48 protein-coding genes and 3 pseudogenes (2 of these 51 only partly in view) are annotated in these 57,671 nt (G+C 58.7%); 37 read left to right on the top strand and 14 right to left on the bottom strand.

Annotation, left to right across the window (positions count from 1 at the left end):
• A protein-coding gene (dnaE, locus tag AC0V6M_RS12800; RefSeq protein WP_486139643.1) for a DNA polymerase III subunit alpha crosses the window boundary here: on the top strand, positions 1-2,655 show its 3' portion. 849 nt of this gene lie to the left of the window's left edge; 2,655 of the gene's 3,504 nt are visible here — the last part of the coding sequence; the start codon falls outside the window, past its left edge; it ends in the stop codon at positions 2,653-2,655.
• Here the strand turns inward: dnaE and AC0V6M_RS12795 are convergent.
• A complete protein-coding gene (locus AC0V6M_RS12795; protein WP_486139187.1) occupies positions 2,638-3,003 on the bottom strand; it encodes a hypothetical protein in 366 nt (121 codons plus the stop codon). The two genes, dnaE and AC0V6M_RS12795, sit on opposite strands and share 18 nt — an antisense overlap.
• 79 nt (positions 3,004-3,082) lie before the next feature.
• On the opposite strand from AC0V6M_RS12795, the gene AC0V6M_RS12790 reads away from it, so the two are divergent.
• From AC0V6M_RS12790 to AC0V6M_RS12775, 4 genes and pseudogenes are all read left to right on the top strand, one after another.
• The gene (locus AC0V6M_RS12790) at positions 3,083-4,684 is read left to right on the top strand and encodes a long-chain fatty acid--CoA ligase (RefSeq protein WP_486139641.1); all 1,602 of its coding nucleotides are present in this window, start codon (positions 3,083-3,085) and stop codon (positions 4,682-4,684) included.
• Between the two features lie 12 nt (positions 4,685-4,696).
• Positions 4,697-5,243 (top strand): annotated as a pseudogene (locus AC0V6M_RS12785) (pseudouridine synthase).
• A gap of 12 nt (positions 5,244-5,255) precedes the next feature.
• A complete protein-coding gene (locus AC0V6M_RS12780) occupies positions 5,256-5,693 on the top strand; it encodes a DUF1330 domain-containing protein (protein ID WP_486139186.1) in 438 nt (145 codons plus the stop codon).
• 167 nt (positions 5,694-5,860) lie between these two features.
• Positions 5,861-6,325: a hypothetical protein gene (locus AC0V6M_RS12775; protein WP_486139185.1), complete on the top strand. Its 465-nt coding sequence runs from the start codon at positions 5,861-5,863 to the stop codon at positions 6,323-6,325.
• A gap of 14 nt (positions 6,326-6,339) precedes the next feature.
• Here AC0V6M_RS12775 and moaB read toward each other — a convergent pair whose 3' ends face one another.
• From moaB to AC0V6M_RS12760, 3 genes are read right to left on the bottom strand one after another with little or no spacing between them, the layout of a single operon-like run.
• Entirely contained in the window at positions 6,340-6,870 is a 531-nt protein-coding gene (moaB, locus tag AC0V6M_RS12770) for a molybdenum cofactor biosynthesis protein B (protein ID WP_486139184.1), read from the bottom strand.
• Positions 6,871-6,876: 6 nt separating this feature from the next.
• Complete coding sequence (locus AC0V6M_RS12765; RefSeq protein WP_486139183.1) at positions 6,877-8,661, bottom strand: lytic transglycosylase domain-containing protein; 1,785 nt, start codon at positions 8,659-8,661, stop codon at positions 6,877-6,879.
• On the bottom strand, positions 8,643-9,452 hold the full coding sequence (locus AC0V6M_RS12760; protein ID WP_486139182.1) for a uracil-DNA glycosylase family protein: 810 nt from the start codon (positions 9,450-9,452) through the stop codon (positions 8,643-8,645). Before AC0V6M_RS12760 ends, AC0V6M_RS12765 begins: the two co-directional genes overlap by 19 nt.
• Positions 9,453-9,543: 91 nt before the next feature.
• Here AC0V6M_RS12760 and AC0V6M_RS12755 point away from each other — a divergent pair, with 91 nt between their 5' ends.
• The 7 genes from AC0V6M_RS12755 to AC0V6M_RS12725 are packed head-to-tail and all read left to right on the top strand — an operon-like array spanning position 9,544 to position 16,499.
• Positions 9,544-11,190, top strand: a complete 1,647-nt coding sequence (locus AC0V6M_RS12755; protein ID WP_486139181.1) for an electron transfer flavoprotein-ubiquinone oxidoreductase — start codon at positions 9,544-9,546, stop codon at positions 11,188-11,190.
• Entirely contained in the window at positions 11,190-11,645 is a 456-nt protein-coding gene (locus tag AC0V6M_RS12750; RefSeq protein WP_486139180.1) for a hypothetical protein, read from the top strand. Before AC0V6M_RS12755 ends, AC0V6M_RS12750 begins: the two co-directional genes overlap by 1 nt.
• On the top strand, positions 11,642-12,448 hold the full coding sequence (locus AC0V6M_RS12745; RefSeq protein ID WP_486139179.1) for a 4-(cytidine 5'-diphospho)-2-C-methyl-D-erythritol kinase: 807 nt from the start codon (positions 11,642-11,644) through the stop codon (positions 12,446-12,448). The genes AC0V6M_RS12750 and AC0V6M_RS12745 overlap by 4 nt, the downstream gene beginning before the upstream one ends.
• Complete coding sequence (locus tag AC0V6M_RS12740; protein ID WP_486139178.1) at positions 12,445-13,179, top strand: N-formylglutamate amidohydrolase; 735 nt, start codon at positions 12,445-12,447, stop codon at positions 13,177-13,179. The genes AC0V6M_RS12745 and AC0V6M_RS12740 overlap by 4 nt, the downstream gene beginning before the upstream one ends.
• 41 nt (positions 13,180-13,220) lie before the next feature.
• Positions 13,221-14,942: a dihydroxy-acid dehydratase gene (gene ilvD / locus AC0V6M_RS12735; RefSeq protein ID WP_486139177.1), complete on the top strand. Its 1,722-nt coding sequence runs from the start codon at positions 13,221-13,223 to the stop codon at positions 14,940-14,942.
• On the top strand, positions 14,923-15,297 hold the full coding sequence (locus AC0V6M_RS12730) for a hypothetical protein (protein WP_486139176.1): 375 nt from the start codon (positions 14,923-14,925) through the stop codon (positions 15,295-15,297). Before ilvD ends, AC0V6M_RS12730 begins: the two co-directional genes overlap by 20 nt.
• Positions 15,298-15,311: 14 nt before the next feature.
• Positions 15,312-16,499, top strand: coding sequence for a class I SAM-dependent RNA methyltransferase (locus AC0V6M_RS12725; protein WP_486139175.1), 1,188 nt, complete (start codon positions 15,312-15,314; stop codon positions 16,497-16,499).
• A gap of 1 nt (position 16,500) precedes the next feature.
• Here AC0V6M_RS12725 and AC0V6M_RS12720 read toward each other — a convergent pair whose 3' ends face one another.
• The 4 genes and pseudogenes from AC0V6M_RS12720 to AC0V6M_RS12705 all read right to left on the bottom strand — a co-directional run bounded on the left by AC0V6M_RS12720 (position 16,501) and on the right by AC0V6M_RS12705 (position 19,396).
• Complete coding sequence (locus tag AC0V6M_RS12720; RefSeq protein ID WP_486139174.1) at positions 16,501-17,280, bottom strand: hydrolase 1, exosortase A system-associated; 780 nt, start codon at positions 17,278-17,280, stop codon at positions 16,501-16,503.
• Entirely contained in the window at positions 17,277-17,921 is a 645-nt protein-coding gene (locus AC0V6M_RS12715) for a hypothetical protein (RefSeq protein ID WP_486139173.1), read from the bottom strand. The genes AC0V6M_RS12720 and AC0V6M_RS12715 overlap by 4 nt, the downstream gene beginning before the upstream one ends.
• 44 nt (positions 17,922-17,965) lie before the next feature.
• A pseudogene (locus AC0V6M_RS12710) lies at positions 17,966-18,248 on the bottom strand (acyl carrier protein).
• A 107-nt stretch (positions 18,249-18,355) separates the two neighbouring features.
• Positions 18,356-19,396: a GNAT family N-acetyltransferase gene (locus AC0V6M_RS12705; RefSeq protein ID WP_486139172.1), complete on the bottom strand. Its 1,041-nt coding sequence runs from the start codon at positions 19,394-19,396 to the stop codon at positions 18,356-18,358.
• Between AC0V6M_RS12705 and AC0V6M_RS12700 the strand changes: the two genes are divergently transcribed.
• The 13 genes from AC0V6M_RS12700 to AC0V6M_RS12640 all read left to right on the top strand — a co-directional run bounded on the left by AC0V6M_RS12700 (position 19,395) and on the right by AC0V6M_RS12640 (position 35,630).
• Positions 19,395-20,930, top strand: coding sequence for an acyl-CoA ligase (AMP-forming), exosortase A system-associated (locus AC0V6M_RS12700; RefSeq protein ID WP_486139170.1), 1,536 nt, complete (start codon positions 19,395-19,397; stop codon positions 20,928-20,930). The two genes, AC0V6M_RS12705 and AC0V6M_RS12700, sit on opposite strands and share 2 nt — an antisense overlap.
• Positions 20,927-22,171, top strand: a complete 1,245-nt coding sequence (locus AC0V6M_RS12695; RefSeq protein ID WP_486139168.1) for a pyridoxal-dependent decarboxylase, exosortase A system-associated — start codon at positions 20,927-20,929, stop codon at positions 22,169-22,171. Before AC0V6M_RS12700 ends, AC0V6M_RS12695 begins: the two co-directional genes overlap by 4 nt.
• Before the next feature lie 203 nt (positions 22,172-22,374).
• Positions 22,375-23,016: an XrtA/PEP-CTERM system exopolysaccharide export protein gene (locus AC0V6M_RS12690; protein ID WP_486139167.1), complete on the top strand. Its 642-nt coding sequence runs from the start codon at positions 22,375-22,377 to the stop codon at positions 23,014-23,016.
• Positions 23,017-23,031: 15 nt separating this feature from the next.
• Positions 23,032-24,552, top strand: coding sequence for an XrtA system polysaccharide chain length determinant (locus tag AC0V6M_RS12685; RefSeq protein ID WP_486139166.1), 1,521 nt, complete (start codon positions 23,032-23,034; stop codon positions 24,550-24,552).
• Between the two features lie 10 nt (positions 24,553-24,562).
• Entirely contained in the window at positions 24,563-25,573 is a 1,011-nt protein-coding gene (locus AC0V6M_RS12680) for an AAA family ATPase (protein ID WP_486139165.1), read from the top strand.
• Positions 25,570-27,216 (top strand): TonB-dependent receptor, encoded by a 1,647-nt coding sequence (locus tag AC0V6M_RS12675; protein WP_486139164.1) that lies wholly within the window; start codon positions 25,570-25,572, stop codon positions 27,214-27,216. Before AC0V6M_RS12680 ends, AC0V6M_RS12675 begins: the two co-directional genes overlap by 4 nt.
• 16 nt (positions 27,217-27,232) lie before the next feature.
• Entirely contained in the window at positions 27,233-28,363 is a 1,131-nt protein-coding gene (locus tag AC0V6M_RS12670) for an XrtA/PEP-CTERM system-associated ATPase (RefSeq protein WP_486139163.1), read from the top strand.
• Complete coding sequence (locus AC0V6M_RS12665) at positions 28,364-29,263, top strand: XrtA system polysaccharide deacetylase (protein ID WP_486139162.1); 900 nt, start codon at positions 28,364-28,366, stop codon at positions 29,261-29,263. It begins immediately after the preceding gene.
• On the top strand, positions 29,260-30,321 hold the full coding sequence (locus AC0V6M_RS12660) for a FemAB family XrtA/PEP-CTERM system-associated protein (protein ID WP_486139161.1): 1,062 nt from the start codon (positions 29,260-29,262) through the stop codon (positions 30,319-30,321). Before AC0V6M_RS12665 ends, AC0V6M_RS12660 begins: the two co-directional genes overlap by 4 nt.
• Positions 30,322-30,336: 15 nt before the next feature.
• Complete coding sequence (locus AC0V6M_RS12655) at positions 30,337-31,560, top strand: TIGR03087 family PEP-CTERM/XrtA system glycosyltransferase (RefSeq protein WP_486139160.1); 1,224 nt, start codon at positions 30,337-30,339, stop codon at positions 31,558-31,560.
• Between the two features lie 73 nt (positions 31,561-31,633).
• Complete coding sequence (gene xrtA, locus AC0V6M_RS12650) at positions 31,634-32,593, top strand: exosortase A (RefSeq protein WP_486139159.1); 960 nt, start codon at positions 31,634-31,636, stop codon at positions 32,591-32,593.
• 12 nt (positions 32,594-32,605) lie between these two features.
• Positions 32,606-34,504, top strand: coding sequence for an XrtA/PEP-CTERM system amidotransferase (locus tag AC0V6M_RS12645; protein ID WP_486139158.1), 1,899 nt, complete (start codon positions 32,606-32,608; stop codon positions 34,502-34,504).
• A gap of 202 nt (positions 34,505-34,706) precedes the next feature.
• Complete coding sequence (locus AC0V6M_RS12640) at positions 34,707-35,630, top strand: crotonase/enoyl-CoA hydratase family protein (RefSeq protein ID WP_486139157.1); 924 nt, start codon at positions 34,707-34,709, stop codon at positions 35,628-35,630.
• A gap of 8 nt (positions 35,631-35,638) precedes the next feature.
• On the opposite strand, the gene zapE is transcribed toward AC0V6M_RS12640, so the two are convergent.
• The 3 genes and pseudogenes from zapE to AC0V6M_RS12625 form a co-directional block, all read right to left on the bottom strand.
• Positions 35,639-36,745: a cell division protein ZapE gene (zapE, locus tag AC0V6M_RS12635; protein WP_486139156.1), complete on the bottom strand. Its 1,107-nt coding sequence runs from the start codon at positions 36,743-36,745 to the stop codon at positions 35,639-35,641.
• A 19-nt stretch (positions 36,746-36,764) separates the two neighbouring features.
• The gene (locus AC0V6M_RS12630) at positions 36,765-37,223 is read right to left on the bottom strand and encodes a PaaI family thioesterase (RefSeq protein WP_486139155.1); all 459 of its coding nucleotides are present in this window, start codon (positions 37,221-37,223) and stop codon (positions 36,765-36,767) included.
• Positions 37,224-37,227: 4 nt separating this feature from the next.
• Positions 37,228-38,008, bottom strand: a pseudogene (locus AC0V6M_RS12625) (succinate dehydrogenase iron-sulfur subunit).
• Between the two features lie 287 nt (positions 38,009-38,295).
• On the opposite strand from AC0V6M_RS12625, the gene AC0V6M_RS12620 reads away from it, so the two are divergent.
• Together AC0V6M_RS12620 and AC0V6M_RS12615 are read left to right on the top strand one after the other, a co-directional pair.
• On the top strand, positions 38,296-39,054 hold the full coding sequence (locus AC0V6M_RS12620) for an SDR family NAD(P)-dependent oxidoreductase (protein ID WP_486139154.1): 759 nt from the start codon (positions 38,296-38,298) through the stop codon (positions 39,052-39,054).
• Positions 39,055-39,433: 379 nt separating this feature from the next.
• Entirely contained in the window at positions 39,434-42,079 is a 2,646-nt protein-coding gene (locus tag AC0V6M_RS12615; protein WP_486139153.1) for a YadA-like family protein, read from the top strand.
• Positions 42,080-42,152: 73 nt separating this feature from the next.
• Here AC0V6M_RS12615 and AC0V6M_RS12610 read toward each other — a convergent pair whose 3' ends face one another.
• Positions 42,153-43,172, bottom strand: a complete 1,020-nt coding sequence (locus AC0V6M_RS12610) for a D-alanine--D-alanine ligase family protein (protein WP_486139152.1) — start codon at positions 43,170-43,172, stop codon at positions 42,153-42,155.
• Positions 43,173-43,334: 162 nt separating this feature from the next.
• Between AC0V6M_RS12610 and AC0V6M_RS12605 the strand changes: the two genes are divergently transcribed.
• The 3 genes from AC0V6M_RS12605 (at position 43,335) to AC0V6M_RS12595 (ending at position 45,534) form a co-directional block, all read left to right on the top strand.
• On the top strand, positions 43,335-44,426 hold the full coding sequence (locus AC0V6M_RS12605) for a hypothetical protein (protein WP_486139151.1): 1,092 nt from the start codon (positions 43,335-43,337) through the stop codon (positions 44,424-44,426).
• On the top strand, positions 44,423-44,827 hold the full coding sequence (locus AC0V6M_RS12600; protein WP_486139150.1) for a hypothetical protein: 405 nt from the start codon (positions 44,423-44,425) through the stop codon (positions 44,825-44,827). The genes AC0V6M_RS12605 and AC0V6M_RS12600 overlap by 4 nt, the downstream gene beginning before the upstream one ends.
• Positions 44,828-44,898: 71 nt before the next feature.
• Positions 44,899-45,534 carry a class I SAM-dependent methyltransferase gene (locus AC0V6M_RS12595; RefSeq protein ID WP_486139149.1) on the top strand — a complete coding sequence of 212 codons (636 nt, stop codon included), beginning with the start codon at positions 44,899-44,901 and terminating at the stop codon, positions 45,532-45,534.
• Between the two features lie 60 nt (positions 45,535-45,594).
• Here AC0V6M_RS12595 and AC0V6M_RS12590 read toward each other — a convergent pair whose 3' ends face one another.
• Positions 45,595-48,321, bottom strand: a complete 2,727-nt coding sequence (locus tag AC0V6M_RS12590) for an Rne/Rng family ribonuclease (RefSeq protein ID WP_486139148.1) — start codon at positions 48,319-48,321, stop codon at positions 45,595-45,597.
• Positions 48,322-48,776: 455 nt separating this feature from the next.
• Between AC0V6M_RS12590 and AC0V6M_RS12585 the strand changes: the two genes are divergently transcribed.
• The 3 genes from AC0V6M_RS12585 (at position 48,777) to prfB (ending at position 53,514) form a co-directional block, all read left to right on the top strand.
• On the top strand, positions 48,777-49,661 hold the full coding sequence (locus AC0V6M_RS12585) for an N-acetylmuramoyl-L-alanine amidase family protein (RefSeq protein WP_486139147.1): 885 nt from the start codon (positions 48,777-48,779) through the stop codon (positions 49,659-49,661).
• 116 nt (positions 49,662-49,777) lie between these two features.
• The gene (locus AC0V6M_RS12580) at positions 49,778-52,285 is read left to right on the top strand and encodes a penicillin-binding protein 1A (RefSeq protein WP_486139146.1); all 2,508 of its coding nucleotides are present in this window, start codon (positions 49,778-49,780) and stop codon (positions 52,283-52,285) included.
• 101 nt (positions 52,286-52,386) lie between these two features.
• Positions 52,387-53,514 (top strand): peptide chain release factor 2, encoded by a 1,128-nt coding sequence (prfB, locus tag AC0V6M_RS12575; protein WP_486139145.1) that lies wholly within the window; start codon positions 52,387-52,389, stop codon positions 53,512-53,514.
• 21 nt (positions 53,515-53,535) lie between these two features.
• Here the strand turns inward: prfB and AC0V6M_RS12570 are convergent, their stop codons facing one another.
• On the bottom strand, positions 53,536-54,126 hold the full coding sequence (locus tag AC0V6M_RS12570; RefSeq protein ID WP_486139144.1) for a hypothetical protein: 591 nt from the start codon (positions 54,124-54,126) through the stop codon (positions 53,536-53,538).
• Between the two features lie 89 nt (positions 54,127-54,215).
• Between AC0V6M_RS12570 and AC0V6M_RS12565 the strand changes: the two genes are divergently transcribed.
• The 4 genes from AC0V6M_RS12565 to AC0V6M_RS12550 all read left to right on the top strand — a co-directional run.
• Positions 54,216-54,947 carry a class I SAM-dependent methyltransferase gene (locus tag AC0V6M_RS12565; RefSeq protein ID WP_486139143.1) on the top strand — a complete coding sequence of 244 codons (732 nt, stop codon included), beginning with the start codon at positions 54,216-54,218 and terminating at the stop codon, positions 54,945-54,947.
• 300 nt (positions 54,948-55,247) lie between these two features.
• Complete coding sequence (gene fabA / locus AC0V6M_RS12560) at positions 55,248-55,757, top strand: bifunctional 3-hydroxydecanoyl-ACP dehydratase/trans-2-decenoyl-ACP isomerase (RefSeq protein ID WP_472645223.1); 510 nt, start codon at positions 55,248-55,250, stop codon at positions 55,755-55,757.
• A 25-nt stretch (positions 55,758-55,782) separates the two neighbouring features.
• Positions 55,783-57,012, top strand: a complete 1,230-nt coding sequence (locus AC0V6M_RS12555; protein WP_486139142.1) for a beta-ketoacyl synthase N-terminal-like domain-containing protein — start codon at positions 55,783-55,785, stop codon at positions 57,010-57,012.
• A 45-nt stretch (positions 57,013-57,057) separates the two neighbouring features.
• Positions 57,058-57,671, top strand: partial view of an enoyl-ACP reductase FabI gene (locus AC0V6M_RS12550; protein ID WP_486139141.1) — the 5' portion only. It continues 175 nt past the right edge of the window; the window shows 614 of its 789 coding nt (coding positions 1-614); it begins with the start codon at positions 57,058-57,060; its stop codon lies beyond the right edge, outside the window.

Here is a 57,671-nt window from a genome sequence, read left to right as displayed (position 1 = left end):
CTCGCCGGCGATCTGGAGGGCGAGGCGAGAATGCTGGCGGAGGAATCCAAAGCTGGCCTCGAAGCGCGTCTGGAGCCTTACGGTGAGATGTCTGACGAGGAGCGGAAGGTCTATTTCGACCGCCTCGACTACGAGATCGACATCATCGTGAAGATGGGCTTTCCCGGTTACTTCCTGATCGTTGCCGACTTCATCAAATGGGCCAAAGACAATGGCATCCCGGTGGGGCCAGGGCGGGGTTCGGGCGCGGGGTCAATTGTCGCTTGGGCGCTAACCATCACCGATCTTGATCCGATCCAATTGGGCCTTCTGTTTGAGCGCTTCCTTAACCCAGAACGCGTATCCATGCCGGACTTCGATATCGACTTCTGCGAAACGCGCAGGAGCGAAGTGATCCGTTATGTTCAGCAGAAATATGGCAATGATCACGTCGCTCAGATCATCACCTTTGGTAAACTGAAGGCGCGCGCCGTCCTGCGCGATTGCGGACGGATTCTCCAGATGAGTTATGGTCAGGTGGACCGGCTGTGCAAAATGGTGCCGAACCATCCGACCGACCCGTGGACTTTGCCGCGCGCACTTAATGGAGCGGCGGATTTCAAGGCGGAATACACCAATGACAATGAGGTGAAGCGCCTCGTTGATTTGGCGATGCGGCTGGAGGGGCTACCACGCAATTCCTCTACCCACGCGGCGGGCGTTGTGATTGGCGATCGCCCGTTAGCGCAGCTGGTGCCACTTTACCGCGATCCGCGCTCTGACATGCCGGTGACGCAGTTTGACATGAAGCACGTTGAAAGTTCGGGTCTCGTCAAATTTGACTTTCTTGGGCTCAAGACTCTGTCGGTGCTGCGCAAAGCGGTTGACCTATTGGAACTACGCGGAATTACCATTGATCTTGGCGAGCTGCCGCTTGATGACGCGGCGGTCTATGACCTTATGCAGGATGGTAACACGGTTGGTGTGTTCCAGCTGGAATCTGAAGGCATGCGGCGCACGCTGAAAGCGGTGAAGCCAAGCAATTTTGGCGATATCATCGCGCTGGTGTCGCTCTATCGTCCCGGTCCGATGGACAACATCCCCCTGTTCGGTCAGCGCAAGGCTGGCGAGGTTGCGATTGAATACCCCCACGCGAAGCTCGAAGGCATTCTCTCAGAGACATACGGGATTTTCGTCTATCAAGAGCAGGTGATGCAGGCCGCACAGATCTTGGCTGGATATTCGCTCGGCGATGCGGATTTGCTGCGCCGGGCGATGGGTAAGAAGGTCCAGGCAGAGATGGACGTCCAGCGCGGCCGCTTTGTCGAAGGCTGTAAAACTGAAAGCGCCATTGAAGCGAAACAAGCCAATGAATTGTTCGATTTGATCGACAAGTTCGCTGGCTACGGTTTCAACAAATCGCACGCGGCGGCCTATGCGCTGCTCGCCTATCAAACCGCATGGCTGAAAGCGCATTACCCAGAGGAATTCTACGCCGCTTCGATGTGTTTCGACCTGCATCAATCCGAGAAGCTTTCGATCTTCGTCGATGATGCGCGTCGCTATCCCACAGGCGATGAGGGCGGGATCACGGTGCTGCCGCCAGATATCAACCATTCTGAAGCGCGTTTTACGGTTGAGCAGACCGACAATGGTTACGGCGTGCGCTATGCACTAGCGGGGATCCGCAATGTCGGCGAGAAAGCGATGGATGCCATCGTCGCGGAGCGTCAGGCGAGCGGTCCGTTTGAAAGTCTGCAAGACCTATTCGACCGTCTGCCACAGGGCAGTATGAACCGCCGCCAGCTCGAAGGTCTGGTCGGAGCAGGCGCGCTCGATGGCCTAGAGCCTAATCGCGCGGCGATCTTTGCCAATGCCGACATGCTGCTGGCGATAGCCGATGCGGCAGAACGCGAGCGCTCCAGCGGGCAAGCGGCGCTATTTGGCGGCGAGAATGCCCCGCAAGAGGAGCTGCGCCTAAAGGTGACCGAGGAATGGTCACGGACGGAGCAAATGGCGAAAGAGCGCGAGAATTTTGGGTTCTATTTTGCGGCTCACCCGGTTCAGCAATATCGCGAAATTGCCTCCGCCAATGGCGCGCGAACTTATCAGAGCTTAATGGAGGCAGGCGCACCTCCTGGCGGGCGGGGAACCGCCGTGATTGCTGCAATGGTGGAGGGCATGAACAAGGCGCGGACCAAACGCGGCGGTGAATTTGTGCGCGCAGATTTCTCCGACTCCAGCGGGCAATTCTCGGCCGCCTGTTTCGAAGAAGCGCTGGTGCCCGAATTTGAGAAATGGGCCGCAGAGGGGTCGTGCTTGCTGCTATCGGTCGAGCTCGATTCGCCTAACCCCGGTGAGCCGCCGCGATTGACGGTGCGCGGTGCAAAACCCCTAGCCAGCGTAAGCGGGCGCACCCCAATGATAATGCGCGCCGATGTGACCCGGCCGGAGGCATTGGGTGAATTGAAATTGTCGCTCACAACGGGCGAAGAGGCACCGGGCGAGGTGCTCGTGCGGCTGATCCTGACGGACGGGCAAGAGGCGCATATGCGGCTTGGACGCAGCTTCATTCTCGACGGCGATTTGGCCGAGCGCGTCGCCGACATCGAGGGAATAGGGAACGTTGAGCTGCAGCCGCTGCGGGGCCGCGCGAACCTAAAGCTGGTCGCTTAGAGTCTTAGGGGCCGGTTCGTCCACCTTCGAAGGCCGTTCAAACACAGACGTAAAACGAGCCACGATTAGCAGGATAGTTGGCACCATCATGGTGTTCCAAATGTCTTTCCAGTGCGCGTCTGGAATAGGCCGACGTCCCAGCTGCTGCGTGGTCTGCGCATCCCACAGTTCACCCAGTAAAGTAATGGCCAACACCAGCACCCAAGGCTTCCAGCTCGACGCTTTCCATCTTAGCAGCAGGCACGAGCCAAGGTAGACGGCAAGCGCCACATAAATATGCAGCGCGTCTTTCGCGAGACTGGTGTTTTCAACCAGCCATAATTTTAACTGTGTGAACGTCTCTATCACTTGCGCGCCCCGGACTGATCGCTAGTCTCTAAGAGCAAAGCCATGAACGGCAAACAACGAATTTGGGAGAATGAATTTAATGCTCGGAGCGATGCAAGACTGGACGATGCGGATCACGCATGTGATCGATCACGCGGCCCGCGAAAACGGTGGGCGCGAGATTGTAACGCGCTGGGCCGATGGTAGTGAGACACTCACCGATTGGGCCGGCATCCGCCGCGACGCCCTGAAGATGGCGCAGGCATTGAAAGCGCTCGGTCTGAAAAAAGGAGATAAGGTTGCCAGCCTTGCGATGAACCATTCGCGGCACCTGGTTAGTTGGTACGGGGTCGCTGGAATGGGTGGTGTTTTGCACACGGTGAACCCGCGCCTATTCGACGATCAGCTCGAATATATCGTCAATCACGCCGAGGATAAGGTGCTGTGTTACGACGCTGCCTTTCAACCCATCGTCGATAAGATGAAGGATAAGTGGACGAGCGTTGAGCATTATATTTGCTACGATTCTGGCAAGCACAGCCCAGCGTTTGAAGACTGGATTGGTGCGCAGGATGGCAATTACGAGTGGGAAACGGGTGAAGAAACCGACCCCTGTATGATCTGCTACACATCGGGTACAACCGGCAATCCAAAGGGCGTGCAGTACGAGCATCGCTCGACCGTACTCCACGCCGTTGCTGGATTGCAGCCATCGACATTCAATTTCAGCAGTGCCTCGGTGATGCTGCCAGTGGTGCCGATGTTCCACGCGGCTAGCTGGGGTCTCCCCTATGCGGGCGCAATGGCGGGGATCAAATTTGTCTTTTCCGCCGTCAATGATCCGGCAGTCCTGCATGAGCTGATGATCCGCGAAAAGGTTACAGACAGCGCCGGTGTACCGACTGTTTGGCTCGCCCATTTCCAATATTGCGACAAGGAAGGCCTCGACCTGCCTCCGCTAAAAGCAGCGACGATTGGCGGTTCAGCCTGTCCGCGCTTCATGATCGAGCGCCTGATGAAAAACGGCACGCGGGTGCAGCACGCTTGGGGCATGACCGAAACTTCTCCGATCGGAACGGTTGGCGGGCCGACCCATGATTGGGATGAGCTAACCTTCGAACAAAAAGTAGATAAGACGGCAATGCAAGGCCGCCCGATTTTTGGCGTTGAACTGCGCATTGTTGATCTCGATGACAATACAACGGAACTGCCGCGTGATGGCGTTGCCTCGGGAGCGCTGCAAATTCGCGGGCCCTGGATTATTAAACGCTATCTCAAGGCCGAGACCGACGCCGTCAATGAGGATGGCTGGTTCGATACGGGCGACGTTGGGATCATCCATCCCGACGGTACATTGCAGCCGACCGACCGGACCAAGGATGTGATCAAATCCGGCGGGGAATGGATTAGCTCGGTTGAGCTGGAGAATGCGGCTGTTGGCCATCCCGGGATTGCCGAGGCCGCCTGCATTGGCATGTACCATCCAAAATGGGATGAGCGGCCAGTGCTGTTCGTGGTCAAGAACGAGGGGGCGGACCTGTCGAGCGACGATGTGCTGGAGCACCTCAAGCCGCTGATTGCGAAATGGTGGATGCCCGATGCGGTCGAATTTGTGAACGACATTCCGCACACCGCAACTGGCAAGATTTCGAAGAAGGACCTGCGCGACCGCTTCAGTGATTATAAGCTCGAAGGCGCTTAGGGGACCGGGGCCATCACTCGGCTAATCCTGCTTAACAAACCCTTTGGTGTGTTGTCGCAATTTAGCGGCGGCAAGGAAGGTATCCAAGACACGCTGGCGCATCTGGTCGATGTGCCGGCGGTCTATCCCGCTGGGCGCTTGGACAAGGATAGCGAAGGGCTGTTGCTGCTTACCGATGATGGGCGTTTGCAATCACGCATAGCGGAGCCGCGCTACAAGATGGAAAAGACCTATATTGCCCAGGTTGAAGGAGAGCCGGATACGCAAGCGCTGGAGGCGCTGCGGCGCGGAGTGAAGCTGAAAGATGGGATGACAAAGCCCGCCAAAGCTGAGCGGATTGATCCGCCTGATCTATGGCACCGCGATCCGCCTATCCGCTTTCGCAAGAATGTGCCCGACAGCTGGATTTCCCTCAGCATATCAGAGGGCAAAAACCGCCAGGTCAGGCGCATGACAGTCTGCCGTGGGCTTGCCAACTTTGCGGCTCGTACGCTGGAGTGTTGGCGAATGGTCAGTCGATGGGTTGTCACCCGGCGAGTGGCGCGAAGTTACAGTTTGAGGAGGCAAGTTGATGACACGCTATATCGATCCTAGTCCGAGCAATTTTCAGGCCTTCAAGGACCTGCCGCGGGATGAATCGATCCATATGCTCAATCTGCTGCGCTATCGCGAGCTGGCTGAGTACCCCGAGGGGCACGAGCATCATGGTAATGGTTGGAGCGGGCGGCGCGCCTATGAAGAATATAGCGCGACCAGTGGCCCAATTTTTCGCAGGGTAGGCGGGTCGATTGTGTGGCGCGGGGAATTTCAGACCATGGTTACGGGGCCTGAGCCGGATGACAAGGTTTGGCACGATGGCTTTGTCGCGAAATACCCAAACAGTGGGGCGTTTTTCGAGATGATCAAAGACCCTGACTATCAACTGGCAGTTGTGAACCGCAGCGCTGCTCTGATCGATAGCCGTTTGATGCGCTTCAAGCCAGGCGAGGGCGGGGACGCCTTTGGTTGATCGCGCCGGAGCAAACACTGGTTATGGGATGCCTCGAAATCGGATCAAAAAAGGGAAAATTAACCCAATGCGCCAAGGCTTTTTTAGCCAATCGGTTTAATCGGATGGGAAATCCCCCAAGCTTAACGTGGATACCTAGTTTAATCTAAGGATTCCGAGGTAAGGCCATGATCAAACTGTCAAAACATCTGTGCATTTGCGCAGCGCTATTCTCGAGCAGCGCTGCGTTTGCGAGTGATTCTGGCTGGATGATCTCGGAGACAGACGGGCAAGTTTCGATCACCCGTGATGCGAAGGCTTTGTATGCGGCCAAGGGTACGCGTCTGGAAATCGGCGATGTTGTGCGCACAAGTGAGGGCGGCCGCGCGGTTTTGGTTCGCGGGGACGAGTTCTACATCGTCTCGCCTAAGGCTCAGGTCCGCATCAAGAAGGCCGAAGAACAAGGCGTCGCTGCGCAAGTTTTCCAATATATTGGTGAGAAAGTGCTCGGAATGGAGCGCAAAGCCAAGGGGACGCCGGGAACAAAGCAGCCGGTGTTGGCCGCTGTGGTGAAGGGCTATGGCGACAAGCCAGAGAAGCCTGACCTCAAGGATTTCGAGGGAGCCGCCCACACGCTTAATCCAAGCGAATGAGCTGAGCAGAAAAGCTATTTCTCGGTTAGTCGAGGCATCAAATCCACGAAATTGCAGGGCCGATTACGGTTGTCCAATTGCTCGTAAAGGATCCCGTCCCAGCCATCTTTTACGGCGCCGTTTGAACCCGGTAGGGCAAAGACATAGGTACCGCGCACCACGACCGCGCAGGCCCGAGATTGGACCGTGCTGGTTCCGATGGTCTTGAAGCTGAGCCACCGAAACAGTTCGCCAAATCCGGCAATATCCCGCGCACCCTCGATCCGGGACAGCGCCTCTGGCGTGACATCGCGTCCAGTCAGGCCAGTGCCGCCAGTGCTGACAATCGCATCGATAGTTGGGTCATCAATCCAAGCATTGAATTGATCAAGCAGTGTGCCAGCATCGTCTTTAACGATTGCGCGCGCTGCCAGAGAGTGTCCTTTGCTAGTGATCCGTGCGGCAAGAATGTCGCCGGAGGTATCGGTTTCTGCGGTCCGCGTGTCGGAAACGGTCAGGACCGCCATATTGATCGGGGTGAAGGGTTTCGCCTCATCAATGGCCATCGCATTCTACCTTTCCAAACGTGCAGAGCGGCCCATAGACATTTGCGGAAACTCTGGCCAGCGCCCTTCGGCAAGAGCGCGGCGGCTCGGCGAAGAAACGCCCGCAGCGCGCTCGTACATCCAGTAGTTGCGCATCACGATTGCGACATAGCCGCGCGTTTCCCAGTAGGGGATCGATTCCATATAAAGCAGCGGATCGTCATAATCGCGCACTTCGCTGTTCCAGCGACTGATCGGGGTTAGGCCTGCATTATAAGCGGCCATGATCTTGGGCAGCTTGCCCTCGGTCGCATAGCTGTCACGCAGCATTTCAAGATGGCGCTGACCATAGGCCAGGTTGACCTCTGGATTGTTGAGATCAGCATAGCTTGCGCCAAGGTTTAAGCTGCGATTGTGATCGCGCGCGGTACCCGGCATAATTTGCATCAGACCGCGTGCATTAGCCGGGCTAACCGCGCCAGCGCGGAAGTTTGATTCTTGCAAAGCGTGGGCAAAGGCAAGGGCGGGATCCACGGTCCAGCCTGTCGCCGGCTGCCAGCGCGCCACGGGATAGCGCAGCGACGGATGAGAGCGCGCCCCACGCGGAGCGTTGTGCGCCATAAATAGCTGTGTCGATGGCATGCCAAGCTCGCGGGCAAAGCGCGCCAGTAGAGGAAATTCGCTAGGATTGCCGATCCGCGCTTGATGGCGCAGCACTTCATCGGCCAGAACTGGACGGCCAATCTCGTTAAGAGCCGCCGCGATACGCACATTGGCGCTGCGCTCCAGAACTCTCCAATCATCTTTGGTGAAAGGTGCAGGCTTTGCGCTTTCGGGAACTGTCACGCCCAATTGCTCGCCCGCCAGCAGGCCATAAAGCGTCTCGTCATAGCGCGCAGCAGCGTTAAGGTGACGCTGAGCCTGACCGGGTTCGCGGCAGCGGACCAATGAACGGTGTGCCCAGTAATGCGCCGCAGCGGCCAGTTCTATATTGCTGGATCGATCAGCGGCGCGGGCAAAGCTTTCACCCGCTAGCGCGCAATACCCCTGACGCCATGCGGCAAGACCTGCGACCCATTCACCCTCAGCGACCCAAGCGCCGGAACCTTCCGAAACGGTTTCTGCCAAGGCCTGAGCCGAGGCATCATCATTCTCGATGTAATAGCTCCAGGCGACTTTCTGACGCCATTCCGCCCGTGCAGCCGAGCTGAGCTGCGGATCGATCTCAATCAGCAGGCTGTGTGCGCCTGCCGGATCGTCGTTCTTGATGCGGTCAAGGATCGCCGACTTAGTGGTTGAGGGCATTGTGCCATCGTTCACCGGGCGCGGACGTATCCGCTTTGATGCGTAAGGTTGGCGGCTAAACCGCTGAGCCTGAGGCAGATAGGGCAGGTTTTCGACACCACGCTTGGCGCCCATGCGGCTAAGCTGCGCTGCTTGCGGCAAGTGAACACCATCGTCGAACCAGCGCGCAATTCGCTCAGCCTCAATTTTGGGACTCTTTGCGTGGGTGTAATATTCTGCCCGAGCAATCTGGTGCAGCAATCCGCCCTGACGCTGGGCCAGCATGCCTTCGACGCGGTCCCATTGCTGCGCATCAATCGCGCGGAATAGATCTGAGTAGAACGCGCGCTCGTTGCTCGAAAGCACATTGGGCACAGATGCACTGCGCCCGTTTGAGCTTGCATCGTAATGCGCAACCATGCTGCCCGCTTGCGCCATAGCAGCGCTTGGCGTGGCAAGTGCGGCGGCGATTGAAGCGGCTAATATTGCTGGCCTAAGGCTTTTCGCCATCACCGATTTGCCGACCATTCAATCCATCTCCGCCAAAAACGCGCTTTCAGCCTGGGGCTTGCCATCAGGCTTTCCAAGCTTTCGCTAACAAGAAGCTTGGTTAATGGCTCACTAGGGTTGTTTTCTGGTTCAGATGTGTGGTTACTTTTTTGTGAATTGATTGCGTCTTGCGCCGCTGCGTGGCCCAAAAGCGGTGGGATGTTAGAGCCGAGCGCCAAAACCTTTTCCGACGCGGCCAGTTTGATGTGCAGGGCCAAGACCTCTGCCATTCCCGCATGCGCCATTGCGGCCGTGTCCGCCATTGGCGTGGGCCGGGTGAGGGCAGAGGCGAAATAGACATCCTCCGATGAGAAGCCCATCGCTGCCAGCATATTGCCAAGCAAGCGCCCCTGAGGCCCGGACAGCAATTGATCCTTGTCGCCGTCCTCTGGTGCGAGCACTAGCACCATCAGCTTAGCGCCCACATCTCCGCGAGGAGGCACGCGGCCGCGCGGCCCGATTGGATCAAGACCCGGCGCATTGAGCCACCATTCCTGAAACGTTGCGAGGTCACTCGGCGCGTCCTCACCCAGCAAATCACCCTTTGGTCCAAGAGTTTTTCGCAGATCGCTCGGTGCTGTTTTTGGCGAAGTCCCACCGGATTTCTGAGCTTTTTTCGCCTCAGGACCGCTTTCTGGCGCCGCTTCCACTTCTGGTTTGGCAAGCCAATCCGTAACGTCATCGACAAAGTCGATGTCCACGCCCGCCGCGCGCCACCAATCAAGGGCAGCGACAAATTCTCGGGACAAAGGCGGGGCTGGGGCGGTCATACTGTTAATCGCAGGTCTTGACCTTAGCCGTGCCAGTTAGCAAGTGGGTAGGCACGCAAACTCTAGGATTATTCGGGGATCAAATAGGCTCATGAGCGAACGGGAATCAATGCCATGCGATGTCGTTATTGTCGGCGGCGGGCCAGCGGGCCTTTCTGCGGCGATCCGGCTGAAACAGATCAACGAAGAGCTTGAGGTCGTTGTCCTTGAAAAGGGCTCCGAAATCGGCGCGCATATTCTGTCTGGAGCGGTGGTTGATCCCAAGGCTCTGACGGAACTCTTCCCCGAATGGCGCGATATGGATTGCCCTATGGCGCAAACTCCAGTGACCGATAACTGGCACTGGGTCCTGTCGAAGAATGGCAAGACATCGATCCCGCATCTGATGATGCCACCTTTGATGAGCAATCACGGCTGTTACACTGGTTCGCTCGGCAATATGACCCGCTGGCTGGGCGAGCAAGCCGAAGCGCTGGGCGTGATGGTTTTCCCCGGCTTTCCCGCCAACGAAGTGATGTTTGATGACAAGGGCGCAGTGCGCGGTGTCATCACGCAAGACATGGGCATCGCGGAGGATGGCTCGCAAAAGCCGGACTATCAGCCCGGCATGGAGATCGAGGCCAAATACACCCTGTTTGCTGAGGGCGCGCGCGGATCGCTGACCAAGCAGATGAAGGCGAAGTACGACCTTGAGGCCAATTGCGAACCGCAGGTTTACGGCCTTGGCATCAAAGAATTGTGGGACATTGAACCGGGCAAGCATGTGCCGGGCCGCGTCATTCACACGCAAGGCTGGCCGCTCAACGAAAGCGGCACTTGGGGTGGCGGTTTCTTCTACCATCAAGCGAACAATCAGGTCGCGATCGGCTTTGTCACCGCGCTTGATTACAAGAACCCTTGGGTTTCTCCCTATCAGGAATTCCAGCGTTGGAAGACGCACCCAGAGATCAAGGCGATTCTCGAAGGCGGCAGCCGCGTTGCCTACGGTGCGCGCGTCATCAACGAAGGCGGTTGGCAGTCTGTGCCAAAGCTCGCCTTCCCTGGCGGCGCGCTGATCGGCTGTGCGGCCGGTTTCGTAAACGTGCCCCGGATCAAGGGCAGCCACACCGCCATGAAGAGCGGTATGCTGTGCGCGGAGGCCATCGCCGCAGAGATTGAGGGCCACGAAAGCCAGCCAGAGCTTCAGGGGTATGAACCCGCCGTACGCTCCAGTTGGATCGCGGATGAGCTCAAGAAGGTTCAGAACGCAGAGCCTGCCGTTGCCAAATATGGCGATGATATTGGCACGATCCTGGGCGGGATCGACATGTGGATGCGCACGCTCAAGATTGGCCTGCCGATCAGCATGAAGCACCATGCCGATTACACCATGACCGGGCGCGCTGATCTCTATCCAAAGATCGATTATCCGAAGCCCGATGGCGTGATCAGCTTTGATCGTCTGACCAATGTCGCTTTCAGCTTCACCAATCACGCAGAGGACCAACCGGTTCACCTGCAACTGGGCGATGTCGACCTGCAAAAGGCGAGCGAATTTGACGTCTTTGGCGGTCCTTCGAACCGGTATTGCCCAGCGGGCGTCTATGAGTGGATTGAGGAAGAGGGCAAGGAGCCCAAATTCCAGATCAACTCGCAAAACTGCGTCCACTGCAAAACGTGCGATATCAAAGACCCTAACCAGAACATCAATTGGGTCACACCAGAAGGTGGCGGCGGCCCGAACTATCCGAATATGTGATGGCGGAAGGGGATGAGACGGGGGTGGCACCCGAAGTAATCGAATACCGGATCAGAGCACAGATAGTATGGTATCTTGAAACTGCATCTTCGCCCAATGAGCAAAGAGAATACGAAAAGAACATTATCGAGGCAAAGTCGCCTGGCTTGGTCCCAGCCGAAATGATCGAGCAGTGGGCCGATTGGGTATTAACCGAAGGTCACGACTATAAAACGGTTTTAATTGATCGGTATTCCGAGCCAGTGTTCTCCAAGGCAGAGCAACAAGCAATTTTGGGTTTCCACGAAGTCTGGAATGAGACAGCCGATACCACACCTGATCCATTGCCTTGGACCATTGAGGACCTGATCGGCACCCCCGAATGGGATCGGTTTGTTATGGGGGCTAAGAAAGCGCTTGCTGTTTTCATGCGTCGTGGACACTTGCTCGATCAAGCAAAGTTCGACAACGAATGAAGGAATCCGCCTACGCCAAGATCAATCTCGCGCTGCATGTCCGCAAGCGCAGAGACGATGGCTTTCACGAGCTTGAAACGTTGTTCGCCTTTGTCGATGCCGGCGACATGCTGAGCGCTCGCGCCGCCGAGCTGGACACCGTCCAGACCCTCGGCGAATTTGCAGGCGGGATTGACAATCCGATGGACAATCTCGTGGCGAAGGCTCTGGGCGTGTTGCCGCGGACAGAGGGTCTTGCGATCACGCTGGAGAAAAACCTTCCCGTTGCCGCTGGCCTTGGTGGAGGTTCGGCCGATGCGGGCGCGCTGTTCCGGATTGTTGAGCAAACGCATGGCCTGCCGGATGATTGGATGGAGCGCGCCGCAAAGCTTGGCGCAGATGTGCCCTGCTGCGTGCGCAGTGAGACCACAGTGGGCCGGGGAACTGGCACCGAATTGGAGCCAATCGATAGCGATCTGACCGGAACGCCCGTCTTGCTCGTCAATTCGCGCGTGCCGCTCTCAACCGGCCCGGTGTTCCAAGCGTGGGACGGGATCGATCGCGGCGCTTTGCCCGCAGGAACAGCTCGCGAAATCGCTCTTGTTGGCCGCAATGACCTGACCCAGCCAGCGATAAGCATATGCCCAGCAATTGGCGAAGCGTTGGACGCGTTGGAGGGCACAGACGCGTGGCTCACGCGCATGTCCGGATCTGGTGCGACGTGTTTTGCGCTCTACGATAGCGAGGCCGCGCGCGATGCGGCGCAGGCGACCATCACACAAAGCCACCCGGATTGGTGGCAATTGGCGGGCAAGCTGCGATGATCTCTCCGATGATTGATGAAAATCCTTTCCGACAAATGGGTGAGCCGGCGCGCGGCGGGATCGTTTGCGTTGCCGATCATGCCTCCAACTTCGTACCAGAGGATGTGCCGCTTGGCATTTCGGATTCCCTGCTGGAAAAGCACATTGCCATCGACATTGGCGTGCACGGCGTGGCCGTTCGCATGGCACGTGAGTACGGTATCGCCGCGCATCTCGCCACCGTCAGCCGCCTTGTCACCGATCTTCACCGAGAAGAGGGCCATCCCGGCGTCGTGCCGACGGAAAGTGACGGTCACCTGATCCCCGGCAATATCGGAGCCGATGTCGAGGGGCGGCTAGAGCGGTTTCACAGGCCCTATCACGCCGCACTCGGCGCATGGCTCGACGAGGCTGCACCCAAGCTGATCATTTCGCTGCACAGTTTCACGCCTCGGCTGGAATCGCGCAGTGAGGACCGCCCGTGGGAGATCGCGCTACTCTACAATCAAGATGACCGCGCGGCCCGCCATGCGATCAATCTGTTCGGAGAGCAGGGGTTGAACGTCGGCGACAATGAACCCTATTCCGGCCGCGAGCTCAATGCGACGATGAACCGCCACGCCGAGGCGCATGGGCGCTATTATTGCGCAATCGAGGTCCGCCAAGACCTGATCGCGACCCGCGTTGAGCAATCGCGCTGGGCAGCAATGATCGCAGATGTATGCGGAAGGGTTGCACTCGCGCTCGACTAACGGCAGTGGGGCTTCATCAGAGCTCCAATTTGAGAAATATTATGTCTTCGCGCTTCGATAAAACGAAACTTCCCAGTCGTCATGTCTCGGTCGGGCCAGAGCGTGCCCCGCACCGTTCCTATTATTACGCGATGGGGATGAGCGAGGAAGAGATTGCGCGTCCATTTGTAGCGATTGCGAGCGCCGGTAATGACAGCGCGCCGTGTAACACAACGCTCGATCCGCAGGCGAATATCTGCCGCGAGGGTGTGATCGAAAATGGCGGAACGCCGCGCCGCTTCAACACGATTACCGTCACCGACGGCATTGCGATGGGCCATCAGGGCATGAAAAGCTCGCTGATCAGCCGCGAGATCATCGCAGATTCGGTGGAGGTTTCCGTCCGCGGACATTGCTACGACGCGCTCGTTGGGTTCGCTGGCTGCGACAAGAGCCTGCCCGGCATGATGATGTCGATGCTGCGCCTCAACGTTCCGAGCATTTTTGTCTATGGCGGCTCGATCCTGCCTGGCACTTTCAACGATAAAGACGTGACTGTGGTCGATGTGTTTGAGGCCGTGGGTCAGCACGCAGCGGGCAATTGCCCTTTGCAAGAGCTGATCGCGCTCGAAAAGGTCGCTTGCCCCGGCCATGGCGCATGCGGCGGTCAATTCACGGCCAACACCATGGCCTGCGTAGGCGAGGCGATCGGATTGTCCCTGCCAAACAGCAATATGACGCCAGCTCCGTATAAATCACGCGAAGAGATTGCGCGGGCTGCGGGCGTACAGGTCATGAACCTTTTGGAGCTCAATTTGCGGCCCCGCGACATATGCACGCGTGAAGCGTTCGAGAATGCGGCTCGAGTTGTTGCTGCGACCGGTGGCTCGACCAATGCGGCATTGCACCTTCCGGCGATGGCTAGCGAGGCAGGCATCGAGTTCGACCTGTTTGATGTCGCGGAGATCTTCAAATCCACGCCTTACATCGCTGATCTAAAGCCTGGCGGGAAATACGTAGCCAAGGACATGCACGAGGCGGGCGGTGTCTACATGGGCATGAAAACCCTGCTCGACGGCGGTTTTCTCGACCCCAACCCGATAACAGTGACCGGCAAGACCTTGGGCGAAAACATCGAAGAAGTGACCTGGAACCCGGATCAGAAGGTGTTCTATGAGGTTGCTAAGCCCATCACGCCCACGGGCGGCGTTGTTGGCCTGAAAGGCTCACTCGCTCCCGATGGTGCTATTGTGAAGGTCGCAGGCATGGAGCGGTTGCAATTCACCGGCTCTGCCCGCGTGTTCGATTGCGAGGAAGACGCCTTTGCCGCCGTGGAAGCACGCGACATTGCTGAGGGTAGCGTAATCATCATCCGCTACGAGGGGCCAAAGGGTGGCCCTGGAATGCGCGAAATGCTCTCCACCACGGCGGCGCTTTACGGGCAGGGCATGGGCGAAAAAGTAGCGCTCATCACCGATGGCCGTTTCTCCGGGGCAACACGGGGCTTCTGTATCGGCCATGTCGGGCCAGAGGCGGCGGATTGCGGGCCTATCGCACTCGTCGAAGATGGCGACGAGATTGCCATTGATGCGGAGGCGGGCACGATTGATCTCAATGTTGGCGAAGATGTGCTGGCCGAGCGCCGCAAAGGCTGGCAGCCGCGCACAAATGACTATCAAGCTGGCGCATTATGGCGCTACGCTCAGAACGTCGGCCCCGCGAGTAAAGGCGCGCTCACTCATCCCGGCGCTGCGAAGGAAGCTCATGTTTTTGCGGATATTTAGGGCTGGTCTGACCGTGATTTTGGCGGGTGGCGCGCTCGCTGGTTGCGGTGCAGAGCCTGTCGGAACGCCGCAAGGCAGCGATATCGACTGCGCAATTGGAGCGGGAGCGGATTATTCGACCGTCTGCACTTTGGAACAGGCGGCAGATGAAAGCGGCGCGTTCTTCCTGTTACATCACCCAGATGGCGGCTTTCGCCGGATCACATATGATGCGGCCACCAGCGAGCTGTCAGCAATGGACGGAGCAGATGCACTTCAGGATCGCAGTCTTGATCCCGCAGTGATCCGCGAATTCGCAATCGGCGAAGACCGCTATTTGATCCCCGCGGAAATGCTGGTCAGTGTTTCAGAGTGAATGATCCTGAGACAATGGAAATCGTCAGGCTAGCGGCCAAGGGCGACGGAGCGAGCGCCGACGGCCGCCATGCATCTGGCGCTTTACCAGGAGACGTCATCGCTCCCGATGGCACGCTCACGCGCGGTCCCCACCACGTCGATCCACCTTGCCAGCATTTTGAGCGCTGTGGCGGGTGCCAATTGCAGCATGCGGACGAAGAGACATTGTCTGAATTCGTGCGTTCGCGCGTCGCCAATGCGGCTGAGGGGCAGGGGCTGGAGCCGCGCGAACTGTTGCCGGTGCATCTCTCACCGCCGCAAAGCCGCCGCCGGGCAACTCTCCATGCTCTGCGCAAGCATCGCCGCGCGTTGCTCGGCTTTCGCGAGGCCGGTTCGCACAGGATCGTCGACCTCAAGGAATGCCCTGTTCTCGTACCTGAATTGGCGACAATGATCGTGCCTTTGCGCGCCTTTATCGCAGAGCATGGCAGCAAGGCTCCGGTCGATATCGCGCTCGCATGGACCGATCAGGGTGTCGATTGCAGCCTCACCAACATCACTCTCGAAGGATTGGAGGCGACAGAGGCGGCACTCGATTTCGCGCGGGATCAAGGGCTGGCGCGGCTTTCGATAGATCAAGGATACGGCGCGGAAACCGTGTGGGAGCCTGAGCCGATTAGCGTTACTTTGTCAGGCCTGTCTGTGCCCATGCCCGCAGGCGCTTTTCTGCAGGCGACACGCGATGCGGAGACGCGCATGCTTGCAGACGCATCGGAATGGCTGGAGGGTTCTGGCGTAGTTGCGGATCTCTTCTCGGGGCTTGGCACATTTGCTTTCGGCCTGGCACAGGGGCGCAAGGTTTTGGCCGTGGAGGCGGATCAGGCGGCTCATCTTGCGTGCAACTCCGCTGCGGGGCGGGGCCAGCGGGAGGTTCATGCCATGCACCGTGATCTGTTCCGCAATCCTCTGGATGCCAAGGAAATCAGTAAGTTCGCGGCCGTTCTGCTTGACCCGCCGAGGGCGGGAGCGCGCGAGCAGATCGGTCAAATCGCGCAAAGCACGATTAAACGGGTTGTCTATGTCGGCTGCAATCCATCAAGCTGGGCACGCGATGCCGCGCGCTTGATCGAGGCTGGTTTCACACTAGAAAAATTGCGCCCCATTGGGCAGTTTCGCTGGTCTACCCACGTTGAGTTGGTGAGCCTGTTTACCCGAGAGTAGATCAGGCGCGCAGCCCGGCAAGGATCTGAGCCCGAAGCCAGTCGGCGGCATGCGGCTCTACATAGGCGTGTCCGGCCCCCTCACAGGTCGCAATCCGGGGATCATCCGCCACCCAACTGGCAGCAAAGGCCTGGGCAGTGCGGTCACTGCTGGCGAGCAGGATGCGCACTTGGCCCGAAAAGCCAGCTAGGCCCGCCTGCATTTCAGCCGCTAGGCTGGTGGCTTCCGGCGCAGAACGCAGCGATCCGGTCAGCCCGCGCGCCAGCTTCTTGAGATCCACCCCGCCGCGCAGCAAACGCATTATCTCACTGGGGTTCTTGAGTTTTTCGGCATAGCGAGCACGGATCGCATCGGGCGGAGGCAAATCACCTGGCTCATCCCCTTCGATCGTCCAGGGATTGGATAGAATCAATCCATCACACTCCGCGCCTCCCGCCAGCATCAGAGCCGAGGCCGCGTCGCAATTCCCAAAGGCGATCATCCGCTCCACCTGAGGAGCAATGGCGCGAAAGGCCTCGATTGCGGAGCGAATATCCTTTTCTGACTTACGGAAACCACGATTTTCTCCTTCGCTGTCGCCAACGCCGCGCCGGTCGAAGCGGAACACTGGGAAGCCAGCCTTGGCGATCTCTGCTGCTAGCCGCGCTTGCCCGGAAAAGGCACCAGCGCGAATTTCATTTCCGCCACTGACGACCAGCAGTCCTGTTGTTCCCGGTGCAGTGTCCAATGTGCCTGCGCATTTGAGCGTTCCGCAGCCATAATCCATGTGCAGGCGGCTCATGGTGCGACCAGCTCTTCCGCAACCAGAGTGGCGAGGGCGGCCGCTTGCTCTGGATCTTCATCAGGCTCTGCGCGCAGCCAAAGCCCGCGTCCGCCGAGCTCGCTTTGCGTGATCTCCGTAAGGCTACCCAAGGAAAACTCGTCTGCCCGCTCCAGTTCGCGCACTAATTGCGCGCCCATATCCCAGCCTGCAAAGGCCATGCCGCTCTCGCGCGCGATTTGCAGCAGATCGTCTGAGCTTTCATCAGCCCCAGCTTCGCGAGCGGCAATCACTTGCGCGCGGATCATGCTGCGCAGCTGTTTTGCTCCGGTCTGTGGAACATATGCCCAACCTGGCAGGTCCGGCGGCGCAAACAGCACACCAGCCCGAAAGGTCAGAACATGCGTCGCCCTGCAATGGCTCGCGGCTGCGCCCATCGCTGACTGCCACGCGCCCACACTTTGCTGCGCCAATGGGGCGGTACTCTCGTTCCAACCAGGCAGGTCTGGCATTGCTGAACCTATTTCCAGGCCATCAAGCAAGCGCATGATTTCAATGATTTGTCTGCGGAATTTGTTGTGCTCATCAAATAGCGGCGGGATCACCAGAACGCGCGGGCGCCCAGGATGGTCAAATTTCGCCAGCATTTCTTCTGAAATCATGCCGCTGGGCTGCGGGCAGGGCCAGTGGGTTAGCACGTGCCCGATCAGCCTTCGATGATCTTAGCCTCGGCAAAGGCGAGCAGCCCGCCATAGGTTTCGAGCATTTCGCCATCCACGTCGTCGTCTTCGATCACGATGTCGAGCCGGTCTTCCATCTCGGTGAGCAGGCCTGCGACCGCCATCGAGATCAAGCTCTGGCAGGTCGCCGAACAGGCCGGTTTCCAGGGTGAATTCGTTCACGTCGTCAGCGTCTAACCCCAGAACATCGGCGATAATCGCCTTAAGGTCACGGTCAATCGCCGCGCGGCTTTTGCCGATGCCTGACATATCCGTCTGCTCTGATGCGGTTGCCGAATTGTCGGTGACCGGATTACTGCTCATGCACCCCTCGTTTCCCGGAATTTAGCGGGTTTCTACTGATACGGGCGCTCGCCTTAGCTCTGCGCCTCACGCTTCGCAAGTCGCACAGTGGTTTGCCGAACGAGCCGCTTGGCTAGTGCGGGCCAGGCCTTGGACTGGCGCGGATCAAGGCAATCAATCCGATAACGATGGCGCGTCTCGCCCATCCACTCAGCCTTATAGGGTTGATCACCCGTGCCAAAGTCGATCAGTTCGACTTGGTCTTGATCGATGACACGCTCAAACAAAGCAGCCGTTAGTGTCGTGCCTGCCGAGAGCTGTTTGTGGCTTTCCAAGTGGGCGAGCTTGTGAATGTAAGCGCAGCCATTTTCCACGGTCCAACACTGCGCAGCGACCGGCGTTGCGTCTTCATAGGCGAGGCCCAGTCGCAGGCGCCCCGCATTTCCTTCCGCGCGTGCGAATTCGCGCAGCATGGCAGGCTCGTCTTCTTCAGGCTTCCAACTGGCGGCGTAGATCGCCTCATAGCTGGCCCAAGCCGCTTCATCGAACGTCTCGAGTATCTCGACGCGGACCTTCTTGGCCTTGCGCTTCAGCGTCGTGCGCATCTTGCCCGGCCGCTCAGCCCAATATTCGGCAAAACTGCGCCCGCGAACGTGCAGGATGTGGTTGAGATCGCTTGGCTCGCTTTTGACTGCCCAACCCGCCGCCTTGAATGCCTTTGCAAGCCGCGTTGCCGAGCCATTTTCGTCTGGCACAGGCTCTAGCGTTACGCGATGGCCGTGCATCTTTAAACTGCGTGCTATCTCAAACAGTAGGCGGTCTCCAAGATCGCCCAGAGGGACCAATTCGCGCCAGGTAAAATTGTACCAATTGCGCATTGGGGTGAGGTGATCTGCGCCTGCCTTCAACACCAAGGCCGCGCTGCGATCGCCTTCTTTGGCAACCACAATCAGTGGTTTAAGGCCGGTTTCAACCAACAGATCAAACCATTCCGCACGCTCAAAGGGAGAGCTAACCACGCCATCATCCGCTTGATGACATAGGTCATGCAAGACGTTAACGGTGTCATGGTAACTCACGGTGATCACTCGATCGTGCCTCTTCGGATTAGTCATGCCAAGCACCCTAGATGAGACAGCCAAACCGCTCGACCACATCGCCGAACGCGGCGCGGAATGTGGCCGCGCGGATGCGCCTGCTCTGGTGCTTCGTGACCGGACGTTTAACCATGAGGAGTTAAGACAGCGTGTCGCCATTCTCGCGGGCTGGCTTCAGAGCGCTGTGCCGGAGAAGGGCGCACGGGTCGCGAGCTGGGCAGCGAAGGGGCGGCTGACTTGCTTGCTGCCAATGGCAGCGGCGAGGGCGGGTCTGGTGCATGTGCCGATCAATCCCCTGCTTAAACGGGCGCAGGCAGCGCATATCTTGGCGGATAGCGGGGCAAGCCTGTTGATCGCGAATGCTGCGCGGCTAAAATCGCTCGAAGACAGTGATTTGCCGGTTTCCTGCGGCGCGATGGAGCAAGATGAGGCTCTATCGGCGGCTACTACGCATGACACGCCGCTTGGTCCCTCCGGTGCGGATCCCAGTGAACTGGCGGCCATCCTTTACACCAGCGGCTCCACCGGGCGGCCCAAGGGCGTGGTGCTGAGCCATGCCAACCTGTGGCTCGGGGCGGTCAGCGTCGCAGATTATCTCCAGATGGCAGGCGATGACGTGACGCTTTCGGTCCTGCCTCTCAGCTTTGATTATGGCCAGAACCAACTGCTTTCGACGTGGTACGCAGGTGGCTGCATCGTTCCACTCGACTTCCTGTTTCCGCGCGATGTGATGAAGGCTTGCGCCAAGCATCAGATCACGACCTTGGCCGCTGTGCCTCCGCTGTGGGTCCAACTCACCGAGCTTGAATGGACGCCAGAGGCAACCGCTTCCATGCGGCGTATGACCAATAGCGGCGGGGCGCTGACCACCGAGCTGGTCACGGATCTTCGGCGGATATTCCCCGATGCTGATCTTTATCCAATGTACGGCCTGACTGAGGCGTTTCGCTCTACCTATCTTGATCCGTCGCTGGTCGATTCGCACCCAACTTCAATGGGTAAGGCAATTCCTTTCGCAGAAATTCTTGTCATTAATGAAGAGGGTGAAGTGGCGGAGCCCGGCGAGGAAGGTGAGCTTGTTCACTGCGGTCCGCTCGTCGCCAAAGGCTATTGGCAAGACCAGGAGCGCACCGCGCAGCGGTTCAAGCCTGCACCGCGCCAGTCGCGGTACGGCGGTACGGCGGTCTTCTCTGGCGACCGAGTGCGCCGGGAAGAAGATGGTCTGCTCTATTTCGTTGGTCGCCGCGATGCGATGATCAAGAGCGCGGGCAATCGGATTAGCCCCGCAGAGATCGAAGTAGCCGCAATGGCCTGTGATGAGGTGCAAGAAGCGGTGGCCCTCGGCCTGCCAGACGAGCGCCTTGGCCATGCGGTGCATCTCGTGGTGCGCGGTGTTGAAAGCGAGGTCTCGCACAAGGATTTGGCCAAAACGCTCAAGCGGGAGCTTCCTAATTTTATGCAACCTCAAGCGATCCATTGGCGCGATGCGATGCCGCTAAATCCCAATGGGAAGATTGATCGCACGGCCCTGCTTAGGGAGCTAAGTCAATGATATCGCTGGATAAGGCCAAAGCGCTGGGGCCGATCCCCGCTGGGTTTGAGACACTTGATGGCGAACTCGCTATTGGCGGTAAGCGAGCCAGCGAATGGGCGCTGCAAGCGGGCAGGACCCCGCTGTTCGTATATTCCAAGGACCGCCTTGATACTCGTGTCGCGGAGCTGCGCGCTGCGCTGCCGCCGCGCATAGGGATCAATTATGCGGTCAAAGCCAATCCCTACGCCCCTGTGATTTCCCATATGGCGGCTCTAGTCGATGGGTTCGACATCGCCTCCTCCGGCGAGCTCACCATGACCAATACCGCCGGAATTGATCCGGCGCGCGTCAGTTTCGCAGGGCCCGGCAAGCGCGATGATGAGTTGGAAGCGGCTATTTCTACGGGCGTAACGCTCAACTGCGAGTCCGAAGGCGAAGCACGCCGCTCGCTCAAAATCGGCGAGAAACTAGGCAAGGCCCCGCGCATGGCTCTGCGCGTGAATCCGGATTTTGAGCTTAAAGGCTCCGGCATGAAGATGGGCGGGGGCGCGAAGCAATTTGGCGTGGACGCGGACAAAGTGCCCGTTCTGGCGCGCGAAGTGATCGCCGCGGGCGCCGAATGGCGCGGCCTGCATATCTTTACAGGCAGCCAGGCCTTGAGCGCTGAGGCCATTATAGAAGCACAGGGCAATGTGCTGAATTTAGCCGCAAAATTGTCTGACGAGATCGGCGGGCTGCTGCCAAAACTCAATATGGGCGGCGGATTTGGGATTCCTTATTTCCCCAATGACTCGGCCTTGGACTTACCGGCGGTTGGTGCTGCATTGCATGGGCATGTGGCAAAGCTTCCAACGCCTCTTGAGAACACAGAGTTGTGTCTTGAACTCGGTCGCTATCTCGTTGGCGAAGCAGGTGTCTATCTTACCCGGGTGATTGATCGCAAGGTCAGTCACGGCACGACCTATCTGGTCACGGATGGCGGATTGCATCACCAACTCGCCGCATCAGGTAATTTCGGCACGGTTGTGCGCCGCAATTACCCCGTCGCCATCGCCAATCGATACAACGCGCCAGTGGATGACGTGGTCAATGTGGTTGGCTGCCTATGCACTCCGCTAGACCGTTTGGCCGACAAAGCGGGCCTGCCACGCGCCGATGTTGACGACCTGGTCGCGGTCTTTTGTGCCGGGGCATATGGGGCCAGCGCTAGCCCCAACGCGTTCCTTGGCCACGGCCCTGCGGCGGAAATGCTCGTGTAAACGCTCAAACCCCCGCAATTCTGCGCGTTTAGAGTTTGCCAAGCCGCTGTCCCGAAACGGGATAGGGGGCCAAAACAGGCGTTATTACTAACACAATGTTCACCAATATGAGCGAGAGAGTTCGGGTCATTCGCGGGCCCAGTGCTGCAGGTCGCTCCTGTGGCTGATGCTGACCCCGCCGACCTAGGCAAGGATACGTATCAATGAAGACCTCTTTTTCGCTTTCCCGGATACTGGGACCTGCTGTTGCAGTTTCGCTGCTCGCCGGTTGCGGTGGTGCGGGGCAAGAATTGCCTCCGGCTAGCTTTGCAACCACGGAAGAGGGGCCGAGCGAAGAATATGTGATTGGTCCGCTTGACCAAATCACTATCCACGTTTGGCGCAATCCAGAGTTGAGCGCTGAGGAAATTCAGGTTCGCCCTGATGGCCGGATTACGATCCCGCTAGTGCGCGACCTTCCTGCCGTGGGCAAAACCGCCACCGAATTGCAGAACGACATCCGCGATCAACTCGCTCAATATATTGAGCAGCCGATTGTCTCGGTGATCGTCAACGAGTTCTCCGGCACGTTTAACCAGCAAATCCGCATTGTTGGCTCAACCGAGCAGCCAGCATCTTTGCCTTACCGGGCGAATATGACCGTGCTTGACGCGATGATCGCTGTGGGCGGTTTGAGCGAATTTGCCGCTGGCAACCGGGCAAAGCTGATCCGTTTGGACCGCGAGAGCGGTGAACAGGTCGAGTACCGCCTGCGCCTCAAGGATTTGCTCAAAAAGGGCGATAGCGCCGCAAACGTGACCCTAAACCCAGGCGATGTAATCATCATCCCTGAGAGCACCTTTTAAGGACCTCCGTCGCGCATGAGCGAGATTTTTGAAGAACTGCGCACAGCGCTTTACTCGGTCTGGCACCGCCGGTGGCTGGCGCTTGCCGTCGCCTGGGGCGTGTGCCTGCTCGGGTGGTTGGTGGTCGCAATGATCCCCAATTCCTATGAGGCGAAGGCGCGCATCTATGTGGATGTGGACGATGTGCTGTCCGAACAACTGGGCATTGCCGGCGATGGCCGCGAGGAAATCCGCCGCGTTCGGCAAACACTTGCCAGCGCTGTAAACCTTGAAAAAGTCATCAACTCAACGCGTTTGGGTGAGAATATCACAGAACGCTCGGCGCTTGAGACTGAGATCAAGAACCTCGATGAGAAGGTGACTGTTACGAGCGAGCAGGACAATCTGTTCGTAATCACCGCGACGGTCGGCAAAGGTGATCTGTCTGACGCTGAGAACGCCGTTCTAGCGCGTGATGTGGTCCAGAAGCTGATCGATATCCTACGCGATGAACATGTCGCGGGTAGCCGGGCGCAGGTTTCCGGTGCCGTCACTCAGATCGATGAACAGCTTGAAGAGCGCAAGCGCGAGCTTGAAGCGGCAGAACAGCGCCGTCTCGCCTTTGAAGCGCAATATCCTGACTTGATCGGGGGTTCAGGTACGCTTGTAACCCGCCTTCAGCAGGCGCGGACAGAGGCGCGCGGGATCGAAGCTGACCTCGCTGCTGCTGAAAGTGCTTTGGCCGCGATCAACGGCCAATTAGCGGGGACGCCGCGCACCATCGACACGCCGGGCACTGGCGGTCCTCGGGCCGCTCTATCTGGCGCCCAAGCGCAATTGGCAGAACTGCGTTCGCGCGGGCTGACCGACGAGCATCCCGATGTGGTTGCAACCACACGCCAAGTTCAAATCCTGACCCGCCAAGTTGCGGCAGAAGGGCCGAACGCCGGCGGCGGCGCACCAAACCCAGCATATACCTCGCTGACCTCGATCCGTGCAGACCGGCAAGCCAGCGTCGAATCGCTGCAATCCCGGCGTGCAGCGATCCAATCAGATATAGCCGCGCTGATGGGCAGCCAGGCCGCTGAGCCAGAGGTCGCCGCAGAAGCGAACCGGATCAGCCGCGATTATGAGGTGCTGCAGCAGAACTACGAAAAGCTGCTGCAAGACCGCGAAGAACTGCGCACGCGCGGCGAAGTGGAAGACAACACCAGCCAGTTTAAATTCCAGCCGACCGATCCGCCAGTGGTGCCGCAAGGCCCCGCTGCACCCAATCGTCCATTGTTGCTGCTCGGCGTGCTGTTCGTAGGTCTCGCCGCTGGGGCAGGGGCCGCTTACGCGCTCAGCCAACTGCGTTCGACCTTCGCAACGCCAAAGAAGCTGGAGCGCGCGCTCGATCTACCTGTGATTGGCTCGATCTCGATGACGGTATCCGATGCCGCGAGGGAACTGCGCACAAAACGGTTTAAACAATTCGCTGGAGCAACCGCTGGGTTGTTCGGTGTGTTCATAATTCTGCTGGGCATTGAGTTTGTCTCAGTCGGCGCGGTTGCGTGAGGGGGCTGAGATGACAGAACACAGCAAAATTTCACGCGAAGGGACGACCAAAGTGAGCGGCAAACCGTCGCTGTTTGAGCGTGCAAACGATACCTTTGGCCTGGATGCCTTGGCATCAGCAAAGCCGCCTGTGCGCCTGCCAGAAGGTGAAAAGTGCGTTCGTCGGCCGGTTACCGCTTCAAGCGCTACTGCTCCTGTAGCGGCTTCCGTAGCGACGACAGTCCAAACTTCTGCGCCAGAAGATCCCAAAGTAGAGCCCATCAAGGCGACCCCGCAGGCTGTCGCTCTCGGCAATACGCTGCAACCCATCTCCCGCGATCATCTTCGCGATGCAGGGCTGATCGTGCCAGAAGACGGCGTGAGTGAGCTGCTCGAAGAGTTTCGCATCGTCAAACGGGAACTGCTTGCCGATGCTCGCGCCGGCGGATCATCGAAAGCACAGCAAATTCTCATTTCTTCGCCGCATCCTGGCGAGGGCAAGACCTACTGCGCGGTCAATCTGGCGATTGCTTTGGCGGCTGAGCGTGATCTCGAAGTGCTGCTGGTCGATGCTGATGTGATCAAACCCAGCGTCCCGGCACGCCTTGGTTTCGAACCGGGTAAAGGCCTGATGGACGCATTGGCTGACCCGAGCCTTCAGCCAGAAACGCTCGCGGTCAAAACAGATATCGACAATCTTTCCGTGCTGCCTGCGGGCAGCCGCAATTCCAATGCCGCCGAATATTTGGCGAGCGCCCGGACCGGCGACGTGCTTGCACGTCTGACACAGGGCGCGCCGAACCGGATCGTCATTTTCGATACACCGCCCGCGCTTGCTGCCTCCGCAGCAGCCGAGCTCGCCGCGCATGTTGGCCAGGTTTTGCTGGTCGCCCGCGCCGATGAAACAAGTCGTGCAGCGCTTGAAGATGCGCAGCGGCTGCTGTCGGCCTGTGTCGACATTAAGCTGTTGCTCAATGCAGCACAATTCAGCCCGTCAGGACGCCAGTTTGGCAGTTATGGCGCGCAGGGGGAAAGATCGTGATTAAAGTTCTCAGAGCAGCTCTGCTGGTCGGGCTGGCGGCCATTGTCGTCGCTGCGCCCGCTCAGGCGCAAGCACAGGATGACGGCGGCAATTCAGGCACCTCAGACGGCCCGCGTGTTGCTGTGCAGCCCTATATTGAGGTGTCTCAAGTTCTTTCGGCTGAGCTGACACCGGGCGATGACGTGCTGACCTACACTCAAGTGGCAGCAGGCGTGGATGTATCCGCGACGGGCCGCAACAGCGGTGGTTCGTTATCGCTGCGCTACGAGCGCAACATTGGCTACGGCGCGTCTGACGGCATCGATTCCGATACGTTCAGCGGCGTTGCACGCGGTTATCTCTCGATTATCCCGCGTTCTTTGACGCTGGACGCAGGGGCTTTGGCTAGCCGCACGCGAATTGATGGCTCTGGCGGGGTCACTGCCAATCCGTTGGTGCAAGACGATGCCGAAAGCCAAATCTACAGCGGCTATGTCGGGCCAACTCTTGCAACCCGCGTTGGTGCGGTCGATGTGACCGGCTCTGCTCGAGTGGGCTACACCCGTCTTGAGGCGAATGACGCGATTGTCACTCCCTCCGGAGACGTCGCCGATGTGTTCGACGACAGTGTCACCTACAACGCACAATTGCGCGCTGCCACCCGCCCAGGCGAGCCTCTGCCCGTTGGTATTGGAGTTGGTGGGGGATATTTTCAGGAAGACATTTCCAACCTCGACCAACGAGTCCGTGACACCTATGTTCGTGCCGACGTGACCGTGCCGATTACCAGCAATCTCTCGGTTGTCGGCGGCGTCGGCTACGAAGATGTTGAGGTTTCGAGCCGCGATGCGCTGCGCGATGTTAACGGCGATCCCGTGATCGGCACAGATGGCCGCTTGGTCACAGACACCAGCGCGCCGCGCCAGCTCGCCTTTGATATTGATGGTTTTATCTGGGACGTTGGCGTGCTCTGGCGCCCGAGCAGCCGCACGTCGCTCGCGGCGACCGTTGGTCGCCGTTACGATTCAACCACCTATTACGGCAACTTCACATTTGTACCTGATAGTCGCAGCCAGCTGAGTATCTCAGTCTACGACGCGGTCAGCGGATTTGGCGGATCGCTCACCAATTCCTTGGCAGCATTGCCAACCGAATTCTCGGCCATTCGCAACTCACTGACCGGTGATTTCGGTGGGTGTGTCGGCGGAGAAAGCGGCGCGGGCTGTGCTGGCCTGTTCGGCTCAGTCCGTTCAGCCGCCTTCCGCAGCCGCGGCGCCCAAATCGCTTATCAGCGCCAGGTTGGCCGCCTCAACGCGGCAATTGCTGCTGGGTATGACAATCGCCGCTTCATCGCAGCACCGGGAACGATTTTGGCCGCCGCTGACGGTGTGACCGACGAGAGCTATTACGTGCGCAGCTCTCTGAACCGCCCAATCGGCAACAATGCGAACCTCGCGGTCAATGGTTACGTCAATTGGTTTGGCCGCGGTGATGGCATCAACGGCAATGTCACCGGCTATGGCACTTCGGCTGCTTACAGCCGCTCGCTCACCGGCAAGCTGTCGGCCCGCGCGGCGGTCGCTGTGGATTACCTCGATTCCGATTTGTCGGCTGATGACTTCGCCTTTGCAACGGCGCTGCTCGGCCTGCGATACGACTTCTGATCTGGACACACTGACGATGTACGAACAATTTTACGGCTTCAATTCTCGCCCATTTCAGCCGACCCCTGATCCCGAGTTCTATTTCGAGAGCGCGAGCCACAGGAAGGCTTTGTCCTATCTCGGCTATGGCTTGAACCAGGGCGAGGGATTTATCGTCATCACTGGCGAAGTGGGCGCGGGTAAGTCGACCTTGGTGGCGCATCTGATGCAGCGGATCGACCCGGAGGCACTGACTGTCGGCCAAGTCGTCACCAGCGCACTCGACGGCGAAGAGCTGATCCATGTGGTTGCGCAAAGCTTTGGCATCGAAGTCACAGGCCGCGACAAAGCAGGCGCTTTGGGCGCGATTGAGGGCTTCTTGCAGGACGAAGCGCGCGCAGGGCGGCGTTGTTTGCTGGTCGTCGACGAATGCCAGAACCTGCCTGTCGGCGCATTGGAAGAGCTGCGCATGCTGTCTAATTTTCAATTGGGATCGCACCCGCTGCTGCAAAGCCTGCTGCTGGGTCAGCCAGAATTTCGCACGACAGTCGCGAGCCATCCTGACCTCGATCAACTGCGCCAACGCGTCATCGCTTCGCACCACCTGGAAGCGCTCGATGAGGAAGAGGTGGAAGCCTATATCACCCACCGGCTCGAGCATGTCGGGTGGCAGGGTAATCCAGCGATCACCGCCGAAGTGCTGAGTGCCATTTACGAGGCAACGGATGGCATTCCGCGCCGTGTGAACCAGATTATGAACCGTCTGCTGCTGCTCAGCGCGATCGAAGAGCAAAGCGAGCTGACCACAGCGATGGTTGAGGCTGTCTGCGAAGAAATGCTAACCGATACATCAAAAGGTGCGCGCGATATTCCAGCGCAAGTGACTACCTCTGCATCTGTTGCAGACGCGGCAATTAACGCGGTGCCTGCACCAGAAGTCGCCGCCTTGCTGGCAGAGCGCGATCAGCGCACCTCCAAGCTGGAGGCTGCGATTGGTGAGTTGCAAGAGGCAGGTTCCCACGCGCAGCCAATGGAAATGGATCCGGAGGTAAGCGAAGCGATCAACCGCATTGAAAGCCGGCTTGAAGAACAAGAGCAATCTTTCCGACATGTCGTTGGCATGCTGATCGAATGGCTTGAGGAAGACGCATCGCGCGAGGCCGCGTAAATGAACGTCGCGCCGAATTTCTCCAAGGATGTGAAGGCTCAGGTCGTCAACGGCCTGTCCGTTGATGTCGAAGACTGGTTTCAGGTCGGCGCGTTTGAGGATGTGATCGAGCGCGGCGAGTGGGACGGGATCAAGACCCGCGTCGAAGACAATATCTACCGCATCCTCGATCTGTTTGCCGAGGCCGACGTGCATGGCACGTTCTTCACCCTTGGCTGGGTGGCAAAGCGCCATCCACAAATGATTCAGCGGATTGCAGATGCGGGCCATGAAATCGCGAGCCATGGCTATGACCACGCGCGCGTCTTCACCTTCACACGTGAGCAATTTGCCGAAGATCTCAAACTGTCGCGCGATATCCTGCAGGACTGCTCTGGCACCGAGGTTGCCGGCTACCGCGCGCCAAGTTTCTCCATCGACCAGCGCACCCCTTGGGCCTTCATGGAACTGGCAGAGCAGGGCTACACCTATTCTTCCAGCGTCGCGCCGATTGCGCATGACCATTATGGCTGGCCTGAGGCGCCGCGTTTTGCCTTTAAGCCGATTCCTTGGTCCGACATGATCGAGATCCCGGTCACCACCGCCATTCTTGGCGGCCGGCGTGTTGCGGCGGGAGGCGGCGGGTTCTTCCGCGTGCTGCCCTATGCCTTTTCGCGCTGGGCGATCCGCCAAGTGAACCGCCGCGAAGAACGCCCGGCGGTGTTCTATTTTCACCCTTGGGAAATTGATCCCAATCAGCCGCGCGTTGGCAATGCGCCGATGCGCTCAAAGCTGCGCCACTACACCAATCTCGATAAGATGGCGGGCAAGCTGGGCGAGTTGGTTCATGAGTTCCGCTGGGCACGGATGGATATGATCGCCCTGCGCGAAGCATCACGGGCCGTCGACCTGACCCCATGAACGCGCCTGTGAAACTGCCTATCACCGTCTCGCAAGTGGACTTCTCGGACGCCCAAATGCTGGAGCGGCTTGAGGGGTTTGTGCGCGAGCATAAGGCAAGTCTGTTTCACCGCCCAGCATGGCTGAAAGCAGTGGAAGCGGGCACAGGTCAAAAGGCCTGCGGATTCATCACTCAGCAGATGGGCGTAGTTACCGGTTGGCTGCCGTTGACCGATGCGCATTCGCCTCTGTTTGGTCGGGCTTTGGTCTCCAGTGGATTTGGCGTGGGAGGCGGTGTCTTGGCCGAGACACAGGAAGCGGCTCAGGCCCTTGCTGGCGCCGTACAAGATCACGCGGTTAGGAATTCGGTTGCCAGCGTGGAACTTCGCGGGGGAGCCGTGCCCAATGGCTGGAAAAGCGTGAGCGACAAACACGCGGGTTTCATCGCCGAGTTGTCAGAGGATGACGAGGCGCAATTGCTAGCCATTCCGCGCAAGGCGAGGGCGGAGGTGCGCAAGGGCCTGAAAGGCAGCCTCAACGTACGCATTGGCCGCTCAGACAGCGATTTGTCGGCTCATTATGCGGCGTACAGCAAGAGTGTCCGCAATCTTGGTACGCCCGTGTTTCCGAAAACGTTGTTCAAGGCGATGATTGAGGCGTTTCCTGACAGTGCCGATATCCTCACTGTGTATTCGGATGAGGAGCCTGTCTCCAGCGTTTTGTCCTTCTATCACGAGGGCGCAGTTATGCCATTTTGGGGCGGTGGCACATTTGCTGCGCGCTCCCTGCGCGCCAATGAGCTAATGTATTACAAACTCATGTGCCACGCGCGTTCGCTTGGTATGTCACACTTTGATTTTGGCCGCTCCAAGACCGGCAGCGGCCCCTACAACTTCAAGAAGAACTGGGGCTTTGAACCGCAGCCGCTGACTTATGCCCATTGGCATGCGCCGGGCACCGAGCCGCGCGATGTCGACCCGACCAGCGAGGCTTATTCGCGCAAGATTGAGCTCTGGAAGAAGCTGCCGCTGCCGATTGCCAATGCGATTGGTCCATGGATTGCGCGCGGACTGGCCTAGGGACCGGGCAGGCTGATGGGTGATATCCTATTTCTGGCGCACCGCGTACCGTTTCCGCCCAATCGCGGGGACAAGATTCGCGCGCATCATTTGCTGAAGAAACTGGCGCAACTTGCCCCAGTCCATGTCGGCTGCTTCGCGGAGAATGCTGAAGACCGCGCAGCTGTGGACGAGGTCGATGCGCTCGCCGCCTCACAATGCGTCGTCGATCGGCGTAAACCTCTGGCGCTTGCCGGGGTCGAAGCGGTGCTGACCGGCAAACCAGTCAGCCTCACCGCATTTCACAGCGCGCGATTGGAAAGCTGGGTTCAGCAGACCCTCGTTAAGCACCCAATCGACATGATCATCATCTTCTCCGGGCAAATGGGCCAATATGTGCCCGATAGCTTTAGGAGTAGGGTGGTGATCGACCTCTGCGATGTCGATAGCGCCAAGTTCGAAGGCTATGCCGAAGCGGGCGAGCGCGTCTGGCTGAATACGCGGGAAGGGCGCTTGCTTGCGGCGGAAGAAGAGCGCCTCGGCGCGCGGGCCAATGCGACTATTTTGATCAGCGAGAACGAAGCTGAACTATACCGGAGCAGGCTGACCGATCCATCGCGGGTGAACGTCCAAGTGATCGGCAATGGTATTGATGCCGCCGCCTTTGATCCCAGCGCAGTCGAGCCGCATGCCGAATTGGCAGCTCGCAAGGGTCCGCACTTCGTGTTTACTGGGCAAATGGATTACCGCCCCAATGAGCAAGCGGCTGAGTGGGTGATTGAGCAATTGCTGCCCGTCATCCGAGCCAAACACCCTGAGGCTGAGTTTCACATTGTGGGCCGCAATCCGACCGCGCGACTGCTCGCCCGTTCGGACACGCCAGGTCTCTCCATTTGGGGTGAGGTGCCGGACGTCAAACCTTTCATAGCGGCGGCGGACTTTTTGCTCGCGCCGCTGCTGATCGCGCGCGGCGTTCAGAACAAAGTGCTCGAAGCGATGGCGATGGCGAAGCCTGTAGTTCTCACCCAAGAAGCCGCGACTGGCATCGCCGCCCGCGACGACGAGCATTGGCTGGTCGCGCCTGCGGACCCCGCGCAGATGGCCGCTCGGATTGAGGCGGCTTTGGCCGATCCCGATGCATTGTTCGACCTAGGAGCCTCAGCGCGGCAATTCGTGCTGGATCACCATGCGTGGGATGCGATGCTCGAGCCACTTGGACGCTTGGTTAGGCCAGCGGGCGAGGCGCGAGATGCAGCCTGAGAAACTCACTCAGGATTGGCGTCAGCAGAGCATCGCTGACCACGTGCCAAGCGCCTGGAAGCAGCCTCTTGTGATGCTTACGTTTGCAATCACCGCACTTGTTGTTTTGGCGGCGCGCGAATGGGGCGAGATGCTGCATCAATGGTGGAACATCGACACCTACAATCACATCCTGTTGGTGCCCGTCATTGTTGGTTGGCTAGTATGGTTGAAACGCGATGAGCTTGCGGTCGCTAAACCGAAAGGCTGGTTACCCGGTCTCGGTCTCGTTGCTGCAGCACTTGGACTGTGGACGGCTGGTCGCATCACCGGAATCAACCTCGTCGCCCATGCTGGAGCGGTTGGCGCAGTCATGGCCGCCGCTCTTGCTATCATTGGCCCACGCATCTCCGTGCTGCTAGCCCTGCCATTGGCAATGATTGCATTTCTGGTGCCCTTTGGCGACGAGATCATCCCACCGCTGCAAATGATCACCGCTGAGATTGCAATCTGGCTCACCCTTTCCAGCGGCGTCCCTGCAGAGATCGACGGGATTTACATCAATACGCCGGTTGGCCTGTTTATCGTCGCCGAGGCTTGCTCTGGGGTGAAGTTCCTCGTCGCCATGGTCACTCTGGCGGTACTGATCTGCTTTACACAGTTCACCAGCTGGAGCCGCCGCGCGGCCTTCATGCTGGCCGCTATCATCGTCCCAATCCTGGCCAACGGAGTCCGCGCCTGGGGCACGATCTATATTGCCCAAAGCCAAGGCGTCGAATTCGCTGAAGGGTTCGATCATATCTTCTATGGCTGGATATTCTTTGCCATCGTTCTGGTGATCATGCTCGCGGGTGCATGGCGCTTCTTTGAACGTGATCCAGAGGACGCCGGGTTCACATCTGAACAGCTGCGCGCAATGCCTTGGGTTGCTCGTCTAGAGCGCTTCAACGCCAGCCATGCAGCCATCCTGATCAGCATCACCATTTTGGCGGTCCTCGTGGGAATTACCGTCGCTCTGAAACCGGCTGTCGCCATTACCGCGCCAATCGGCTAGGCGGCTCATCCTATGTGCGGGATTGTCGGAATTTTTCATGCGGAAACGCCCAAGCCCGTCGACCCTGCGCGGGTGGAACGGATGTGCGATGCGCTGGTCCACCGCGGTCCGGATGGAGCAGGCGTTTGGACCGCTCCAGGCATAGGACTGGGGCACCGCCGCCTCTCAATCATCGACCTTGAAGGCTCTCCGCAGCCGATGGCAAGCATCGATGGCCGTGCCGTAATCAGCTTCAATGGCGAGATCTACAATTACCGCGAATTGCGCCGCGAACTTGAGCAATCCGGCGCACGGTTTAAAACCTCAGGCGACACCGAAGTCATTCTAGCCGCGTGGCAGCGCTGGGGCCCGGATTGCCTTTCGCGCTTGAATGGCATGTTCGCCTTTGCGATCTACGATTTGGACAAACGCAGCCTGTTCTTAGCCCGCGACCGGCTCGGCGTAAAACCGCTGTTCCTAGCGCGACTCAGCGACGGCAGCCTTGCCTTTGCCTCTGAACTCAAGGGCCTGCTTGCACATCCTTTGCTGCGACGTAGGCTGAACCCGCAAGCGCTCGATGATTACCTTACATGGGGCTATGTTCCAGACAGCCGCTCGATCCTGGCAGGGGTAGAGAAACTGGCCGCTGGTCATTTCATGCTGCTCGAACATGGTCAGCCGATTAGCGCGCCAAAACGCTGGTGGGATATCAGTTTCGAAGAACGCGCACGCGGCTCCGAAGCAGACCTGTCTGCGCAATTGGTCCATTTGATGCGCGAGGCAGTGCAATCACGCATGGTCGCAGACGTGCCGTTGGGCGCATTCTTATCCGGCGGTGTCGATTCCTCTAGCGTCGTTGCCTTGATGAGCGAAGTCAGCACAGAGCCTGTGCGAACCTGCTCAATAGGGTTCGATGTCGCGGCGCTGGATGAGACAAGCTACGCGCAAACCGTCGCAGAGAAGTTCAGCACCGACCATGAAGCGCGAACGGTTGGGCAGGACGACTTTGGCGCCGTCGATGCGCTGGTCGGCATGTTTGACGAACCCTTTGCCGATGCATCCGCTTTACCGACTTGGCGGGTATGCCAGTTAGCGCGTGAGAAGGTGACCGTGGCTCTGTCAGGTGACGGCGCAGATGAAGCATTCGCGGGATACCGCAGGCAGGTCTTTCATCATCATGAAGAGCGCGTGCGATCGATTTTGCCTGCCGGTCTACGGGAACCCATATTTGGGGCGCTTGGGCGGGCATGGCCAAAGGCGGATTGGGCACCGAGGCCGTTCCGAGCCAAATCCACTTTGCTCGCGCTCGCTGAAGGAGGTGAGGCGGGTTATGCGCGCGGGCTCTCCGTCAACACCCCTGAACAGCGCAGCGCGCTCTATGACTCAAGCTTCGCCAGCGACCTTCAAGGCTATCGCGGCGAAGATGATCTTATCACAATGATGGAGAGCGCTCCGGCGCGCAGCGGGCTCGACCGGGCGCAATATGCGGACCTCAAATTTTGGCTTTCTGGGGATATTTTGACCAAAGTCGACCGCACCAGCATGGCCGTTAGTCTGGAGGCGCGGGAGCCCTTACTGGACCACCGGTTGATCGAGTTCGCGGCGCGTCTACCAGAGAAAATGCGGGTGCGCGGATCGACCGGGAAATACCTGCTCAAGAAATGCATGGAGCGATATTTGCCGAGCGATATTCTCTATCGGCAAAAGCAAGGCTTCGTGACGCCAATTGCGGACTGGCTGCGCGGGCCATTGGCTGGATCGGCGCGTGCCATTGCATCAAGCTCGCAGCTAGCCCAATCGGGATGGTTTGATCGCAAGCACGTGGCTGAATTGGCTGAGGCGCATATCGCAGGACGCTCAGATAACTCGAGGGTTTTGTGGCAATTACTGATGCTCGAAAAGTCAGTCACCCGGCTAGGTGTCAGTGCATAACGGCGACTAACAAAAGGGCACTGTTAACCATGCGGTGACCCAAACTGAGACGTAAACACTTGTTGCGATCATGAATTAGTATTTGCACTTAAACAGTGGCCGTGCCTAGATCGCTGCATATCGAAGTAAATCGACGATCCAGCTCAATGGGGCGAATACAAGATCGAAGCTTCGCCATGGTGGTATTTGGAGCATTTCGAGAATGGATAGCGGGGCAAGCAAAGCAATCCCTTTCACTGATGACGAAGAGTTGTTCGCGGAAAGCGCATTGCATGCATCAATTCCAGAAGAGTTATTTAAACTCAGTGAAATAGACGTGATGTACGACGATACGTCGGGCACGCTGTGGAGCTATATGAACCCGGTCGATCGCCCTAGCTTTACGCGGGCGATGCTGGATAATTTTGAAGAATGGCAGCGGCAAATTGCGCGCGGCTTCGGCCCTGGCAAAGTGCCTTTGAGGTACCTTGTGCTAGGCAGTCGCGCGTCCGATGTGTTTTGCTTCGGCGGTGATCTTGCGCTTTTCCAAAGACTGATCCGAGAGCGTGATCGCGATGGCTTGGTTAACTATGGCCATCGCTGCTGCGCGATCCTTCATCGCAATATAGAAGCGCTCGATATTCCGATGTTGACCATCGGCATGGTGCAGGGCGCTGCGCTTGGTGGCGGGTTCGAAGCACTGCTATCGTTTGACTACATTATTGCCGAAAGAACCGCGACATTTGGCTTGCCAGAGGTAATGTTTGGCCTCTTCCCAGGCATGGGCGCACACGCATTGCTGTCCCGCAAAATCGGCAGCGCGATGGCGGAGCGGCTTATCATGTCAAACGAGACCTACACGGCTGAGCAAATGTACGAGATGGGTGTTGTCCATCAGCTAGCTGAACCGGGTGACGGCGTGAATGCGACGCGTGATTTCATCAAGAAGTCTGAGCGACGCCATGCTGGACTGGTGGGTTCTCGCCGGGCGACCAAAGAGGTTTGGAACCTTCAGCTTTCGGAGCTCAACCGCATAACGGAACTGTGGGCGGATACAGCGCTTGAGCTGCGCGAGCAGGACCTCAAAGTGATGAACCGGCTGACCACGGCGCAAGAGCGTCTTGCAGAACGCATCGCCGCCGCATAGGCTTGTCGTTAGCTCTCGGCTCCATGTCCAAGAGCTAGATACTCATCGCTCTGCATTTCTTGCAGGCGGCTAGCCGTGCGTTCAAATTCAAAGCTGCCATCGCCGGCCTGATAGAGCGCATCTGGCGCTCTCGCGGCGGTCGCGAACAGCTTCACCTTATGCTCGTAAAGAGCATCGATCAGGGTCACAAACCGCGCCGCTTCATTGCGCATTTCCGGGCCCATTTGCGGGATGCCTACGATAATGACTGTATGGAAATTGCGCGCAATGGCGAGGTAGTCTGGCGCACCGCGTGCCTCTGCACACAGCCGTTTGAAACTGAATACGCCAACGCCTTTCAAAGACTTAGGCACGTGGATGGTGCGCTTTCCGCCCACCTCCAGCTCTTGTGACGGCACGTGCTCAGCATCCTCTGGTGCAAAATCCGTCATGCGGAAGAACACCTCTCGCACCGCATCGGTCGCCGCATCGCCTATGGGTGTGTGCCAGGTCGTCAGGTCACCAATCCGGTCGAGCCGGTAGTCGGTCGGACCATTGAGACTAACGACGTCGAGTTCCGCCTCGATCAGGTCGATGAACGGCAGGAAGTGCTCTCGGTTGAGCCCATCCTTGTAAAGGTCTTGGGGAGGGCGGTTTGAGGTCGTCACAATCGCCACGTTGTGCGTGTTGATAATCCGCGCAAACAGGCGGCTCATGATCATCGCATCGGCAGAGTTGTTCACCACCATCTCGTCAAATGCGAGACAGCGCAAATGCCCTGCAAGCCGCTGTGCCGCCACCGGAATGGGATCGCCGCTTTCGGTCTTGCGCGCTTCTCTCAGCTCTGCGTGCACCTCTTGCATGAAGGCATGAAAGTGAACGCGCCGCTTCTCTTTGATCGACAGGCGTTCATGGAACAGATCCATAAGCATCGACTTACCACGGCCAACCCCGCCAAACATGTAGACTCCTTGCGGGCGGACCTTCTTCGCGCCGAACAGCTGCGTCAGCAGCCCGCCAGAGGTCTCCGCCTCCAGGTCCTTCTGCAGCCGATCAAGTCGCTCCGCAGCGCGCCTCTGGTCCGGGTCGGGCCGCAGCTCACCATTGGCAATCAGACGTTCGTAACGCGCCAGCATCGGCTCTACTCGGCGTTGCTCATGCGCGCGGCTTCATCTTACGCACAATGCCGGAATAGCTCGCGACCACATCGTCATCCTGAGCCACCTGTCCGCGCAGAAACAGCATACGGCCCGTTTCTCGCACGATCTCCGTCACAGCGTCCAGCGGCCGTTTTGGATCACCGCCTCCCACGAACTGCGTCGAAAGCTCCAGCGTTACAGAAGGCCCCGCATTCCCGCTGCCCACGACATGCATGGTCGTGAACATGGAGATGTCGATCAGGCTGAGCGTTACCGCGCCGTGGATGATGCCTTGCAGGTTCTCATGCCGCCGCTCCGGGACCATGCGTAGCCGGCATTTGTCGCCCTCTGGCCGCGTGATCAGCTTCCCCATCACCGCGCCATTGAACAGCGTCTGGTCTTTCAGGTTCCAGTGATGCCAACCCGGATTGTCAGGATCGGGGGTATGCTCGAATACCTCGTCGTCTAACGTCACCGGATCAGATTTCGCGCTCTGCCATCATCTTCTTGGTCTCTGCGATCGCCTTTGCTGGCGAGAGGCCTTTCGGGCAGACATTGGCGCAGTTCATGATCGTGTGACAACGATACAGGCGGAACGGATCCTCCAACTGATCGAGCCGCTCACCGGTCATCTCATCGCGGCTATCCGCGAGCCAGCGATACGCCTGCAATAGGATCGCAGGGCCCAGGAACTTGTCCGAATTCCACCAATAGCTCGGGCAGACTGGTCGAACAACAAGCGCACAGAATGCACTCGTACAGCCCGTCCAATTGCTCGCGCTGCTCCGGCGTTTGCAGCCGCTCTTTACCCGAAGGCGTCGGCGTAACCGTCTGAAGCCATGGGCGAATGGACGCATATTGCGCATAGAAGTGCGTGAAGTCCGGCACCAGGTCCTTGATCACATCCATATGCGGCAAAGGAGTGATGCGAACCTCACCCTTCAGGTCTTCAATCGCGGTGGTGCATGCCAGGCCATTCTTGCCATTCATGTTCATCGCGCAGGATCCGCATATCCCTTCGCGACAAGAGCGGCGGAAGGTGAGGGTGGGATCAACCTCGTTCTTGATCTTGAACAGTGCGTCGAGCACCATCGGACCGCAATTGTCGAGATCGATCTCAAACTTGTCATAGCGCGGGTTGTCACCGCTATCGGGATCATAGCGATAGATCTTGAACGACTTAGCGCGCCCGCCATCTGCCTTGTGCACTTTGCCCTGCTTGCTGATCTTTGAGTTCTTAGGAAGCGTGAAAGTCGCCATTACAAATCTGATCCCATTGCCTTGTGACACCTATCTAGCGGCTTGGCGCGCGAGGGCAAGACGCGGAGTGTTGCGAGTATGGCCACAATTGTTGAGTAACGTTCATGGTCCCCGGTCACCGCTCGCATTCTCAACGCTTCGTCGCGCGTGAGCCACGCTTGGAACACCTGGAACACAGTCCTAGCGGCGAAAACCAATCGATCAAAACCGCGCGATTGATCGAGAAAAGCGATCAACCAATTGCGGGATATGCGGAACTTACACGCCATTGCGGCCTTTTACCTCGCATGAGCGATGTAGGACACAGCAAACCGGACGGCTCCGCCCCCTGGCCAGCCACCGCCGCCGTCTTTGGCGCAAGCGGCGGGATCGGCCGCGCTCTGTGCGAAGCGCTGGCGCAAACCGGCACGCAGCGGATCTATGCCGGATCGCGCAGCGGAGATGCGCCAGCGGGCGAGGGCATCATCCCCTTTGCCTTTGACCTTCAGGACGAGGCCAGCATCGCCCACGCCGCCAGCATGGTGCAGGACACCCCGCCGCAAATGATCATCGTCGCCACCGGCGTGCTGACCTTGGCCGATGGGCGCGGGCCAGAGCGGACTTACAAACGCCTTGACCCCGCAACTATGGCAGAGGTGCTGGCGCTCAACACCATCGGCCCGGCGATGATCGCAAAGCACATGTTGCCGCTGCTTCCGCGCGAGGGGCGGGGCGTGTTCGCGGCGTTATCGGCCCGCGTCGGCTCCATCTCGGACAACAGGCTGGGCGGATGGCACAGCTACCGCGCCTCAAAAGCCGCGCTCAACATGCTGCTCAAAAACTTCGCGCTGGAAATGGCCCGCACACACAAGGAAAGCGTGGTTGTCGGCCTGCACCCCGGCACCGTCGACAGCGCTCTGTCGCAGCCATTCCAAAAGGGCCTGCCCGAGGGCCAATTGTTCACCCCTGCAAAATCCGCCGCGCATCTGCTCGATGTGCTGAGCGGCCTGGATGCGGCCCACAGTGGCAGAGTGTTCGATTGGAAGGGCGAGGAAATTCTCAGCTAAGCCTCAATCCCGCGCCCCCATTCTCCGAATCAAGGTGATTCGCGCGGGGTTGCAGTGATTCGCTTTGGCCAGAGAAAATTCGGCCAAAATCGCGCCAAAACCCAAAAAAAAGCCCATTTTTCGCAAAAAAAGTGGCCAAAACCGCAAATTACAACGCTTTTTACAACGCTTTTACAACGCTTTTACAACGCTCATTACAACGGTCGCCTGTCATCACCTGTCACGAAGACGAGGCGCCCTGCCGGTGAGGTGTGGCTGATTGGTGAACGTACGATCCCGCCAATTGGTCACGCCTCATTGGGCCGCTCTATTATATGGGGAGCAACCAAAAGCGCCTCGTCTTGAATGTGAACAACACACGCAAGACAGGGAATTAAACATGAAAAAGACCACTCTACTTTCGACCGCTGCTGCTGCAACCATCGCCGCGCTGGCAATTCAACCCGCACCCGCCGCGGCTCAGTCAACAGAGGTCGGCACGAATGCAAACGCCAACGGCGAAAATTCCACAGCCGTCGGAGGGGCTGCCAGGGCGGAAGGCGATGAATCAACAGCGGTTGGCCATGCTGCAGTGGCTGATAACGACCGCTCAACGGCTATAGGCACGTTCGCACAAACAATAGACGACGCTGTGGATGCCACTGCGGTCGGCGTTTCTGCAGTGGTGAACGGAGACCGAGGCACAGCAGTTGGACGCAGCGCTTTTGCCCAAACCGATGGTGCAGCGCTCGGGCATGCCGCTCGTGCCCTAGCCACAGCCACAGCAATTGGACAAGACTCTGATGCAAGTGCCTTTCAAGCAATTGCGCTTGGTCAACTTGCCAATGCGTCCGCAACCGGTGCCACCGCGCTTGGAGGAGGCTCTGCTGCATCTGGCACTCAAGCAATTGCGCTTGGTCAAAATGCCAATGCGTCTGCAAACGGTGCCACCGCGCTTGGAGGAGGCTCTGCTGCATCTGGCATTCAAGCAATTGCGCTTGGCCAAAATGCCAGTGCGGCGGGCAACAATTCGGCTGCTATCGGTTTTGACTCAAGCGCCACAGGTGTGCGTTCTGTTGCACTGGGTGCTTTTTCCCAGGCCAGCTCAAGGGGAGTTGCTAACGGAGACTCGGCTATTGCATCCGGCACTGCTGCGATTGCCATTGGCTCGCAGTCGGGAGCAGGCGCCGAAGGGGCCATTGCGATCGGCGGAGATGGAAACGATGCAGACACCACAGGCGCGCAGGCGACGGAGCTCGGCGCGATTGCTATTGGTCTGGACGCACAAGTCGTTACTGGCGCAGATCAAGCAGTTTCAGCCTTTGGTGCGATTGCTATAGGGCGTTTGACGGAGGCGACGGCTACTGGCGCAGTGGCGATTGGCGACCAAGTAGACGCGATGGCCGATGGCGCGGTGGGGATTGGCTCTTTTGCACAAGCGACGGCCGATGGCGCGGTGGCGATTGGCGATCAAGTAGATGCGAGGGCCGATGGCGCGGTGGGGATTGGCTCTTTTGCACAAGCGAGGGCCGATGGCGCGGTGGCGATTGGCGATGCAGCAGATGCGACGGGCGAAAGCGCGGTGGCGCTTGGAGAAAGTGCGGGAGCAAGCGCCTTTGGCGCCATTGCGATCGGCGGAGATGGACCAGACGAGGACACAGGCGGAATATTTGGAGCGCAGGCGGACGCGGATGGCGCGATTGCTATTGGTCTGGACGCCCGAGCCGTCACTGGCGCAGGTCAAGAAGCTCCAGCCTTAGGTGCGGTGGCGATTGGCCTATTGTCATCAGCGACGGACGAAGGCGCGGTGGCGTTTGGCGCATTTTCATCAGCGACGGCCGAGGGCGCAGTGGCGCTTGGCGGTGCTGCAGATGCGACGGCCGAAGGCGCGGTGGCGCTTGGCCGGGCCTCAGAAGCGACGGCCGTTGGCGCGGTTGCGCTTGGGCGAGGCGCATTGGCAGAGCGAGATTCCGCGATAGCGATTGGCGCTAACGCATTTAACGACGGGATATCTTCAATCGCCATTGGCGATGGAGTAAATGTGTCAGAAACCAGTGCCATAGGTATTGGAGACGGATCACGAGCATTTGGGTTCCGTGCAACCGCGATCGGCTCTGAGGCTGCAGCTACCGGTGAAAACAGTTTTGCCGGTGCTGCGGGTTCGAGCGCCACCGGAGCCAGCTCCATCGCGCTGGGCTCGGATGCGGATGCTCAGCAAGACAACGGCATTGCGATTGGTTCGGGCGCGAGTGCGACCCGGGTGAGCGCTTTGGCAGTGGGTACAGGTGCTTTGGCTGAATCGGCGGGCGCAACTGCGCTGGGCGAGGGTGCTGTGGCGCGCGGCGATGATGCCTTTGCATTGGGTAACAGCACCTTTGCTCGCGGCGCGGAGGCAACGGCGATTGGCGGCAATGCCCGTGCAACCATTGCTGGTGCGATTGCTATCGGGGGGAGTTCCCGGGCGCAGGCTGCCGATGCACTGGCGCTAGGCAATGGTGCGTTTGTCAATCAAGAAGGCTCAACTGCGATCGGCGCAGGGGCGACCACAACAGCGGCCAACCAAGTGACGCTGGGCGGTACCGGTTCATCGGTGCGCATCGGTGATATTGATGCGAGCACGGCGGCTCAGCAGGGTCCAGTCGACGTTGTGACGGTGGACGCGAACGGCACTCTGGGCCGTCAGAGCGTTGCGACAGCGGCCTCGGTCGACAACGTGCGTGTCGCGCTGAACGCCGTCGCGCAGGTCTCCACCGCGCAGTTTGATGCGCTCAGCGGACGCGTCAGCACTCTGTTCGACCTCACCGACACCATTGATCGAGATGCGCAGCGCGGCGTTGCCTCGATCGCGGCCCAAGCAGCGCCGCATTTCCCCAGCGAAGCGGGCAAGACCAGCTACGCCTCCAACGTTGCGACCTATCGCGGTGAGGTTGGCTTCTCAGCAGGCCTGATGCACCGCTTCGAAGGCGACTTCGCCATCACCGCCGGGGTTACCTATGCAGGCGGCAATTCCACCAGCGTTCGCGCAGGCATCGCAGGGGAGTTCTAGGGTTGCGCTAAAACAACTGGGGAGCGGGCGCTGCATGGTGTCCGCTCTCCATCGCAATTTGGGATAATCCCGCTCAAACAATTCCGTTCCGCCTAAGGCCCTCGGCGATCAGTGTTTCGATAAGGTCTTCCTGGCTCCACCCAGCAAGCTCTGCCGCGCGTCCAAAGACCTTTTGCGACCACAGATTGCAATTGAGGTTGAGCTCCAGAAAGGTGATTTCGCCCGTGTTCTCGTTCACGCGGAATTCGAACCGGCCATAATCAAACGGGCGGTATTCTTCCCAGCTGTGCTTGGTCAGCGCAGCGATCTTCGCAGTCAGTTCTGGATGCTCAAAATGTTCCAGCGCATACTTCTGGCTGCGGTCAACCAGATCGCGCTTCTCCTGATAGGTGCGCAGATGCGACGGGTCCGCCTGGCGGAAGATCATCATGGGCAGGATTTGCGGCTCGCCATTGATGGTGACGACCGGAACTTCGACATCGCTGCCATCCAAGAACGGCTCAACAATCGCGTCTTGCCCGCCATTGCTTTCGTCATTGTGGATGCGCTCCACGGCGGCCTTCACGCCTGCCCAATCGCGCGCATCACCCACGCCCCAGCTTGCCGATGAGGCATTGGGTTTGATCACATAGCGATCCGCCTTGGGGCATTTCGCCTGCTCAATCGGAGCGCCTTTGCGGTAAATCGCCCAAGGCGCGGTAGGGACGCCCGCATCCACGGCTGCGCGCTTCGCCAGATGCTTGTCATCCGACAGTCCGCGCAGGATCGGGCTGGCGCCGAGATAGGGAATGCCCGCGCGCTCACATAGCAGCGGCACCAACATTTCTGAATTGAAAAAGCCGGCGCGGTTGAGCAGCGGAAAGACGAAATCCACATCTTTGGGCGGATCAAATAGAATATCGAAGGTCTGGGTAATGGTCAGTTTCAGCCCAAGCCCCTCAAGCACCTCGCGCATTTCGCGGTGGTACATCGCATGATTGCCATCCTCAGGATGGATCTCACCCTCCCACAGCGCGTTTTTTGCAAGGAACAGGATATGTGCGCGCTTTTTGACCTCATCGGGAATGCGCAAAGGGGTTAGCGTGTCTGTCATGTTTTCATGCCTAGCAAGCGGTATGGTGCCGCGCATTTACGGCGGAGAGACGGGCGGCGCCAGCGGAAAACTTACCCGGGGTATCAACCGGTCCAGCGCCGATACACTTCCCATCGCTTATGACCGTGAATATAGCAACGCTGGGTCGCATTAAATAAACTGATGGAATGGTCGCTCATTACAAAGATAAAATACAACAGACCCGATAATGGGCTCGATCGCACCGTAGCATGTGACGCATTGGTCAGTGCGCTGTCCTCTGGAGGGGACGAGCGGATCACCTTGCGGGCAGAGACCGGCCTGAATAAATACCATTCTGCGCCCTATCCGCGCGATGTGGTGGCCTATTCCTCCTCGACGGTCAGCGATATTTCCGGCCCTGCTTTTGCGCATCTCCTGGCGCTGGAAGCGGCAGAGGATTGCCCAACCTATTCGGACCAACTCGATAGCCTGAGACGCCGGATCAAAGCCGCCTATTCTTTGTCCGCGGCAAGCGAGATTGTATTCGCGGCATCCGGCACTGATCTGGAATATGTCGCGCTGGCGAGCGTTCATGGACGCGCTCCCGGCGGCATCCACAATATCCTGCTGGGCGCCGATGAAATCGGCAGCGGCTGCATCCACTCCGCCCATGGCCGCTTTTTTGCTAAGGCAACGGCGCTGGGCATTCCATCAACCCCGCGAGAGGATGTTGCGGGTTGCTCCTCGATTAGCCTGGTCGATGTGCCGGTCCGCTGCAGCGAAGGTGCCGCTTGCTCCAGCGCAGAGATCGCCCAGAGCCTCGCGAGTGAGATTGAGCTTGCCAGAGCCTCAGATCGCCATGCTCTGGTGCACATCGTCCATGGGTCCAAGACCGGCCTGGTCCTGCCCGATCTCACCGATCTTGACGAGCTACAGGCGCGTTTTGGCGATCATGCGACCTTCGTCGTCGATGCCTGCCAAGCCCGCATCACCAGCCCAGCGATTGCCGCCTATGTTGAGCGCGGCTGCATCGTTCTGCTGACCGGATCGAAGTTTATGGGCGCGCCGCCGTTCAATGGCTTTGCCGTTGTGCCTTCCGCTGTGGCGGCGCAAGCGGCATCGCTGCCAAGGGGTTTGCTCAAATCTTCAACCAGGCGGAATTCCCCGATAGCTGGCCTGGCACCGAAGCATTGGGCGAGGGGGAAAACCGCTCGCTCGCGCTGCGTTTGGAAGCCGCTGTCTTTGAGCTTGAGCGGTTTCAACGGATCGCGCCAGCGAGGGTTGAGGCGATGATTGCGGCGTTTGAGGCAGCGCTTCAGGCACAACTTATCGAGCCGCTGAGCGTAAAGCGTGTGCTGCCCAACTTCACTTCCGCCGAGGGCGCTAAGCTCGATTTACCGATTGAAATGCGCACCTTGGTGACGCTTGATGTCAGCATGTTGCCGTGTCTGCGTACTTTTGATGATGCGCAGGCGCTTCACAAAGAGCTGGCCCATGATGGCGTGCGGCTTGGCCAACCGGTGAAATGCGTGCGGCAGGACGGCGGGTGGGGCGGCACTCTGCGCGTTGGCCTGTCCATGCCGATCATGAGCGCGTGGGCTGATACGAGCGCGGCTGAGGTCGAACGTCAACTTGCGTATGATCTGGGTCTGGTTGCGGACAAATTGCGGGAAAAGACGCTGACCTTCGCCTGATCACAAGCGCATGATTGGCTTTTGATAAAACTGCGGTACACTGATCTCCTGTTGGTCTTGGGAGGGTGCCGATGGCTGTTCAAGAATGGTATGATGCGCACATAATGCCGCGCTTGGTCGGCTATGCCTGCGCGCAAGGCCAAGTGATGAAACGCCGCTCAAAGGTCGTGCCGCTCGCCCGCGGTGATGTGTTTGAGCTGGGCTGCGGCGGCGGGTTAAACCACCAGTTTTATGATCGCGATGCCGTCACCAGCTTTGCCGGGATTGATCCGCATGGGGCGCTGCTCGATCAAGCAAAGGCCGCTGCCGAGGCCAAAGGCTGGCCCGCTGACATTCGTGAAGGGGTGGGCGAGGCAATCCCCTTTGCCGACCGTTCATTTGATAACGTGGTTTGCACATTCACTCTGTGCACGGTCGAAGATCCCGCTCAGGTCATGTCGGAAATGCGCCGCATCCTGAGACCCGGCGGGCAAGTGTTGTTTTTGGAGCATGGACGCGCGCCAGACCCGGATGTCGCCAAATGGCAGGACCGGATTGAGCCGATCTGGAAAAGGCTTGCCGGCGGGTGCCACCTGACACGGCCTATCGGTTCGGCCCTGCGCGGGGCGGGTTTTGACGTCGAGCCGCATGGGCAGGGCTATCTCCCAAAGGCTCCCAAGTTTGCGATGTGGAACGAGTGGGGCGTGGCGCGTAAGCCGGGGATGTAACTATCACCCCCGGCTCACGATTGCCGCTATAGAACTGAATTTACTCAGTTAAATACGATATTATTCGCCAAATGTCCGCTGCCACCAGCCACGCTTAGCCTTGCCGCCAGCGGCTGGTGCTTCTTCAGCAACCTCGGCTTTCGGTTCAGCAGGCGCGCTTTCGCTTGCTGAAGCCTCGGTGTCAGCCTTGGCCGCTGGCTTTTTCTTGGCGCGCGGTTTGGCCGGAGCCTTTTTCTTAGCAGGTGCCTTTTTCTTGGCCGGTGCTTCGTCAGCTTCCGCCTCAGGAGCATCCGTCACTTCTGCGGCTTCCTCAGGCTTCTTCTTAGCCCGCGAAGCCCGTTTGCGCTTCGGCTTCTCTTCCGCAGGCGCTTCTTCTGCAGGAGCGACTTCCGCTGGAGCCGCTTCGGTCTCTGCTTCAGGCTCAGGCTTCTTCTTAGCCCGCGAAGCCCGCTTGCGCTTTGGCTTCTCTTCCGCAGGTGCTTCTTCGGGCGCAGCATCGGCGGCAGGTGCCGCTTCCCCTTCGCCTGAGCTTGCTTCTACGCTCTCGGCTGCTTCCTCGGATGCGTTGTCGCCTTCCTTGCGGCGGCGGCCCCGGCCACCACGGCGGCGGCGACGCTTTGGCTTGTCTTCGCCATCATCGTCATTGGAGGCTTCACGCCCGCCATCGCTGTCTTCGCCATCTTCACCGTCGTCATTGGCTGCATCATCACCGCGATTTTCGTCACGGTTCTTGTTGCGGCCCCGGCCACCACGGCGACGGCGACGGCGCTTCTTCTTTGGCGCGTCATCATCATCTTCGTCTTCGTCGAAGCTTTCTTCTGGCAGATCATCATCGTCATCTTCATCGACGATGGGCTCAAACTTCGGTGCGTGTGTTGGGCGAGGGCCAGCACTGGCAACGCTCATCTTTGCGCCTTCATCTTCACCTTCCGGGACGACTTCGACATTCACGCCGTAACGGTCTTCAATCTCAGCCAGATCGCTGCGTTTGGCGTTAAGCAGGTAAACCGCCGCTTCCGTGCTGGCAGACAGGCGAATGATGGTGCCTTTGCCCTTAGCTGCTTCGTCTTCGATAATGCGAAGCGCAGACAGGCCAGCGGAGGATGCGGTGCGAACCAAGCCAGTGCCATCGCAATGCGGGCATTCGCGGGTCGTCGCCTCAAGCACGCCAGTGCGCAGACGCTGGCGGCTCATTTCCATCAGCCCAAAGCCAGAGATGCGGCCCACTTGGATGCGAGCGCGGTCGCTCTTTAGAGCTTCCTTCATCTGCTTTTCGACTTTGCGGACGTTGGAATTGTATTCCATGTCGATGAAGTCGATCACGACCAGACCGGCCATATCGCGCAGGCGCAATTGACGGGCGATTTCGCGTGCAGCCTCTAGGTTCGTGGCAACGGCGGTTTGCTCAATGCCGTGCTCTTTGGTGGAGCGGCCAGAGTTGATGTCGATTGAGACCAAGGCCTCGGTCGGGTTGATCACCAGATAGCCGCCCGATTTGAGCTGAACCACCGGATCATACATCGCCCGCAACTGGTCCTCGGCGCCGTAACGCTGGAACAGTGGGACCGGATCGGAATAGGCTTTCACCCGGCGCGCGTGGCTGGGCATGAGCATCTTCATGAAGCTCTTAGCCGACTTATAACCTTCCTCGCCCTCAACGATCACTTCCTCAATCTCGCGATTGTAGATGTCGCGGATCGCCCGCTTGATCAGATCGCTGTCTGAATGGACCAGCGACGGCGCGGTAGAGGACAGCGTCTTTTGACGGATCTCGTCCCAAAGGCGGGCTAGGTAATCAAAGTCACGCTTAATCTCGGTCTTGGTGCGGCTGATGCCAGCGGTCCGAACGATCAGGCCCATAGTCTTAGGCAAAGAGAGGTCGGAGACGACTTGCTTCAAACGCTTGCGATCAGACGAGGAATTGATCTTGCGGCTGATCCCGCCGCCGTGCGAGCTGTTCGGCATCAGCACGGTGTAACGACCCGCGAGGCTGAGATAGGAGGTGAGGGCAGCGCCTTTGTTCCCGCGCTCTTCCTTCACGACCTGAACCAAGATCACCTGACGGCGCTGGATAACGTCCTGAATTTTGTAGCGGCGACGCAGCGCCATACGCTTGGCGCGCACTTCATCGACTTCTTTCGCGCGGCTGCGGCTTTTCTTGTTGTCGCCTTTTCCACCCTGACGGCGGCGGCCACGTCCGCGGCCACGGCGGCTGCGGCGCGGCTTGTCGTCTTCGTCGGAATTTTCCCCATCAGATGTCTCGCCATCCTCGGCATCATCGTCTGAGCTGTCGTCGTCATCATCGTCGTCATCGCCGTCGACGGTGCCTTCTTCGATGGTGGCGACTTTGTCTTTTTCAGAGGTGTCGATCTCTTCCATGCCGTCTTCGGCGAGATCTTCTGCCAAAGCCTCAGCGGATTCGTCCTCAGCGTCATATTCCTCGCCGGGGACATTGCCTTCGTCCTCTTCCTCAGCGCGCAGACGCGCCTCTTCTTCGGCGGCCTCCGCTTCTTCAGCAAGCAACCGCTCCCGATCATCCTGAGGGATCTGGTAATAGTCCGGGTGAATTTCACTAAAGGCGAGGAAGCCATGCCGGTTCCCGCCAAAGTCGACAAAAGCCGCCTGCAGCGATGGTTCTACCCGGGTAACTTTGGCTAGATAAATATTGCCTTTGATCTGCTTGTGTTCGGCAGATTCAAAGTCGAACTCCTCAATCCGGTTGCCTTTTAGTACCGCCACCCGGGTTTCTTCCGAGTGGCGCGCATCGATTAGCATGCGCGTTGCCATTATGTTGTCTCCACGCGCCTATGGCGGCTCGGTGGCCGCTCATAAAACGCAATTTGTATGATGAAACGGCTCGCCAAATGTCTTGGAAGACATCGCTAGAGCCGGTCGATTTATCGGATCCCCGAGCACCAATTGCGCGGGGTTTGATGAATGTGTCTGCTGCGGCAAGAGTGCGGGATTGACCAAATTCATGGCCCCCGTTTCGGCTCGCACAAACCGTCGCCAGCGCCGGGCGCTGCAACTGGAATTGCGAGGAGAAGCGTCTCGTCACTGCATCAACCTGTTAAGTGGCCTTGGCAAAAGGGTTCTGCCTAGGCGTCGAGAACAAATTGGCGAGTCGCACCGGGCTATCCCACCGCGCCGGCCAATTTTCGATGAAATCCTGTTAGCATCGTGGGTTAGATGCCGCAACCATATTGCGTTCTCCTATCACAACACACTACGCCATTATGGATATGTCACTGCGTACGCTGATCCTGATGGTTATTCTGCTGCCGGCCTTACTGGTGGGCGGGGCGATCGCGGCGGGCGTAACAATACCGGTTCCGCAATTGGGCCGCGACTATGTTCAGCGCATTAGCCTGGGCGGAGAGGGCGGACCGCTGGCTTTGCCTGACATCACCGGCCCTGATGACCTCACCCGGCCTCTGGTCGTGATCGATGCTGGGCATGGTGGGCGCGATCCCGGCGCGGTCGGTGAAACGCCCGATGGCCAAGTCGTTCGCGAAAAGGACGTGACGCTCGCAATCGCCTTGGAGCTGCGTGACCAATTGCTAGCCGATGGCGGCATCCGCGTGGCCATGACCCGCAGCGATGACAGCATTGTTCCACTAGGCGACCGGCCAGAGATCGCGCGGCAATTGAACGCTGACTTGTTCGTGTCGATCCACGCCGATTCCGCTGGCGGCATAACCGATGTCTCTGGCGCGAGCATTTACACTCTGTCCTCAGAAGCCTCGAGCGAAGCCGCCGCCCGGTTCGCCGCGCGTGAGAACGATGCCGACCGCTTGAACGGTCTCGCCATCGAGGGACAAAGCGAAGAGGTCAGCGCGATCCTCGTCGAATTGTCGCAGCAGCAGACGCAGGACAGCTCAGCCGATCTAGCCTCGCTGATTATTCGTGAAGGCGAGGGCGAACTCGCCTTTGTCGGCACGCCTCAACGCTCCGCTGCTCTGGCTGTCTTGAGAGCACCTGATGTGCCGTCAGTCCTGTTTGAAAGCGGCTTTGTCACCAATCAGGCAGACCGAGCGCGCCTCACCACGGAAGAGGGCCGTGCGACCTATGCGCGTGTTTTGGCCCGCGCGATCCGCATTTACTTTGCGCGCAGAGCGGAGAGATAGCCGCCCGCATCACTATGCCGACTGATGCAATCTGACGACAAGCCTCAGGTTCATCGGATAATCACACACAAGGCGCTAGCGCCCGCAAAATCACTCATGCTAAGACGCGATCAATTATGACTGAGTCCACCCAACAGACATCGCTTGAATATTTCCGCTACCGCCTAGGCAGAGACCTGAGCGCGGCGGGCGGTTGGTTTAAGGCGAAATGGAAGTCGAGCCTGCTGTTTAAGCTCGGCGCGTTTGGCCTGATTGTACTGCTGCTTGCATGGGTAGCTGGCTGGGTTTTCCTGGCGCGCGATCTGCCCGATGCGGAAGGGCTTCTCGATTATGAGACCCCGCTGCCCACCGTGGTGCGCGGGATCGATGGCGAGATTGTGCATTCCTACGCCCGCGAACGCCGGGTCCAGCTGCAATATCCAGACTTCCCAGAAAAGCTGGTTGAGGCCTATCTGTCGGCGGAAGACAAAACCTTCTTCTCGCACGCCGGCGTCGATATCACCGGCACGGCCAATGCTGTGTTCGACTATGTCAGCAAGCTTGGCTCGGGTGACCGGGCCGTGGGCGGCTCCACCATCACTCAGCAAGTGGCGAAAAACCTGCTGCTAGGCGATGAGTATTCGGTCACACGTAAGCTGAAAGAAATGATCCTCGCGAGCCGCATCGAAGGGGTGATGACCAAACAGGAAATTCTTGAACTGTACCTCAACGAAATTCCTCTGGGTCGCCGCAGCTTTGGCGTGCAAGCGGCAAGCCGCGCCTATTTTGACCGCGATGTTGCCGATCTTGAATTGCACCAAATGGCCTTCCTCGCGATCCTGCCAAAGGCACCGGAACGCTACGGCCGCGCGGCCAATGAAGATCGAGCATTGGAACGCCGCGATTTCGTCCTCTCACAAATGGAAGAAAACGGCTTCATCACCGCTGAGGAAGAAGCCGCTGCCAAAGCCAAACCACTAGGCCTCGTGCGCCAGCGCAGCCAGCGTTCGGTCGATGCAGGCTATTTCCTAGAAGAAGTCCGGCGCAAGCTGATCGCGGACTTTGGCGAAAGCGCCGAGGACGGCGAGAACAGCGTCTATGCTGGCGGCCTATGGGTGCGCACCTCGCTCGATCCAGAGATGCAGGACGCCGCGCGCAAAGCTCTGCGCCAAGGCCTCGTACGCTATCACGGCAGCCGCGGTTGGAGCGGACCGATTGCCACCATCAATTTCGATGACGGGCCGTGGGACAGTCAGCTCGCGAGTTCTAACATCAGCGTCAATTACGAAAATTGGCGCGTGGGCGTGGTTACCAACCGCAGCGGCTCCAGCGCCACGATCGGATTCTCCGATGGCGAAGAGAAACCGCTGAGCGGTCTGCCCAACGCGCTCAAAGCAGGCGACGTGATCGCCGTGCGGCCCAGCGGCAATGGCTACCGTGTGCAGGCGATCCCGCATGCTCAAGGCGGGCTCGTCGTACAAAATGCGCAGTATGGCCGGGTGCTGGCGATGCAAGGCGGGTTTGATTATCGCCTGTCTGACTTTAACCGAGCGACCCAAGCAGAACGTCAGCCAGGCTCGACCATCAAGCCGTTCGTCTATGCCACCGGCCTTGACCACGGCATGACCCCATCGACCGAAATCGATAACTCACGCTATTGCTATTATCAGGGCCGCCGTCTGGGTGAGAAGTGCATTCGCGGCGGTCGCGCGGGCGAATTTCCGCTGCGCTACGGCCTTGAGCAATCGCAAAACATTATGACCGTTCAGATCGGCATGACTGCGGGCATGGACAATGTCGTTCAGCAAATCGAAGATCTGGGCATTGGTAGCTACGATCCCTATCCGGCCTTTGCATTGGGCGCGGGCGAATCCACCGTGATGAAGATGACGGCAGCTTACGCCGCGCTCGCCAATCATGGACGCCTCAACGATCCAACGGTGATCGACTATGTTCAGGACCGCGATGGCAAGGTGATTTACCGCGCGGACAATCGCAAATGCGATGGCTGCAACATGCCGAACTGGGATGGCAAGCCGATGCCTCGTTTTGGCCTGAAAGGTGAGCAAGCAATGGACGCGCGCACCGCATTCCAGACCATGCATATGCTGAAGGGCGTGGTTGATCGCGGCACCGCCACCGTTCTCAACGATCTTGGCCTGCCGCTGTTCGGCAAGACTGGCACAACCACCGGGCCAAAGGATGTTTGGTTTATCGGCGGCACGCAAGAGTTGATTGCGGGCGCTTATGTGGGCTTCGATACGCCGCGCAATATGGGCGGCTACGCTCAGGGTGGCACCATCGCAGCCCCGATCATCAAGACACTGATCCGCGAATCGCGCGACAAATGGTCTGACCTTCCGGCAATTGCGCCAGCGGGCGTCCGGATGGTCCGGGTGGACCGCCGCTCGGGCAAGCGAGTGCTTGATGGCTGGCCCACGAATGACAAGCGCTCCGCCATCATCTGGGAAGCGTTCAAGCCGGACACTGAGCCAGAGCGTTCAACCCGCGCCGATGAAATCGCGGCCAAGCGTGACGAGATCCTGGAGCTGATCAAATCCGCTCGGGGCAGCGCGGCTCAGGCCACCGAATCCAGCGATGGCGAGGTCGAGGACTTCGTCGAGGAACAAGGCGGTCTGTATTAGCGGCGCGTTTGCTCAATCCGCCGCCGCCATTCCCGCTCAAACTTTACAATCACGGCCCGCCCGTTAATCGGGGCCATTCAAACCACCGCAAAGGATTTGCCATGCGCGCAGAGGCGCAAGCCAATATCGACCGGATCGAAGCTGCGCTTGATCTGGTGCGCCTGTCGCTCGATTGGGAGCGCGCTTTGCGGCGTCTGGACGAGCTGAACGCGCGGGTTCAGGACCCCAGCCTGTGGGACAATCCCAAGGAAGCGCAGGCGGTCAGCCGCGAGCAAAAGACGCTGGAAAACGCTGTTGCGACGGTGCGCGATATCTCCTCTGAAATGGCCGATGCGATCGAGTTCATCGAGATGGGCGAGGCCGAGGGCGAAGAGGATATCATCAATGATGGCCTGAAGAGCCTGGAGAAGCTCGCCGATCGTGCCGACGCCGACAAGGTGCAGGCGCTGCTCTCAGGCGAGGCAGACGCCAACGACACCTATATTGAAATTCACGCGGGCGCTGGCGGCACCGAAAGTCAGGATTGGGCCGAAATGCTGTTTCGCATGTACGGCCGCTGGGCCGAACGGCGCGGCTATAAGATTGAAACGGTCGAATATCAGGCGGGCGAGGCTGCTGGTATCAAATCGGCCACCCTGCTGGTCAAAGGCGAGAACGCCTATGGCTATGCCAAGACCGAAAGCGGCGTTCACCGCCTCGTGCGGATCAGCCCCTATGATAGCAATGCGCGCCGCCACACCTCGTTCAGCTCGGTCTGGGTGTATCCAGTGATCGACGATGATTTCGAGGTTGAGATCAACGAAGGCGACCTCAAGATTGACACCTACCGCGCATCAGGTGCGGGCGGACAGCACGTCAACACCACCGACAGCGCGGTGCGGATCACGCACCAACCAACCGGCATTGTCGTCGCCAGCCAAAACGACCGCAGCCAGCATAAGAACCGCGCAACCGCAATGAACATGCTGAAAGCGCGCCTATTTGAACGCGAAATGGCCGAACGTGAAGCGGTCGCTTCTGGCGAATACCAAGAGAAAAGCGACATCGGTTGGGGTCACCAAATCCGATCTTACGTGCTGCAACCCTATCAGATGGTCAAAGACCTACGCACTGGCGTTACCTCAAGCTCGCCCGACGATGTCCTGGATGGCGCGCTTGATCCGTACATCTCAGCCGCTCTCGCTCAGCGCGTGACGGGTGAGACAGTCGAAGTGGAAGACGTCGAGTAAATTCGGACAACACTGCCCAGATCAGTAATCGGGCAAAAAGCGGTAATCTGCGACAGGAATGATCTGGACCGGTTGAGGCGTCGTTAGAAACGCAACGACATCCTGAGCTGCACTCATCAGCGCTTCGCGGGTTTTGAAGTCACATATCTCTATCCGGCGGTCCATGATCCGTTCGACGTTCTCATTCGGTTTCGTCCCTGCGCATTGCGGGGAATAGACTTTCACCGTGCGGTCTTCGTCAATATTCGCAATCAGATAGGGGCGCTCCAGAGTCCCATCTTTCTCGAAACTCAGCAGCAGATGCCAACCATCCGGCGTGTTCGGTATCTCAATGAATGCGACATGCTGAGTCTCTCCTCGGACGCGAATCTCCTCGCCGTCCGCGTTGAATTTTTCGCCTGCTGTTCGCACCAGTTTGACCCGCCGATCAGGTTCGACGCTGACGACCTCTTGGCCCAGTCCCACTGGTCGGTCACGATCCATTGTGTTGTAAACACGCCCGTTGAGATCGACCTCGGCGTAGTCGGCTGGGGTGAACAGAGGCTCTTGCGACAGCCAACAACCGGAAAGTCCGAGCACCATCGCAAAAGACACAATTATCCGCTGAAACATCAAAACCCCTATCAAGACTTGCCCAAAGCACCGATCACGGCGACACAGCTTTTGCCATTCTGCATTAGGATATGTAAGCGCGCGGAACGATGAACATCCGTATAACACAAATCTTGGGCTCTCTGCCTCTTGTCTTGGTCTTGGCCGGGTGCACACCGCAGGCAGAGCAAGGCGATCGGCCGGAAAGCGCGCTTGAGTTTCCGCTGCCCGACAGGCCCGTTTCGACGATCACCTCAAACCAGTTTTCTAACGAGGACGCACGTGATGATCGCGGCGAGGCGCAAAAGGTCATGGACCTTGCCAATATTGGCGAGGGCATGACAGTCGCCGATATCGGCGCGGGCGAGGGGTATTACACCGTTCGCCTCGCAGAGCGCGTAGGAGAGGCTGGCCGCGTGCTGGCTCAGGATATTGACCGCGATGCCCTCGAACGGCTGGGCCGGCGGGTCGAGAAAGAGCGGCTGGAAAACATCTCGATCAAGCTGGGCGAGGTGGACGATCCACAATTGCCCAACAGCAGTTTTGACCGCATCTTTCTGGTCCACATGTATCACGAGGTCAGCGAGCCCTATGCCTTCCTCTGGCGGCTGTGGCCTGCAGTGGCGGAAGGCGGGCAAGTGATCGTAGTTGATACCGACCGGCCCACAGATCGCCACGGCATGCCGCCCAAATTGCTGTTCTGCGAATTTGACGCGGCAGGATACCGCCTGATGGAATTTCTTGAGAAGCCGGATATCAAAGGGTATTTCGCGCGCTTTGAGCGGGCAGACACTCGGCCCGAGCCTAGCGAGATACAGGCCTGTAGCCTGAACAAGAAATAGGCGCCGAAGCGCTCAAACTGTGCGGACTTCCGGGGATAGTCGGCGGTAGCAGGCAAAATGTGACATTGTGTTGCACCGCGCGCGACCGTACACTCGATAGCGAAAAGTGCGTGGGCAACCTCGCTGGGGAGCGTTCATTGTTTAGGGGATTTGGGCCATCCGCCGCGCGAGCGGCGAAGATCGATCCCGCGAACTTCATGTAGGCGTTAACCGGGCGGCCTTGCGCTCTTTAATTCAACCATGCGGGGTGCTACGCGCTGCCGCGATCACAATGCCAATAGGTTAGGAGTACCGCCCGGGATGACAGATTTTCCAACCAGCTTTGACCGTGAGGATCTGCTCAAATGCGCGCGGGGCGAATTGTTCGGCCCAGGTAATGCGCAATTGCCAGAACCTCCAATGCTGATGATGGACCGGATCACCGATATCTCCGGCGACGGCGGGGAACATGGCAAGGGTCATGTGGTGGCCGAATTTGATATCAAACCGGACCTATGGTTCTTCGACTGCCATTTTCCTGGAAATCCGATCATGCCTGGCTGTCTTGGTCTCGACGGCCTGTGGCAGCTCACTGGCTTCAACCTCGGCTGGCGCGGCTGGCAAGGGCGCGGCTATGCGCTGGGCGTGGGCGAAGTGAAGCTCACCGGAATGGTGCGGCCAGATCGCAAGAAGCTCACCTACTTCGTGGATTTCACCAAAGCGATGCAATCTCGGCGTTTGACGATGGGTGTGGCCGATGGCCGGGTAGAGGCCGATGGTGAGGTCATCTATCAAGTTAAAGATATGAAAGTTGCGCTCTCAGAGGCCTAAGGCCCAGAGACGATAGGGGAAAATCATGCGTCGCGTCGTCATTACCGGACTGGGGATCGTTTCCTCGATTGGCACCAATCAAGCAGAAGTGCTGGCATCGCTGAAGGCGGGCAAATCTGGCATCAGTTTCAACGAAGACATGGCCGAACACGGCTTTCGCTCTCAGATCGCAGGTTCGGTGGACCTCGATGTGAAAGAGCACGTCGACAAGCGCACCTTGCGCTTCATGGGGCCGGGCGCTGCCTATGCGCATATTGCCATGGGTCAGGCGATTGCCGATGCGGGTCTGGAAGAGAAAGACGTCATCAACCCGATGACCGGCGTGATTGCTGGATCGGGCGGCCCGTCAACCTCTGCGATGCTGACGGCGCATCAAACGGTTCTTAAAAACGGCTCCACCAAGCGGATCGGGCCGTTTGCTGTGCCCAAGACCATGTCCTCTACGGTCAGTGCTAACCTCGCGACAGCCTATCAAATCAAAGGCATGAATTTCTCGATCACCTCGGCCTGTTCCACCTCGCTGCACTGCATCGGCCTGGCGGCTCAGCAGATCGCATTGGGCCAGCAAGACGTCATGTTTGGCGGCGGCGGTGAAGAGCTGGATTGGACATTGTCCTGCCTGTTTGACGCCATGGGCGCGATGTCGAGCAAGTATAACGACACGCCGGAGCGCGCCTCTCGCGCCTTTGATGCGGACCGCGATGGATTTGTGATCGGCGGCGGCGGCGCAATGGTCGTGCTGGAAAGCCTCGAACATGCGCAAGCACGCGGCGCGAAAATCTATGCCGAAGTCACCGGCTTCTGCGCCACTTCGGATGGTGCGGACATGGTTGCGCCTTCGGGTGAGGGCGGCGAGCGAGCGATGCTCGGGGCCATCAAGACGCTCAGCGAAGACCGCAAAGTCAGCTATATCAACGCGCACGGCACCTCCACGCCGGTCGGCGATGTCGGCGAAATCGAAGCGGTGCGCCGCGTGTTTGGCGAAGGCACCACCCCGCCGGTTAGCTCAACCAAATCGATGACGGGCCACAGCCAAGGAGCCACCGGCGCGCAAGAGGCGATCTATTGCCTGCTCGCCTTGGAGCATGATTTCATCATTCCGTCGATTAACGTGGAAACGCTCGACCCGGCATTGAAACCGGAAGAGATTGCGACACAGTTGGTCGAAAATGCCGGACTTGATACGGTTATGACCAATAGCTTCGGATTTGGCGGCACCAATGGTTCGATGTTGATGTCGAAATTTCACGGGTGAGAATTTAGCGCAGGATAGTCTGCCAATAGGTGAGGTAAGATAGGCATGGGCGTCCTTACGGGAAAACGCGGACTTGTGATGGGCGTCGCGAATGATCGCTCAATCGCCTGGGGAATTGCCAAGGCCTGCGCCGATGCGGGCGCTGAGCTTGCCTTCACCTATCAAGGTGAGGGATTTGGCAAAAGGTTAGAGCCGCTTGCGCAGAGTGTCGGCTCGGACGTCATGCTCGATGTCGATGTAACCGATGACGCCTCATTGGATGCTGCCTTTGCCGCTTTGCAGCAACGCTGGGACACGCTCGATTTCGTGGTCCACGCGATCGCGTTTTCCGATAAGTCGGAGCTGACCGGGCGGTTCCTCGATACCTCGCGCGATAACTTCAAAAACTGCATGGATATCTCCGCCTACAGCCTGATCGAGGTCACGCGCCGCGCGCATCCGATGATGGTGGAAAGTGGCGGGACGATCCTGACGCTCAGCTATATGGGCTCAACCCGCGTGACGCCTAATTACAACGTGATGGGCGTGGCCAAGGCGGCGCTGGAATCGACGGTTCGCTATCTGGCCGATGACCTTGGCCCAGAGGGCATTCGCGTCAACACGATTAGCCCTGGCCCGATGAAGACGCTGGCTATGTCGGCGATTGGCGGCGCGCGCAG

The sequence above is a fragment of the Erythrobacter sp. JB3-1 genome, from assembly GCF_057364995.1.
Note: the sequence above shows the minus strand (reverse complement) of the source record. Positions and strands in the feature narration are given on the sequence as shown.

Coding starts and splice junctions, on each gene's coding strand:
- AC0V6M_RS12790 (WP_486139641.1), top strand. CDS start 3,083: ATGCTCGGAGCGATGCAAGACTGGACGATGCGGATCACGCATGTGATC.
- AC0V6M_RS12780 (WP_486139186.1), top strand. CDS start 5,256: ATGACACGCTATATCGATCCTAGTCCGAGCAATTTTCAGGCCTTCAAG.
- AC0V6M_RS12775 (WP_486139185.1), top strand. CDS start 5,861: ATGATCAAACTGTCAAAACATCTGTGCATTTGCGCAGCGCTATTCTCG.
- moaB (WP_486139184.1), bottom strand. CDS start 6,870: ATGGCCATTGATGAGGCGAAACCCTTCACCCCGATCAATATGGCGGTC.
- AC0V6M_RS12765 (WP_486139183.1), bottom strand. CDS start 8,661: ATGGTCGGCAAATCGGTGATGGCGAAAAGCCTTAGGCCAGCAATATTA.
- AC0V6M_RS12760 (WP_486139182.1), bottom strand. CDS start 9,452: ATGACCGCCCCAGCCCCGCCTTTGTCCCGAGAATTTGTCGCTGCCCTT.
- AC0V6M_RS12755 (WP_486139181.1), top strand. CDS start 9,544: ATGAGCGAACGGGAATCAATGCCATGCGATGTCGTTATTGTCGGCGGC.
- AC0V6M_RS12750 (WP_486139180.1), top strand. CDS start 11,190: ATGGCGGAAGGGGATGAGACGGGGGTGGCACCCGAAGTAATCGAATAC.
- AC0V6M_RS12745 (WP_486139179.1), top strand. CDS start 11,642: ATGAAGGAATCCGCCTACGCCAAGATCAATCTCGCGCTGCATGTCCGC.
- AC0V6M_RS12740 (WP_486139178.1), top strand. CDS start 12,445: ATGATCTCTCCGATGATTGATGAAAATCCTTTCCGACAAATGGGTGAG.
- ilvD (WP_486139177.1), top strand. CDS start 13,221: ATGTCTTCGCGCTTCGATAAAACGAAACTTCCCAGTCGTCATGTCTCG.
- AC0V6M_RS12730 (WP_486139176.1), top strand. CDS start 14,923: ATGTTTTTGCGGATATTTAGGGCTGGTCTGACCGTGATTTTGGCGGGT.
- AC0V6M_RS12725 (WP_486139175.1), top strand. CDS start 15,312: ATGGAAATCGTCAGGCTAGCGGCCAAGGGCGACGGAGCGAGCGCCGAC.
- AC0V6M_RS12720 (WP_486139174.1), bottom strand. CDS start 17,280: ATGAGCCGCCTGCACATGGATTATGGCTGCGGAACGCTCAAATGCGCA.
- AC0V6M_RS12715 (WP_486139173.1), bottom strand. CDS start 17,921: ATGATTTCAGAAGAAATGCTGGCGAAATTTGACCATCCTGGGCGCCCG.
- AC0V6M_RS12700 (WP_486139170.1), top strand. CDS start 19,395: ATGCCAAGCACCCTAGATGAGACAGCCAAACCGCTCGACCACATCGCC.
- AC0V6M_RS12705 (WP_486139172.1), bottom strand. CDS start 19,396: ATGACTAATCCGAAGAGGCACGATCGAGTGATCACCGTGAGTTACCAT.
- AC0V6M_RS12695 (WP_486139168.1), top strand. CDS start 20,927: ATGATATCGCTGGATAAGGCCAAAGCGCTGGGGCCGATCCCCGCTGGG.
- AC0V6M_RS12690 (WP_486139167.1), top strand. CDS start 22,375: ATGAAGACCTCTTTTTCGCTTTCCCGGATACTGGGACCTGCTGTTGCA.
- AC0V6M_RS12685 (WP_486139166.1), top strand. CDS start 23,032: ATGAGCGAGATTTTTGAAGAACTGCGCACAGCGCTTTACTCGGTCTGG.
- AC0V6M_RS12680 (WP_486139165.1), top strand. CDS start 24,563: ATGACAGAACACAGCAAAATTTCACGCGAAGGGACGACCAAAGTGAGC.
- AC0V6M_RS12670 (WP_486139163.1), top strand. CDS start 27,233: ATGTACGAACAATTTTACGGCTTCAATTCTCGCCCATTTCAGCCGACC.
- AC0V6M_RS12665 (WP_486139162.1), top strand. CDS start 28,364: ATGAACGTCGCGCCGAATTTCTCCAAGGATGTGAAGGCTCAGGTCGTC.
- AC0V6M_RS12660 (WP_486139161.1), top strand. CDS start 29,260: ATGAACGCGCCTGTGAAACTGCCTATCACCGTCTCGCAAGTGGACTTC.
- AC0V6M_RS12655 (WP_486139160.1), top strand. CDS start 30,337: ATGGGTGATATCCTATTTCTGGCGCACCGCGTACCGTTTCCGCCCAAT.
- xrtA (WP_486139159.1), top strand. CDS start 31,634: ATGCTTACGTTTGCAATCACCGCACTTGTTGTTTTGGCGGCGCGCGAA.
- AC0V6M_RS12645 (WP_486139158.1), top strand. CDS start 32,606: ATGTGCGGGATTGTCGGAATTTTTCATGCGGAAACGCCCAAGCCCGTC.
- AC0V6M_RS12640 (WP_486139157.1), top strand. CDS start 34,707: ATGGATAGCGGGGCAAGCAAAGCAATCCCTTTCACTGATGACGAAGAG.
- zapE (WP_486139156.1), bottom strand. CDS start 36,745: ATGCTGGCGCGTTACGAACGTCTGATTGCCAATGGTGAGCTGCGGCCC.
- AC0V6M_RS12620 (WP_486139154.1), top strand. CDS start 38,296: ATGAGCGATGTAGGACACAGCAAACCGGACGGCTCCGCCCCCTGGCCA.
- AC0V6M_RS12615 (WP_486139153.1), top strand. CDS start 39,434: ATGAAAAAGACCACTCTACTTTCGACCGCTGCTGCTGCAACCATCGCC.
- AC0V6M_RS12610 (WP_486139152.1), bottom strand. CDS start 43,172: ATGACAGACACGCTAACCCCTTTGCGCATTCCCGATGAGGTCAAAAAG.
- AC0V6M_RS12605 (WP_486139151.1), top strand. CDS start 43,335: ATGGAATGGTCGCTCATTACAAAGATAAAATACAACAGACCCGATAAT.
- AC0V6M_RS12600 (WP_486139150.1), top strand. CDS start 44,423: ATGATTGCGGCGTTTGAGGCAGCGCTTCAGGCACAACTTATCGAGCCG.
- AC0V6M_RS12595 (WP_486139149.1), top strand. CDS start 44,899: ATGGCTGTTCAAGAATGGTATGATGCGCACATAATGCCGCGCTTGGTC.
- AC0V6M_RS12590 (WP_486139148.1), bottom strand. CDS start 48,321: ATGGCAACGCGCATGCTAATCGATGCGCGCCACTCGGAAGAAACCCGG.
- AC0V6M_RS12585 (WP_486139147.1), top strand. CDS start 48,777: ATGTCACTGCGTACGCTGATCCTGATGGTTATTCTGCTGCCGGCCTTA.
- AC0V6M_RS12580 (WP_486139146.1), top strand. CDS start 49,778: ATGACTGAGTCCACCCAACAGACATCGCTTGAATATTTCCGCTACCGC.
- prfB (WP_486139145.1), top strand. CDS start 52,387: ATGCGCGCAGAGGCGCAAGCCAATATCGACCGGATCGAAGCTGCGCTT.
- AC0V6M_RS12570 (WP_486139144.1), bottom strand. CDS start 54,126: ATGTTTCAGCGGATAATTGTGTCTTTTGCGATGGTGCTCGGACTTTCC.
- AC0V6M_RS12565 (WP_486139143.1), top strand. CDS start 54,216: ATGAACATCCGTATAACACAAATCTTGGGCTCTCTGCCTCTTGTCTTG.
- fabA (WP_472645223.1), top strand. CDS start 55,248: ATGACAGATTTTCCAACCAGCTTTGACCGTGAGGATCTGCTCAAATGC.
- AC0V6M_RS12555 (WP_486139142.1), top strand. CDS start 55,783: ATGCGTCGCGTCGTCATTACCGGACTGGGGATCGTTTCCTCGATTGGC.